Below are 57,671 nucleotides of genomic sequence, written 5' to 3'. Positions count from 1 at the left end.
GCGGTAAGAATAATAACGGGCATCGCCAAATTTTCAGCGCGCCATTTTTTCAATACCGTTAAACCATCAATTTTAGGCAAGCCCAGATCGAGCACTACGGCATCATAAGTTTCGGTCGAGCCCATAAAATGCGCCTCTTCACCATCATAAGCACAATCAACGATAAAGCCCTGTGCAGTTAATTGCTGCTGCATTTGTTGGGCTAGTTGCGGTTCATCTTCAACGATTAATACTTTCATGCTTACCTATTCTGATTAAAAAAACGTTCGAGTTTATGACCTTTAATGGCTAACAAACGGAACGTTTTAGCGTCAAAGTCTGCTTTGACCACATTACGATCGGCATCGAGAATTTTGATTTCGTATATCCAAATATCATCTTCACTGTAATCATCGTCTTTTTCTAGTTCGACTTTAATTACTCGACCGTTAAAATCACGCTCAATAATGGCGAGTAAATCAATAAACGGACTGATCTCTTTCGCCTTCACCGCTGCCGTGACTTCGTCAAGATCTTCTTCGTATTCGATATGCGGCATTGCCACACTTTGCCATGACATAAAGATTAGCATGACAGTTAATAAAATTCGTATTTTCATAGGTTATAGAGTACCGTTGTTTAAATGAATAGAACATTAACAGGGTCAAATTTTGCTAAAATATTATTACTTAATACTGATTTTACTAAGTCCAGCAACACTTGCTAATCCTGCGAATGATCAGCCAGAAAAATCCATCGCGCAAGTGATTGAACTGCTTGTTGAACAAGGTTTTCATGATATTTCTAAAGTTGAATTTGATTATGACGATAATCGCTATGAAATTAAAGCGCGTAACGCTAACAACGAAAAAGTTGAAATAGAACTGACTACCACAGGTCAATTTATCTCAGTCGAAGAAGATTAATTATCCCCTGCCAGACCACATCTGGTAGCTACTACAAGAATAATCAGGAATATTCATGACCGATTTCTCGTCAAGTCCATTTGGCAACACTATCACTAGCACAGATGTGCTGACGTTATTAACCGCACAAGCTGGCTGGCAAAATAAATACCGCCAATTGATCCAACTGGGTAATAAGATCCCAGCATTAAGTGATGATTATAAAATAGCAGAAAATCAAATTAAAGGCTGCGAAAGCCAAGCTTGGTTAGCCTTGCATTGCGATAATGACGAGCGATTATGGTTTGGGTTAGATTCTGATGCCCGTATTGTTAAAGGCTTAATGGCAACATTATTAGCTGCAGTTAACGGGAAAACCCGTGCCGAGATCGCCGCGTTTGATGTTGATGATTACTTTGCACAATTGGGCTTTATGCAACAACTTAGTCCATCTCGTGGTAACGGTTTAAAAGCCGTTATTGCTGCAATTAAAGCGGCTTAAAGGCGTTTTAATCGTAACGTGTAAGTGAATCATGTTCACCACTTACACGTTATCGTCATCAAAAAGCTATTTCACGATTACTTCTGCAAGTTTTTAACGATCAACGCCGTCCCCATACCACCGCCAATACACAGCGATGCGAGGCCGTAATCAACACCGCGTTTTTGCATTTCGTGTAATAACGTTACCGTTATACGACCGCCAGAAGCACCTAATGGGTGACCCAGTGCAATCGCACCACCGTTAACATTGGTCTTATCTGCAAACCAATCCATATCCACATTATGCTCTTGAGTCAGGTTAGTCATTACCCCTAGCGCTTGTGCTGCAAAGGCTTCATTAAGTTCTAACAACTCCATTTGCTCCAATGACATATCCGCACGTTTCAATGCTTGTTCAATCGCAGGTACCGGACCTAACCCCATCACTTGTGGATCAATACCACCCTGGCCATAAGCAATCAGTTCTGCCATCGGTTCTAAACCGTATTTTTCTACTGCAGCAGCTGAAGCTAAGATGATCGCCGCCGCGCCATCATTGATACCAGATGCATTTGCCGCCGTCACTGAACCATCCGCTTTAAATGCTGGGCGCAGTTTAGCTAAGCCCTCAACACTGGTATTATCTTTTGGATATTCATCAGTCGCAAAGCTTTGTGTTTGACGACGTACTTTTATATCAACGGGGATAATTTCGTCAACGAAGCGTTCAGCCGTGATAGCTGCAACCGCTTTATGTTGGCTGCCCACTGCAAACGTATCTTGTTGTTCACGGGTTAAACCAAACTGCTCAACAATATTTTCCGCCGTCATGCCCATATGGTAATTATTAAATACGTCCGTCAGCCCATCATTGATCATTGCATCAACCATGGTCATGTTACCCATTTTAGAACCAAAACGCGTTTTCGCTGGCATCAAATAAGGAATGTTAGACATACTTTCCATCCCAGCAGCAACCACAATGTCCGCATCACCGGCTTTAATGTGTGCAGCACCGTCCATGATGGTTTTCATGCCACTACCACAGATCATGTTTAACGTATAAGCAGGCACTCGAGCAGGAATACCCGCTTGCATCGCCGCTTGACGACCAGGGCCCATGCCTTGTCCAGCACTAATCACATTACCAACAATCACTTCATCAACGTGCTCAGGGTTAACCTTTGCAGCAGCTAACGCTCCTTTGATTGCCGTTGCACCTAACGTAGCCGCATCAACACCGGCTAAGCTGCCACCAAAACTACCAAGGGCCGTACGCTTTGCTGCAACAATAAATACTTTACTCATACCTTGTTTCCTTACTTGATGTGATCAGTTTTGTTTTTCAAACATGTGTTTGAATGGTATCACAACTTATTAACATAACCGAATTAAAGGCGATTACCTTGAGGCCTATTGAGTCCAGAGAAAAATAAAGGCGGGCGCTAGATACAAAAAAACCAGCGAATACAGAGAGTATCAGCTGGTTTCCATCATTTATTAAATCTTATTCAAACCTTACTCTGGACGATAACGCGCTTCTCGTTCAGCTAACTTTTTCAATACTCGCGACGCGGCGATTAGACCAAAGCTAGCCGTCACCGCCGTTGAAGAACCAAAGCCACTTGAACAATCCATGCCTGTTGCGCCATCAAGAAAGTTCTTAGTCGAACACACTTCGCCATCTGTACCAGGGTAAATTAATTGCTCGGTAGAGAATACACACTCGATACCAAAGCGACTCGTTGGGTTTTTGCTGAAGTTATGTAAACGACGCAGATCAGAGCGCACTTTCGCCGCTAATGGATCTTGATTTGTTCTAGATAAATCCAGTACTTGAATTTGAGTTGGGTCGATTTGACCACCCGCAGCACCAATGGTAATGCATTTAATTTTTTGGCGATTACAGTGTGCTAGCAAGGCTGTTTTTGAACGTACGCTATCAATCGCATCAATAACGTAATCAAACTCTTTACTGATGTGCAGGCCGACTTCATCAACCGTAATAAAATCATCGATTGGCGTCACGATACATTCAGGATTAATAGCACGAATACGTTCAGCCATCACATCAATTTTCTGCTTACCGATAGTATCTTTTAAGGCATGAATTTGACGGTTGGTATTAGTCACGCAAATATCATCCATGTCGATCAGGGTGATCTTGCCGATGCCTGAACGCGCTAAAGTTTCAGCAGCCCAAGAACCCACACCACCGATACCAATCACACATACATGCGCTTGACTAAAAAATTGCAGTGCTTTAACGCCATATAAACGCGCAATACCACTAAAACGATTGTCATATTCGGCCGACATACCCTACCTCAAATAATAGCAAAGGCGCATTATACCGATAACACTAGCTAACTACAAAAAGGATAGAGCGTTTAGTTTAATTTGATTGAAATCAAATTAAACTGTGATAGCTAATTATTGCAAGGTGCATACTGAATTGCATAAAACAATAAAAAAACGCACCAGATCCAACCCTATAAATGCATGCTTAACCAAAATAAAAGCATATTAAAACAATAGAAAATAACTGCATAACCCCAAACCTTTTAGCTAAAAGCCCTACTAATTATAAAAATATAATTCAACTATACATTAGCGCATTTTTTACCAATTGCATAAATCTGCAACTATTCCATGAAAATATCCACACGTAGATCCCCCGAAAAAAAACTACTACTTAAGAGATGATTTCTTCCTTTGAAATGTGATCAATTAGTAATTATGCAAAGCCAAACTACATTATTATTTCGGCTAAATCTCCGGCCTTTAATTTGGATAAATGATAATGAAAATATTATGTTTTATTTATAAATACCGTCTATCACCCAGAGCCTTTCCCGCATTTTTATTATATAAAAATTCCAATTTTAATTGCTAAAAATTTAATGCTATGCCCGATATCGGTATAACAAATAGCGAGGATAAAAGATGACTACATCAACTTTAGATACAGAAAAAAAAGGCTTTTTTGCTAACTTAAAATTTCCATCTGCTTATACGATCCTATTTGCACTTATTGCAATTGTCGCTCTCATGACTTGGATTATCCCGGCAGGTCAATACGACCGAGTCATGAATGAAGAGATTGGCAAAGAAGTGCCAATCACAGGTACATATCATGCCGTTGATAATAACCCTCAAGGGTTTGTAGATGTAATACTTGCTCCTATCGATGGTTTTTACGATCACAACACCTATGCAGCAGCGGCAATTGATGTCTCTCTTTTCATTCTGATTATTGGTGGTTTTCTTGGGCTTGTAACAAAAACGGGCGCAATTGATGCTGGTATTGAGCGTGTCACAACTCGCTTAAATGGTCGGGAAGAATTGATGATCCCAATTCTAATGGCGCTTTTTGCTGCTGGCGGTACTATTTACGGCATGGCAGAAGAGTCATTACCATTTTATTCGCTGATCGTCCCCGTCATGCTTGCTGCTCGCTTTGATTCGGTGGTAGGCGCGGCAACAGTCCTACTCGGCGCTGGTATTGGCGTAATAGGGTCAACCATTAACCCATTTGCAACGGTGATTGCATCTAATACTGCAGGGATCCCGTTTACTGATGGCATGTTTTTACGTATAGCTACCTTAGCTATTGGTTGGTTAATCTGCGTAATCTACGTCATGCGTTATGCTAAGAAAATCAAAGCCGACCCATCAAAATCAATTATGTTTGATAAACATGAAGAACATATCGCGCATTTCTTAGGAAATAAATCAGATGAGAAATTAGAATTTACAACAACGCGTAAACTCATTCTCACTATCTTCGTCGCTTCTTTTGCAATCATGATTTATGGTGTTGCTGTCGCGGGTTGGTGGATGGCTGAAATCTCAGGTCTGTTCTTAGTGGCTGCAATTATTACCGGTCTCGTCGCTAGAATGAGTGAAGAAGAATTAACATCAAGTTTCATTGATGGTGCTCGCGATCTACTTGGTGTAGCACTCATTGTCGGTATAGCACGTGGGATAGTCGTGATCATGGACCGAGGTATGATCACTGATACTATTCTCAACTCAGCTGAAATGGCCATCTCAGGTTTGTCTGGTATTGTCTTTATCAATGTCATGTATTGGATTGAAGTATTACTGTCATTCTTAGTACCATCAACGTCTGGATTAGCTGTTTTAACGATGCCTATTATGTCTCCATTAGCTGACTTTGCTTCTGTTAGTCGAGATTTAGTGGTCACAGCATTCCAATCAGCTTCTGGTATTGTAAATTTAATTACCCCAACGTCAGCAGTCGTTATGGGTGGTCTTGCGATAGCCAAAGTACCTTACGTTCGTTGGTTAAAATGGGTAGCACCACTGATCGCTATATTAACGATTTTAGTGATGGCAATGCTTAGCCTTGGGGTCATCCTGTCATAATGTCAATATAAGCTAATTAGCATCATTGATTGTTAAAATACCCAGCCTATTTCAAGGATGGGTATTTTTTTGCCTCTAATTTCGGGCTCAGCCCCTCAGCTTAATACTTTATTATTCCCCCCATTCATGCACTTTCTCTCTCGGTTAATAGCCTCATATTCAATATATGATATTTACAAAACCCACTATCTATTTGAAAACCAACATTGGCGACATGAAGCTGAAATAGAAGCACAAAAATTCAGGCTGAAAATACCAAATAAGCGTCATTTGCTCCTCCAAAATAGGGCCGATTATCAACAATAATATCGTCACGCAGGTAGAGAAAACCGCCTGTTTATAAAAGCAATGAAAACGGCAAGATCTAAAGCAATATTAACCCCAAATAAAAACATGATCTGGCTAGCAAATTAACAACGGAAAACCGCCTACCCATTTAGATATATACGCACTTCATTTGCATAAATTTTAACGATTCAAATAGTGTTTTAAAACCAAGAAAAAAAGGCAATGAGCAAATACTTTAAAATCAAAAGCTTAATAAAAAAATATAACTAAAAAATGGCGTAAACATCATAATAAAGAACTGTTTAAAGCATAATAAAACACATTCAAATCAATAAGTTACAATTGATTAACAAAGTAAAAACGTGACCAAGATCGAAGATTAGCAGAACCTATATCGTATACTCCACACATCAACTTTAAACACTAAATAGCAACAATAAAAATTTAAACTTTCACATAATTAATGGTATTTCATAAACGATTTAGCAAAGGATAAGATTATGAGTAAATTATATGTAGGTTCTGAAGTCGGTCAATTACGTCGCGTTCTAGTTCACCGTCCAAGACGCTCACTAAGCCACTTAACACCATCTAACTGCCACGAGTTATTATTTGATGACGTGCTAGCAGTGGAACGAGCAGGTAAAGAGCATGATGTGTTTACAAAAACATTGCGCGATCAAGGCGTAGAAGTTTTACTTCTCACTGACCTTCTTGCTGACACATTAGCAATTCCAGAAGCTAAAGAGTGGTTGTTAACGAGTCAAGTATCTAACTACCGATTAGGCGCTACGTTTGCTAATGACGTACGCTGTTACCTAGCTGATTTACCAAACATCGACCTTGCTAAAACCTTAACAGGTGGTCTGTCTTACGCTGAGATGCCGATGAAATCATCTTCTATGATGCAAAACATGCACGCTCCAACAGACTTCATTATTGAACCACTACCAAATCACTTATTTACTCGCGATACGTCTTGCTGGGTATATGGCGGTGTTTCTATTAACCCCATGGCTAAAGCGGCCCGTCAACGTGAAACGAACCACGTTCGTGCAATCTACCGCTGGCACCCAATCTTCGCAGGTGCAGACTTCGTTAAGTACTACGGTCATGAAGAAAAGATGTATGACAATTCAACAATCGAAGGCGGCGACGTTCTAGTTATTGGTAAAGGTTCAGTCCTTATTGGTATGTCTGAGCGTACAACCCCACAAGGTGTTGAACAACTAGCATCAGGCCTATTCAAAAGCGGTCAAGCTAAACAAATTATTGCAATGCAGCTTCCTAAGCACCGTTCTTGTATGCACCTAGATACAGTAATGACACACCTGCGTGAAGATACATTCTCAGTTTACCCTGAGGTTGTAAGCAAAGACGTACAGTGCTGGAACCTAACAGGTGATGAGTCAGGCGCCGTTAACGTAAAAGAAGAAGGTTACTTCGTGACAGCTATCGAGAAAGCACTCGGGGTCGGTCAACTAAACCTAATCACAACTGGCGGTGATAGCTTCACAGCAGAACGTGAACAATGGAATGATGCAAACAACGTACTAACGGTGAAACCTGGTGTCGTCATTGGTTACGAAGGTAACTCTCACACTAACGAAAAATACGATAAAGCAGGCATCACCGTCCTACCAATTCCAGGTGATGAACTAGGCAGAGGACGTGGTGGTGCTCGCTGCATGAGTTGCCCTATTGAACGTGACGGTATCTAACAATTTAATTCACTGAGATAAATCATTATGACTAAAAAAACTGTGGTTGTGGCATTAGGTGGGAACGCTCTATTACGTCGTGGCGAGCCATTAGAAGCTGAAATTCAACGTCAAAACATCGCAACGGCTGCCAAAGCCATTGCTGAAATAGCCAAAGAATATAATGTGGTACTCGTTCATGGTAACGGCCCTCAAGTTGGTTTACTAGCACTACAAGGGCTGGAATACAAAGCCGTAAACCCTTATCCACTTGATGTTTTAGGCTCTGAAACACAAGGTATGATTGGTTACATTTTAATGCAAGAACTTAAAAACATACTGCCTAAACAGAATGTATCTTGCTTACTAACGCAGATGAGTGTTGATCCCAATGATCCTGCATTTGCAGACCCAACAAAACCGATTGGTCCAGTTTATGCCGAAAAAGAAGCGCGTGAATTAGCCGAAAAACACAACTGGATTATCAAACCAGACGGCGAATATTTCCGCCGTGTAGTTCCTAGCCCACAACCAACAGGCATTATTGAAAATGATGCCATCGCAGCTTTAATTCAACAACAACATTTGGTCATCTGTACTGGCGGCGGCGGTATTCCAGTAAGAAATGAAAATGGCAAATTGGTCGGTGTAGAAGCAGTTATCGATAAGGATATGTCAGCCGCTTATCTCGCCAGACAACTCCAAGCAGACGCGTTATTAATTCTAACGGATGCGGATGCTGTATTTGTCGATTGGGGAAAACCAACCCAAACAGCGCTACGTGCAACAACACCCTTTGAGCTAGCACAACATAGCTTCGATGCAGGTTCTATGGGACCCAAAATTGAGGCCTCTTGTGAGTTCATTAAACAAGGTGGCAAGTTTGTCGGAATCGGCGCTTTAGATGCAGGATTACGCATCTTGAAAGGCGAAGCTGGTACCAACATAACGGCAGATTAATTCGTATTAATATATCAAGAATATTCGCGGCTACACAGCATACGCAGTAGCCGCCAACCTAATTATAAAAAGGATCACATTATGTCTTTCAATCTACGTAACCGTAACTTCTTAAAATTACTTGATTTCACTCCACGCGAAATCCAGCACATGCTCGAATTATCTGCAGAATTAAAAAAAGCGAAATATAACGGTTATGAGCAACCACGCTTAACAGGCAAAAACATTGCACTTATTTTCGAAAAAAGCTCAACGCGTACACGTTGTGCTTTCGAAGTTGCCGCACACGATCAAGGCGCTAAAGTAACTTATCTTGGTCCTTCAGGTTCACAAATCGGCCACAAAGAATCAATGAAAGATACCGCTCGTGTTTTAGGCCGTATGTACGATGGCATTGAATACCGTGGTTTTGGTCAAGAAATCGTTGAAGAACTTGGCGCGCACGCTGGCGTACCAGTATGGAATGGCTTAACAACTGAATTCCATCCGACCCAAATTCTAGCTGACTTCTTAACAATGCAAGAGCACGCTTTAGGCAAACAGTTACATGAAATTGCTTTCGCTTACCTCGGCGATGCGCAAAATAACATGGGTAACTCATTATTAGTCGGCGCCGCTAAAATGGGCATGGATATTCGTCTTGTGGCACCAGCAGCTTTTTGGCCAAATGCAGAACTTGTCGCGCAATGCCGTGAAATAGCAGCAGAAACAGGCGCTAAAATCACCTTGACTGAAGATGTTCAAGAAGGCGTGCAAGGTTGTGATTTCCTTTATACCGATGTTTGGGTATCGATGGGTGAATCAAAAGATGCTTGGGATGAACGCGTGAAAATGATGACCCCTTACCAAATCAATATGGATATGATCAAGAAAACAGGCAACCCGCATGTGAAATTTATGCATTGCTTACCAGCCTTCCACAATGATGAAACCACTGTCGGTGCTGAAGTAGCTGAGAAATATAATATGAAAGGACTTGAGGTAACGGAAGAAGTTTTCGAATCTCATCACTCTATTGTTTTTGATGAAGCTGAAAACCGTATGCATACCATCAAGGCTATTATGGTCGCAACATTAGGCCAATAATGTTGATTTAGGCTTAAAAATAAAAGTATGCATGTAAGTCCATGCATACTTTTAGCCTTGATTATCGTACTGACTTTTAATCATTCATTGGCTTGACGCAATTAATATTTAGGAAGCAAAAATGACCTTATCGTTCAGCAAGATTTATCTCTCGAATCAACATCAATCACGATTGGTATCATTATCCAATTGCTAAAAAAAGTCTTCTATTCTAAGAGGACTTTTTTTTACCTGTTTTTTACGAAAACAGGTGATGACATTTATAACTGTATCGAAATAAAGCAGGAGATAGCATGAATAATACTTTGTTTAGAAGGCACATAATTTCCATTCCAGAGCTAAGTCGAAGTGACCTAGAACTTATTGTGGACACCGCGAGGAAATTAAAAGCAGATCCTAATCCAACGTTACTGAAGAATAAAGTTATCGCGAGTTGCTTTTTTGAGCCGTCAACACGAACGCGTTTATCATTTGAAACCGCCGTGCAACGGTTAGGTGGTACAGTCGTTGGTTTTGATAATGCCGGTAATACCTCATTAGCCAAGAAAGGCGAAACATTGGCTGACTCAGTACAGGTTATCGCATCCTATGTGGACGCCTTTATCATGCGTCACCCACAAGAAGGTGCAGCTCGCTTAGCATCTGAGTTTTCTAATAACGCACCAGTGATTAATGGTGGTGACGGGTCTAATCAGCATCCAACCCAAACATTGCTCGACTTATTCAGTATCTATGAAACACAAGGCACCCTAGATAACCTAAATATAGCCTTTGTTGGAGATCTAAAATACGGCAGAACCGTGCATTCACTTACTCAAGCACTGGCGAAATTTAAGAACACTAAACTGTTCTTTATCTCACCCGATATTTTAGCCATGCCTGATTATATGTTACAAGAATTACGCGATGCTGATATCGAGTACAGCTTGCATAACGACATTGAAGATGTGGTAGATGATCTTGATGTGCTGTATATGACTCGAGTGCAAAAAGAACGCTTTGACGAATCAGAATATGCACACATGAAAGCAGCCTTCATCCTTACTGCCGATATGTTAAAGAACGCACGAGATAACCTTAAGGTGCTGCATCCTTTACCGCGTATTGACGAGATCACCGTTGACGTAGACAAAACCAAACATGCTTACTACTTTCAGCAAGCTGAAAATGGTGTTTATGCACGTGAAGCGCTACTTGCTCTTGTCCTTAACGAACAGTTTTAATAGGGAGATAACCAGATGATTAAAGAACACAAGTTACAAGTAGAAGCGATTAAAAATGGCTCTGTCATTGACCATATCCCGGCTAATTTAGGTATAAAAATATTAAAGCTATTTAACCTAGAAGATTCAAATCAAAGGGTTACGGTTGGTCTAAACTTACCATCATCAGAACTTGGCCATAAAGATTTAATTAAGATAGAAAACGTATTTCTCAATGAAGATCAAGCCAATCAGTTAGCTTTATACGCTCCCCATGCGACCGTAAACCAAATAGAAAACTATGATGTTTCAAAAAAATTGAAACTCGCGTTACCGCAGAAAGTCACAGCTGTTTTTGCTTGTCCAAACAGTAATTGTATTACCCATAATGAACCGGTTAATAGTAGCTTTGCTGTGATCGCACGTAATGAGATCGTACAGCTAAAATGTAAATATTGTGAGAAATCATTCTCACGTGAAATTATGACTGAATGTAACTAAGTACGTGTCGTTGATAACTCTGTAAAAACAACATTTACGGGGTTATCAACTACGAAAGGCCGCCTGTGCCACATAACACCAATTATTTAATAGACTTAACCTGAAAAAAACTATCTAATTATGGGTAACTAAGTGTAACTATCCACGTACAGAGATAAGTCCATCGAGGTATGCATGAATAATATAGAACAATCTACCGCCTATAATGACAACATAACCGATGCATGTAAAAATCTGCTAAAAATAGAGCGTCTTCATACTCAAGATGATATTCGCCAACGATTAATTAAGCTTGGCTACAACCAAATTAATCAATCAACAGTATCTAGAATGCTGTCCCGCTTAAATGTAATCAAAGTAACAGATGCTTATGGTAAAAAAATATATCAATTACCCACTGAAGGTAAGTCGCGACATACCGATGTATCAGTATCAACCAAGATTGAATTTATCACTCACAACCAGTCAGTGGTCGTCATCAAAACGCCCCCCGGTTGTGCGCAACTCATCGCTCGGTTACTTGACTTGAATCCACATCCCGAAATATTAGGCGCAGTTGCAGGTAACGATATGGTGATGGTGGCACCTAAAAGTATCAATCGAATCGAAGATTGTGAGTGCGTTGTTCGATTACTCCTCGGTCAACCAAATACTGAATCAATAAACTAATTATCCTTATTTATTAGATTATTCAATCACTAGATTAATCTAATAGATCTTTCTAAAAATTGTATTTAGACTAATCATTTAGCTGAACGGATTTACGCTATGTTTAATCTACTGACTTCTGCACTGGCTTCACAAACGCGCTTATGGGCTGGTACCAAAGCAGCCAAAACCACGATTAATGAGCAAGATCCGTTAATCATGTATGACAACGAAGCCGATCCACTGTGCCGCTTAGTACGTGAAGCAATCTCAGAATTGAATCTTGATGTACTGATTATTCCTTGCCCCAAAGGCGGCGATCGCCACAAGCAACAACTGCAAGAAATGTACAGCACAGATAAAATTCCATTTTTGATCGATAAAAATACTCAGACCATCCTCAATTCTGCATCTGAAATAATCACCTATTTATACAAACATTATGGTAATTGCAGCGCACCGATCCGGTTACGAGCCAATCTATTTAACTATGCCAGTTCAACAACGGCATCGTTAATTCGTTTGAACGCAGGTAAAACAAAAACCCCAGCAATCGAGCCAACCGACCCGCTAGTATTATATAGTTTTGAAAGTAGCCCTTATTCGCGTCCAGTGCGTGAAACTTTATGTGAATTAGAACTGCCATATTTGTTGGTTAATTTAGGTAAGCAGAGATTTGGTGAACTAGGCCCGGCAACAAGACGCTTAAGCCCTGGTGAATACAGTCCGTTACCCGAAACTAAGCGCAGTGCATTTTTTGCTGAACACGGCACAGTACAAGTGCCGTTCTTAAAAGACCCGAATACCAACGTGGATATGTTTGAGTCAAAAGCCATCGTGAAATACCTCATTACGACTTACGCTATTTAGGTTGATCTAGACCAAGTGTTAGCATGTATAGCAATTGATATACATGCTAACCACGCATACTAACAACAGCTCAAACATAGACGACTCCCCCGCTTTAAATCCAACATGACACGCGCCACTATCAATATTAAATACCGTTTTTAGCCACAGCTGCAAGTTCGGGGCAGGCTCTATCCCTACCCCAGAAAAATAATATCTCGCGTAAAAATATGATCAAGTTAGCAAATTATAAAAAACAAAAAGGCACTACTTTATGTATAGATACGCAGTTAACTTGCATAATATTTAGCAATTCAAGTTATTAACCTAAGCATAACAAAACTGTACAAAATCAAATTTAATATAATCAATAATTTAAAAAAAAATGCCGTATTTACACGCTTGTAAGGCCATAATAAAAACATTGGCACGCATAATAAAACACTTCAAAATCAACAGGATACAGACCGCCAAATAACTCATTTTGTGATTAAGTTCAAAGATTGTTCATCCCTATTACGTATACTCGAGCCAACAACATCGAACTATAATCATATCAAATAGGATAAATATCATATGAATAACGTCATCATAAAAGCGTCAAGAAACACTGAAACTGCACCTCAAAATACAGCATCAACTCAAACTGTCGCTTTCTCTCATTACAATAATATTTCAGCACAATTACCGGTAGATCCTAGCACCGGTGAAATTGTAGTGGGTAGTATAAAAGAGCAGGTAAAGCAGTGTTTAACGAATATTAAAGCGATTATAGAAAGTACTGACCATGTGATGGACGATGTAATTAAACTCACTATCTTCCTGAAGAATATCTCAGATATGGACGCTGTAGACGAAGTTTATGCGGCATTCTTTCAAAGCTACCTTCCGACACGGACTACAGTAGCAATAGCAGCTTTACCTTTGAATGACGCTTTAGTACAAATTGAAGCCCTGATCTCCAACGGTGAAGGTACAGCGCCACAAGCGCCTTGTGCGCTTATTAAATTGGCAAGAAACACAGACAGTGCGCCAATAAGTTCGACCTCCACACAAACAGTCGCTTTCTCTCATTACAATAATATATCAGCACAATTACCTATAGATACCAAGACTGGTGAATTAGTCGCAGGTGGCATAAAAGAGCAGACAACGCAGTGTTTAAATAACATCAAAGCCATTTTAGAAAGCATCAACCATGATATGAACGATATCGTTAAAACCACCATATTCCTTAAAAATATCGCCGATATTGAAGCAGTAAACGCAGTTTGTGCCACATTTTTTCCAAGCTATGTTCCTGCACGCTCTGTCGTTAATGCGACCGCTTTACCGATGGACGCTTTAATACAAATTGACACATCGGTTTCACACGGAGATGGCACCCCGCCACAACTTCCTGAAGACACGCGCTTGCTCGTTATAGAAGCAAGCAACACTGATAATGCACCAATAATGTCCTGCTCACACACTGTCGCGTTTTCTCATTACAATCATGTTGCTGGTCAATTACCTTTAGATCCAAAAACCAATGTATTAGTAACGGGAAATGTGAAAGCACAGGCTACGCAATGCTTAAACAACATTAAAGCAATTCTAGCAAGTGTTGATCACGTTATGGATGATATCGTTAAAGTGAATATCCAAGTTAAAGATATCGCCGATATTGATGCTATAAATGCAATTTACACCACGTTCTTTAACAGCAATCTGCCAGCAAGAACGATCATTGGCGTTGCAGCTATCCCGATGGGTGCTTTGGTACAAATTGATGCCGTTGTTTCTAACGCTGAAAGTACACCGCCACAGGCATAACAGGCATTAATTACTGCTGAGTCATTCTGCAATGAAGATAAATTAAACTCAGCTTAGCAAGATCTAAAAAGCCCGGTAAACATCGTCATGCTTACCGGGCTATATCAACTAAACCTTGATGCTTACATCAGGTATTAGCCAACGATTTTTTTCATGTCTGACATGTAACCACGTAGTTTCTTACCAATAACTTCTACAGGGTGATTACGAATTTCTTCGTTCACGTCGATTAGACGAGCATTATCAACACTGTTAGATTCAGCAGCGAATGCAGAACCCATCAGTTCAGTTGGTAGCGCATTTACGTAGTCACGTAGTTGTGGACCCGCTTCATGAGCAAATAGGTAACAACCGTATTCTGCTGTATCAGAGATAACAACGTTCATTTCATATAAACGCTTACGTGCAATCGTGTTCGCGATTAATGGCGTTTCATGTAGTGACTCGTAGTATGCAGACTCATCAACGATACCTGAAGCAACCATGCTTTCGAATGCGAGTTCAACACCCGTTTTAATCATAGCTACGAATAACGTACCGTTGTCGAAGAATTCTTGCTCGTCAATAACGATGTCTGATTCTGGGTAGTTCTCGAATGCAGTTTCGCCAGTCTCTTTACGCCATTTAAGTAGGTTAACGTCATCGTTTGACCAGTCAGCCATCATCGTTGATGAAAAGTGACCAGTGATGATGTCATCCATGTGCTTTTCGAATAATGGGCGAAGCGTTGTTTTCATTTCTTCAGCCATTTCGAACGCTTTAATTTTAGCAGGGTTAGATAGACGATCCATCATGTTAGTGATGCCGCCATACTTAAGTGCTTCAGTGATAGTTTCCCAACCAAACTGAATCAATTTACCTGCGTATGCTGGTGACTTACCGTCAGCAACCATTTTATCAAATGCTAGGATTGCGCCTGTTTGTAACATACCGCAAAGGATAGTTTGCTCACCCATAAGGTCAGATTTAACTTCAGCAACAAACGAAGACTCAAGTACACCAGCGCGATCGCCACCTGTAGCCGATGCGTATGCTTTAGCAATCGCAAGACCGTCACCTTTCGGGTCATTTTCTGGGTGAACAGCGATTAGTGTTGGAACACCGAAACCACGTTTGTATTCTTCACGTACTTCAGAACCAGGACACTTAGGTGCAACCATTACTACTGTAATGTCTGAACGAACTTGCATGCCTTCTTCAACGATATTGAAACCGTGCGAGTAAGCAAGCGTTGAATCTTTCTTCATCAACGGCATGATCGTTTCAACAACATTTGAATGCTGTTTATCAGGAGTAAGGTTTAATACTAGATCCGCTTGTGGGATTAAGTTTTCGTATGTATCTACAACGAAACCATTTTCAGATGCATTTAGGAAAGATTGACGTTTTTCAGCAATTGCTGCGCCACGTAATGCATAAGAAATATTAAGACCAGAATCACGCATGTTTAGGCCTTGGTTAAGACCTTGCGCGCCACAACCGACTACTACTATGTTCCAATCTTTAATGAAGTTACAACCGTCAGTGAATTCACTGCGATCCATAAAACGACATTTGCCAAGTTGCTCTAACTGTTGGCGTAAGTTTAAAGTGTTAAAATAGTTAGCCATGTTGCTCTCCATGAGAATTTAATAATTAAAATGTGCCATCACAACTCCAGTGATGCGCTATGTATTCACTATATGCTAAGTTACTCATTGCTGGAAATGATATATTTACAATACAGTGTTGCACTTTCTGCAACGTAACCATTTTTCCAATGCAAATCAGGTTAATATCAGGTTTTAAAATAGTGAAATAGAGACTGTTCATACAAATATTTCACAAATTAAAGAATAAACAGTTTTTTACCCTATTTTAGCGCAAGTCGTTTTTTTGAAAAAAAAGATTAGCCACAATAATAAAGCTAATAATAACAATAAATAAACCCTATACGGTCAGGAAAAAGCCAATATGGACATTCGCTCACTACAACTTTTTTTACATTTAGCCACGACATTGCACTTTGGTAAAACCGCAGAGGCGATGCATGTCAGCACGTCGACACTGACGCGCACTATGCAACGATTAGAAGAATCCGTCGGCAGCCAAATCTTTACCCGTGATAATAGATCCGTCGCATTAACAGAAAGTGGCAAACGCCTGCGCAGTTTTGCCCAGCAAACTCTCGAGAACTGGACGCAACTGAAAGCCGATCTAAGCTGCCACAGTGGCGAGCTCGATGGTGAGCTTAAAATTTTCTGCTCAGTCACCGCTGCCTACAGTCATTTACCGCCTATATTAGACAAATTCCGCTTACTACACCCAAATGTAGAGCTAAAGCTGATCACTGGAGATGCTGCGATGGGCATGCAATTGGTTGATGAAGAAAGCATTGATATTGCCATTGCAGCGCATCCAGACCAAATATCTAACCGCTTAAAGTTTGTCGAAATAGCCAAAGTACCGCTGTCTATCATTACCCCTGTGATCTCGTGCCAAGTGCAGCAACAAATCATGCAGGAGTCCATTGACTGGAATTCAGTGCCCTTTATCCTGCCTGAACACGGCCCCGCTCGTAAGCGTATTGATAAATGGTTTAAGCAGATGAAAATTAAACCGAGTATTTATGCCACGGTAGCTGGTCATGAGGCCATCGTCAGCATGGTGGCATTAGGGTTAGGCGTAGGTATTGCCCCTGCCGTAGTGGTTGATAACAGTCCCGTTCGCGATCGGGTATTAACCTTTGAGAACAGCAATAAAATTGAACCCTTTGATCTGGGTTTATGCTGTCAGCGTAAACGCTTTGACGAACCGGTGATCACTGAGTTTTTTAGCATGGTCAAACCCTAAGGCATTATTAGCGCCGCAGTCGACGTTGATGAGATCAAAATAAAATATGATTAAGACCCGCGGACGAATTCCGCTATAATCGAGCACACGTTATTTCCCCTCATCATTGTTAATATGGAGTTTTCATGGGATTCAAGAAAATATGTTTGGCAATGCTTGCCACATTAAGTCTAAGCCAGGCTGCAATTGCCAATGAACTACCAGCGCAATTTTCAACAGTTGGTCTTAACGCTCCAGCAGGTCAAGACGTTAATGGTTTTCGCCTTGCCCTGTTTCATGGTCAAACAGAAACAGTACAAGGTTTCGATATGGCGGTATTGGGTTTATCCGAAGTTGATAAGCTTGAAGGTGTCAGTTTCAATTTATTGCTTGGCGCGAGTAAAGTAAATAAAGAATTCTCAGGTGCGTCATTCAGCTTATTCAATTGGCATTTAGGCCGTGATACCGGTTTTAATATGGCATTAGTAAACAATACGAGCCATGTTAAAGGCGTTAATTTCGCTATGGTCAATTTATCAAAAACCGTAGCTGGCGCTAATATCGGCCTGATAAACTACAGTGAAAGGTTATCATTAGTGGATTTTGGTGTGATGAATTATGCCAAAACAGCAAAATTCCAAATAGGACTGTTTAATATGACCGAAAACTTGCAAGGTTTGCAGATCGGTTTATTAAATTATGCAGAAAACGGCGTAGTAAAAATATTACCGCTGATCAATTTTCAGCAGTCATTTTAGATCGATTAATCGATAATTAAAATGCTAGACTAACAACAAGCAACATTAACGTCTCATGAAGACGAGTTACATTCAATCGCAATTAGGTGCCGTATGATCAAGCCACAAAAATTAGAAGAAATCGCGAAGCAAATTCATGAATCATTACCAACGGGTGTAAAGTCGTTAGGCTCTGAAGTTGAAAAGAAGATCCATCAAGTATTGCAGTCACAGCTAAACAAACTTGATCTGGTTAATCGTGAAGAGTTTGAAGTGCAAACTAAAGTGTTATTACGCACTCGTGAAAAATTAGCGGCGCTAGAAGCACGTTTAACTGAATTAGAAAAATAGTTCAGCCATCTGATACTGTTGCATAAACTTGTGCTAACAGTATCAGATATTCCCTTCTCTACACTTTTTCTATTTTCAGCAGTAATACATCAACCCAATTGATCTCTTGCTTACGGATCCGTTCATTGGCGATATAATGTAATATTTGCCCAGCATACAGCTGCGTATCCATGCCTGGATTTAATTTAAAGCCGCCACCCTTTTCATCATCAGCAATCGCCATCAAGGTCATCCCGTATTTTTCGCGCAGTGGCTGAAACACATCGCCGACAGTCATTTCCGGTATATCATCTAATGTTAAGCAATACAGCGTCGCTTCATCTAACGTTGAAAACAGTTGTTCATGCAGAATACTCGCACCGGGTGATTGCATGGTACGCACGAGTATTTCAGCATGACGTGAACTGGCACATTCGACATTAGGACAATGAGCACGCAGTAATTCCGCTTTACTTTCTTCATGGAAATAAGCACTAATATGCGCCTGTTTCGAAGCATGTGATGACGCACTTAATGCCATTGATAACGTCATTTCATCATTCTCACCATCAACAATGATCGAACTCGCTTGCGCCATGGCAATACGCGTTAGCTCATCTTGATCGGTGAATGATTCGAGTTGCGCAAATTCCACATCCAACATTTGTGGAAAGGGATGACTCATTTCGCGTTCTACACATAAAATAATTTTGCGTTGGTGGCGCTTTTTGTCTGCAAGGATCAGTTCTAAAATCCGTTTGGTGCGGTGTGCACGCCAACCTAAAATTAAAATATGATCGCTGTACGTACTAAAATCTTTTTTTCCGTTCATACCTTTCCTTGCTATAGCGACAATGGCTTGCGTGGTTTTACCAATCGCGGCACCAAAAATTAACAACCCAAATGGGATCTGGATAAGCGCAACAACCAACTGGCCATTGGACGTGCTTGGCGAAAGATCACCAAAACCAACCGTAGAAATCACCACTACGGTATAATAAAAGAAAGTCAGAGGATCGGTGAGTGCGGTTTCATTACTTAACCACAACAGCCCCCACACAACTGCTAAGTAGCTACAAAAAATCAAAAATAAATTAGCCCAACGTAACTCAGCAGTGAGCTTGCGCAAGGCTAAACTAATCAATCTGGATATATACATATAGGCCTAATTTTTATGGGCAGCTAACTGCTGACGAATCATTTCAGCAGTTTGCACCGGTTGCTCTAATGGGAACAAATGTCCGCCTTCGACTTCAATCGATTTAATGTGTGGCTGCTTACATAATAAACGTGTCATCGCTTGCGCTGATAACGTGTCAGAATTACGCCCTCTGATCACCACAGTATCCGTCGTTAATTTCTTAATACTCGACCACGCCCAAGGCACAGTTTGATAAATAGTCGCTTCCCAATCACGGCTATAACTTAATTTAAAACCATCATCGGCTTGGTATAAACCTTCGGCCATGTAATCAGCTAATACACTATCAGAAATACCTTTAAAGCCACGGACTTTACGATGAAAGTTGAATCCTTGTTGTGGATCCGTAAACGTATCTGGACGCCTTAACGTTTTTTCCACTAGCGGCAATTTTTTACGTAAGAAACCAGGTAAATTACGCATGACCCAAATGAGGTGAGGTTCGAGGATCACAGGGTCGAGTAGAATGAGTTGCTTTACTTTGTCCGGTTCACGTACCGCACAAATAATACTGATTAAGCCACCCATCGAATGACCGACAAGGGTGATAGGTTCTGGCTGAGCCGCGATAAACCGACAGGCATCATCAATCATTAATCGCCAGTTATCAAAATTGTCAGGAACAGGTAATGGCCATAGTGGACGCTGATATACAGCACTCACTTTATATTCATCAGTGAGTGGCTGTAGCATCTGCTGATACATAGCTGGAGGGAAACCATTGGCATGAAAAAAGACCAGATGTTCACCCTCACCACCGATATGCTTAGCAGGTAAGCCTTCTGCTACGTTTCCTTGTGCTGTTAATTGCTTTGCTATCCATTGCTTCATAACTTACCTATATATTAAAGTTTATTCAGGTACTAACCATTCTAAACGGAAAGATGCATCTTTATCTTGCGCTAACTCTTTTGTTAACCAAGGTAATAATTCTTCCATTTGTGATACCAGTTTCCACGGTGGGTTGATCACAACCATGCCTGTACCTGTCATGCCACGTTCGCTAGTATCACCTTTAACACATAATTCGATAAGCAAAATTTTCTTAATACCAGTGCCAACAAAATCACGCAGTAAACGATCAATCGTACGACGTTCGATCACGGGATACCATAACGCATATGTACCCGTAGCAAAACGACGGTAAGTACTGGCAATTTCTTGGACAACCTGACGGTATTCAGATTTAATTTCATATGATGGATCAAGTAACACTAAACCACGTTTATTACGGCCAGGTAACAAGGCTTTTAGTCCATCGTAAGCATCTTTTTGATGTACGCGTGCTTGGCGATCGCCAGCAAACTCTTGCTCTAATAATTTCACATCAGCAGGGTGTAACTCCGTCATTTGCATACGATCTTGTTCACGTAACAATAATCGCGCAACTAACGGAGAACCTGGATAATGTTTCAATTTCGACGTTTTATTTAACTGCTTAATCACATTCAAATAAGGGATTAGCGGTGCAGGTACTTCACTTTGCTGCCAAATACGGGCGATACCATCAACGTATTCCGCTGTTTTTTCAGCATTGGCACTCGATAAGCTATAACGACCCGCTGCAGAGTGGGTATCGTGATAAATAAAAGGTGTATCCTTTTGTTTTAGCGATTCTAAGATCAATACTTCAACAGCGTGTTTCAGTACATCTGCAAAGTTGCCAGCGTGAAAGCTGTGACGGTAGCTCAGCATAATTTTTTCCAATATAAAAAGAATGGGATTAATGCGCTAAGGGTATCATTGTTTAGTTAAACTAGGCTATTAATTCACTGACAATGGCGTAAGGGCAAAGTATTGATAATGGGAGGAGAAAATAAAAAGGGTCAGCTATAACCCTGAAATAATAAAAAGCCACTGGCAATTTCGCAATTCTCAGTGGCAGATATAAATAACCTTACCCATCACTCAAGCTAGTGAGCAAGAAAGAACTTATAAGCCGGGTTATTGGTTTCTTCTTTATACTGATAACCTAATTTAACCAGGTAAGCTGAAAATGCTTTCATTTCACCATCAGGTAATTCAAAACCCGTTAATACACGGCCATAAGCTGCGCCATGATTACGATAGTGGAATAAAGTAATATTCCAATTCATACCTAGGGTTAACAAGAAGTTCTGTAATGCACCTGGATTCTCCGGAAATTCAAAGCTAAACAACCTTTCTTGCAAAGCTTCAGCAGGACGTCCACCCACCATATAGCGCACATGCTGTTTGGCCATTTCATCTTCCGATAAATCAACTACTGGGTATTCAGCGTCTTCGAGTTGTTTAATCACCGTTGCTAATTCTGATATACCTTGCGGCGTACGTAAACCAACAAAGATATTCGCCGCTGCACGGTTTGAATAACGGTAGTTAAACTCCGTCACGGCACGATTGCCGATTAACTCACAAAATTTTAAGAATGCACCTGGACGCTCAGGAATAGTGACTGCTAATACCGCTTCTTTTTTCTCACCGTATTCACTACGCTCTGATACATAGCGTAACGAATGGAAGTTAACATTAGCACCACTTAAGATCGCGGCCATGTTGTTATCACGCAGACTGTTTAACTCGGTGTATTTCTTTAAACCAGCCAGTGCTAATGCGCCCGACGGTTCTGCAATGGCACGGGTATCTTCAAAAATATCTTTTAATGACGCACAAATCTCATCACTGCTTACGGTGATCACATCATCAATAAATTCATGACACAGACGGAACGTTTCAGCACCGATGCGTTTTACCGCCACACCATCAGCGAAAATACCAACACGATCAAGGGTAACTGGTTCACCAGCATCAAGCGCTGCACGTAAACAGGCTGAATCTCGAGGTTCGACGCCTATCACTTTAATCGATGGTTTTAGCTGTTTGATATAAACGGCAATACCTGCTGCTAGGCCGCCGCCGCCAACGGGTACAAAGATGTAATCTAAATGCGCATTCTGTTCTAATAGTTCGCGGGCAATTGTGCCTTGTCCAGCGATCACATCCGGATCATCAAATGGCGGGATCAGGGTGTAACCTTCTTCAGCAGATAATTTCTTAGCATAGTTAGACGCTTCATCAAAACTATCACCGTGCAAACAAACTTCAGCGCCAAAGCCGCGTACTGCACTGACTTTAATTTCTGGCGTAATAACCGGCATGACAATAATGGCTTTAATGCCAAGCTTTTTCGCTGACATCGCCACACCTTGGGCATGATTCCCGGCTGATGCCGCAACGACACCACGTAGTTTCTGTTCTTCAGATAGCTGAACTAATTTATTGAAAGCGCCACGCAGTTTAAATGAATGCACAGGTTGGCGATCTTCACGCTTTAGCAAAATGCTATTGCCTAAACGTTGCGAAAGCTTAGTTAGTGGCTGTAACGGGGTAACCACGGCAGCTTCATAGACTGGTGATAATAAGATCTTACATAAATAATCATGTGCTGTAAGTAGCGATTGGTCTTGTTGGGGTTCGTTATTTGTCACTCGATCATCCATTGAAATATAACTGACAAGTTAACGTTTTGGCATGCCATCGTTAACGCTTCTATCTAGTTTTAATACCGAGTACATGACTTAGTACTATGACCTAGTTATAGCAACAATCGAAACAGATAAAAAGAATTAACTCAGGATAACTTTTAGCAGAAAATAAAAAAGGGAGCATTAAGCTCCCTTTCTCGTATTATTTTATTCGATTAAGCTGTTTTAGCTTCACCTTGAGGTTCTGAGTTAGCAACTTCAATGTTTAGCTCGCCTTCAGATTTAGCAACGATAGTGTTAACCGCTGTATCACCGATAACGTTAGCAGAAGTACAGAACATATCGTTGATACGGTCAACTGCTGCAATGATTGCTAGTGCTTCAACCGGTAGACCAAGTTGTGTTAATAACACACCGATCATCACGATACCGCCACCAGGTACACCACCTGCGCCTACTGATAATAGTAGAATAGTTAGACCCATAGTGAACAAGTCACCAACTTGGATAGGCGTGCCGTATGCGTTTGCAGCAAATACTGTTGCAATTGAGATGTAGATAGATACACCAGACATGTTCATTGTTGCGCCTAGTGGCACACCGAAACCAGCAACTGTTTTAGATACACCGATTTTCTCAGTTAGTGTACGCATTGTTACAGGGATAGTTGCGTTTGAGCTCGCAGTAGATAGTGAGAATAGGAACTGCTCACGAATCTGACGACGGAACGTAGCTGGACGGATACCTGTAGTAGCCCATACCGCTAGTGGGTATACAACTAGAATCCAAACAACAAGTAACGCGACAACTAGACCAACATAGCTTGCTACAGATGCAAGTGTTGCACCGTCAAGTGTTGCACCTAATTGAATCATTAACGCGAATACACCAAACGGGGCAAAGCTCATGATTAGGCTAACAAGTTTCATCATGATGTCATTTGCGATTTGGAATGCATTGATCGCTGGACCACCTTTCTTGTCTAGTGCTTGAATCGCTAGACCAGTGATGATTGCCATGAAGATGATTTGTAACATGTCACCAGATGCAAACGCTTGAACAGGGTTGCTTGGTACGATGTTTACAATTAGTTGACCGATATCTGGCGTTTCAGTTGTTGCTAGTGTTACCGCAGTACCACCTAGTTCAGCAAGGTTAGCGCCAACACCTGGTTGTACAATCATTGCAACAATAAGTGCTACTGTAATTGCAACAGCTGTATTAGCTAGATAAAGGAAGAAAGTTTTGCCACCTAGGCGACCGAAACTTTTGATGTCTTTCAGTTCACATACACCACATACGATAGAGATGAAAACTAATGGTACAACCATCAATTTGATTAGTGATACAAACATAGTACCGACAGCAGTAGCTGCGCCGACAAAGTATGTGTCAAGGAACGATCCTGAACCAAAGCCATACTGAACGATTGTACCCAGTAACAAGCCCACAAACAGGGATATAAATATTTTCGAACTTAGTGATTTATCCATAACAAACTCAGCCTTTCAATTATCATAGTAATGTGTGTTTATTTGCTTATATATTATTTTTATATTTTTACAATTCTTTGCACTGCAAGATTTGATAAGTGGAGAGTATTACAACTACATTAGCTATGGGAAGCAGTTCAATCATCTGGCACCTGGAAAATTGAGGTCTGTCACATATCCAAGCATTTTTTAACCTTTTACGACTGTGTAACATCTATATAATCATCAATAAAACCCCCTTAAAATTAAGAAACAGCAATTTTACTGGCTAAAAACCACCAAAAACGCTCATATACTCAAAAGTAGGCAGTATATCGATAATGAGGCAAATATTAAAAACTAGCGATTTTTAACAAATGTAGTGATTTATAGCGTAAATTTAACCTAAGTTACCTTTACGAACCAATAGTGCAGAGAACAGAAGAGGATTAACATAAAGAAGAAGCCAGGAAGGCACTCAGTAAGGCACTGAGCACCAAAAAAGTAAACTAGGTAATTATTCTGCTATCGCCATTTTTACTGGTTTTTCTGGCGTTACAGCGTCATTTTCAACATTGCCGATAATATCGCTTAGCTCAACTTTAGTTGAGTCGGATTTTTTCGCTTCAACTAAAGTTGTATGAGCACTGTCTACAGGAATAATACTTGTATCCGTATTTTCCACTGTCGCTGCATTCGTATTTTCAGCTTCAACATCAGTTTCAACAACAGCGGCATCGTCAGTCAGGGTGATGACCTCAGGTAATTCAATCGCCTCTTCTGTAACGATTTCAGTGATCACAGGTTCAGGCGCCGCACACAAAGCATAATCAGTGCTGGTATTGTTACGCCAGAATTTACGGTTATGACGGATCATTGCGCGGATCTCATCGATATAAGCTGATTTTCTTTCTGAATAGTTAATGAGTCCCGCCGCCAGCGCACACGCATTAATACTTTCATCATGACTGCGTAGCTCGCTACGAATATCACGTAACGGTAAGTAACTTTGATTACGGTTAATATTGCGGAAATACGAACGTACAGACGCTTCTATCGAATCAAAACTCGCGACTTCATGCACGGCGCCTTGATCACGTTGGTTCGGTACGATGCCGCAACCTTTACTAAAACACCACTGGCCAAAGAAGTTATGCCCTTCTTTAGCAAAACGAGATGTCCCCCAACCCGTTTCATTGGCAGATTGACTAAACACTAACTCTTCTGGAATGACATCGACTTGAACTAATAATGTCGCAATCACTTGTTGATCAGTATCAGCCGTGACTTTATACATGTCAGCCATCGCTTGCAGCTGAGTTTGCTCGTCGGTGGTTAACGTGACTTTGCTTTGCCAAGTAGTCAGTAATGCACGTTCAGCCAAGACTTCGGCAGTGACTACATCAAACGCAGGTTGTAAATAATTAAAGAAGGCAGTTTTTTTAGTATTAACATCACTGATAGCAGCAAAGTCAGGCACATCGGACTTTTCAATGTCAGCAGTATTATCAGATTGAAGGGCTGTATAGAGGCCAAATAGACCGAGTCCGGCTATAAGGATTAACGCAGTTATTTTCTTTTGCATACAAAAAAGCACCATTAATAAATAATGGTGCTAATTTAACACGTTATTGCAATAAGCTAGATTATAAAATCATGCTCTTTGGTGCAACGAACGGTAAGTTATGTGCTTCAGCAACATCTTGAACAGTTACGTGACCAGCGATAACGTTTAGACCGTTTAGTAGGTGCTCATCTTGGATTAATGCTTCTTTCCAACCTAGGTTAGCAAGTTTGATGATGTACGGTAGTGTTGCATTGTTTAATGCGAATGTAGATGTTTTCGCAACAGCACCAGGCATGTTAGCAACACAGTAGTGAACAACATCATCAATGATGTAAGTTGGGTCTTGGTGTGTCGTAGCATGTGAAGTTTCGAAACAACCACCTTGGTCAATAGCAACGTCAACAACAGCAGCACCAGACTTCATGCGTGAGATAAGCTCTTTTGTAACTAGTTTAGGCGCTGCAGCACCCGGTACTAGTACAGCACCAATTACGAGGTCAGCTTCTAATACATATTTTTCGATTGCATCATGTGTAGAATAAACAACTTTTAGACGACCGTCGAACTGGTTGTCTAGGTTCGCCAGTACTGTCAGGTTACGGTCTAACATAGTTACGCTAGCGCCCATACCAACAGCCATTTTCGCAGCGTTCATACCAACAACACCGCCACCGATAACAACAACGTTTGCAGGAGCAACACCCGGTACGCCACCCATAAGAAGACCACAACCACCTTGTGATTTTTCTAATGCTTGTGCACCAGCTTGAATTGACATACGACCAGCAACAGCAGACATAGGAGCAAGAAGTGGTAGACCACCGTTTGCATCAGTTACTGTTTCATAAGCGATACAGATTGCTTTACTCTTGATTAGGTCTTCAGTTTGTGGAAGATCTGGTGCAAGGTGAAGGTAAGTGAATAGTACTTGGTCTTCACGTAACATTGCACGTTCAACAGCTTGTGGTTCTTTAACTTTAACAATCATGTCTGCAATTGCGAAAATTTCAGCCGCTGTGTTTAAGATAGTTGCACCAACAGCTTCATAATCGCTATCGCTAAAACCAATACCAGCACCAGCAAATGTTTCAACATTAACTGTATGGCCATGTGCAATAAGCTCACGTGCACTTGCAGGAGTCATACCTACGCGATACTCATGGTTTTTAATTTCTTTTGGTACGCCGATAATCATATGCTGTTTACTCCGATATATGGTTTATTAAACTGGTTGAGAAAAGCTTCTCGATATATAGGTGCAGTATAGACGCAGAACTGCAGAATTAATCACTAAAGATCATTCTAATTTTAAGAAAATTTTATATAAGATTTGTTAAATTGATGTTGAACAGAAGATAATTTTTTCTGTGAGCGAGATCTCGCCCAAAAAAAAGGGCTCTGCAGTAATCATAGTCGATGACAGCAGAACCCTTGATATAGATCATAGTGAATAGTTAGATAATACTAACGAGGTAGTTCATATAAGGCTTAGATAAGGTTTCGATCACGAACAGCACCTTTATCGGCACTTGTTGCAAAGTGACCATAAATGCGTAGCGCTTGAGTTACTTTACGTTCACGGATTTCCACTGGTTTCCAAGCTTGCTCACCACGGCTTTCCATTTCAACACGACGTGCCGCTAAAATGTCATCAGCAACAATCAAATTCATTGAACGCTCTGGAATGTTGATATCAATAATATCACCATCTTCAACCAGACCGATCAAGCCACCGCTTGCCGCTTCTGGAGATGCGTGACCAATAGATAGACCTGAAGTACCACCCGAGAAACGACCATCAGTAATTAATGCACACGCTTTACCGAGTCCCATTGATTTCAGGTAACTGGTTGGGTAAAGCATTTCTTGCATACCCGGACCACCTTTCGGGCCTTCATAACGAATAACAACAACGTCACCGGCTTTAATTTCGCTGGCTAGAATTGCACTTACCGCAGAATCTTGGCTTTCAAATACCCGTGCAGTACCGCGGAATAATAAATTATCGTCAGCAACACCCGCAGTTTTAACAACGGCGCCATCAATAGCAATGTTACCTGTTAATACGGCAAGACCACCTTCTTGGCTGTACGCATTTTCGATTGAACGAATACAACCGTTAGCACGATCATCATCCAATGAATCCCAACGACAATCTTGGCTGAATGCTTTAGTAGTACGAATACCAGCAGGGCCTGCTGAATACATCTTCTTAACTTCTGCAGATTCAGTCGTGACAATATCAAACTTAGCGAGCTGTTCAGCCATTGTCATGCCCATCACGGTCATGTTGTCTGTATGCAATAAACCAGCACGGTTCAATTCGCCCAGAATCCCCATCACACCACCGGCGCGATGTACATCTTCCATATGATAAAGCGGCGTTGACGGTGCAACTTTACATAACTGCGGTACTTTACGTGATAACGCATCCATATCCGCTAAGCTGTAATCAACTTCGCCTTCAATCGCTGCAGCAATTAAATGTAATACAGTATTGGTTGAACCACCCATCGCAATATCAAGCGTCATGGCATTTTCAAACGCTTCACGATTAGCAATGTTACGCGGCAATACTGATTCATCATCTTGTTCATAATAACGCTTACACAGATCAACAATACGACGACCCGCGTTTAAGAATAACTCTTCGCGGTCAGCATGCGTTGCAACTAATGAACCATTACCCGGTTGTGATAAACCCAATGCTTCTGTTAAACAGTTCATTGAGTTGGCAGTGAACATGCCTGAACATGAACCACAAGTAGGACACGCGCTGCGTTCTACTTTTTCTACATCTTCATCTGACACATTTTTATCTGCGCCCATGACCATTGCATCAACAAGATCAAGTTTAATCAGTTGGTCTGAAAGTTTGGTTTTACCCGCTTCCATTGGACCACCGGAAATAAAGATAACCGGAATATTAAGGCGCAGTGCCGCCATCAACATACCAGGGGTGATCTTGTCACAGTTAGAAATACACACGAGTGCATCCGCACAATGAGCATTCACCATGTATTCAACAGAATCAGCAATTAAGTCTCGAGAAGGTAAGCTATATAGCATACCGTCGTGACCCATTGCGATGCCGTCATCGATAGCAATCGTATTGAATTCTTTAGCGATACCGCCCGCTTTCAAAATCTCATCGGCAACTAATTGGCCCATGTCCTTTAAATGTACGTGACCCGGTACAAACTGAGTAAATGAATTAGCAATCGCGATAATTGGCTTACCGAAATCTTCTTCTCGAGTACCAGTTGCACGCCATAAGGCACGAGCACCAGCCATGTTACGGCCTTGAGTAGATGTTGCAGAACGTAATTTAGGCATTGTTCTCTCCATGAAACAAAAATAAAATAGTAACAACGAGGCCTATCTGAGCCCCACTTTAATAATCAAATATAAGCAATAATCTAGTCGGGTGTCGTTAAAACAAGGACACTTAGCTCGGATCAGCGACGTAATCCAACCAACCCCATTTATCTTCACTCTGACCTTTGATCAAAGCAAAATAAGCTGTTTGTAATCTTTCTGTAATTGGACCACGTTTACCATAACCAATATCGATGCGATCAACAGAACGTACCGGTACAACTTCAGCAGCAGTGCCGCACATGAACATTTCATCTGCTAAGTACATCGCTTCACGTGCAATCGGCTCTTCACGTACTTCGTAACCAAAGTCACGTGCTAGCACCATTAACGTATTACGCGTTAAACCCGGTAAGATACACGCCGTTGTTGGTGGTGTATGAATAACACCATTTTTAACGAAGAATAAATTCTCCCCAGCACCTTCAGAAATAGTACCGTTTACATCAAGTGCAATACCTTCTGCATAGCCATGACGCTTCGCTTCAGATGAGATCAGTTGTGAAGATAGATAGTTACCACCGGCTTTAGCTCCCGTTGGAATAGTATTTGGAGCCAGACGATTCCAAGAAGTAACACAAACATCAACGCCCTCTTCTAAGCTTTCATCACCAAGGTAAGCGCCCCAATTCATTGCCGCAACAAGTGCATCGCACACGGTTGATTTTGGTGTTAGACCCAAACCAACATTGCCAATATAAGCTAGCGGGCGTAAGTAAGCATTCGTTAGGCCATTAGCTAATACCGCATCTTTACACGCTTGTTCTATTTCTTGCTTAGTATAAGGAATAGTCCAGCCATAGATTTTTGCTGAATCAAACAAGCGTTGAATGTGTTCTTGCAGGCGGAAAATAGCCGGTCCCTTTGGAGTATCGTACGCACGAATACCTTCAAATACCGATGAACCATAATGCAGAGCATGAGTAAATATGCTCACTTTGGCTTGTGATTCGGGTACCATTTTGCCATTAAACCAAACTTGTTGTTCAGTATTATCCATAACTGCTTCTTCCTTTATGCTGTAATTTGCTGATAACTTAATTTGCTCACATCAAACAATTTATCTAACTGTTTAGTGAGTAGATCAATGCCGCGCTCACCAGATACTGTAACCGTAATCTTTATGCTATTGCAATCATTCATTTGCTCGGAATTCATCGTTCTAACACGAAAACCACGATGGCGAATAACGCGTAATACTCGCTCTAAAATTTCCAGCGTATTCGCGGCTTCAATCACCACTTCATGTACTTGTTTAACACTCATCATATTGCTCCAACATCTTGCCGTTATTCACCCCAGGTGGTACTAATGGCCACACATTTTCTTGCTCTGAAATTTGTACGTGCAAGAAATATGCGCCCTCACTCGCCAACATACGATCCATGGCAGGTTGCACTTGTTCTTTCACTACAACCGTTTCACCAGGAATACCACATGCCGCAGCTAATGCCACAAAGTCCGGGTTATCATCAAGAATGGTCTGTGATAAACGGCCATCAAAAAACAGCGTTTGCCATTGACGTACCATGCCAAGACGTTGATTATCGATAAGCACAATTTTAACCGGTAATTTAGCGCGGTTGATTGTCGCTAACTCTTGAATGTTCATCATGATCGAGCCATCACCGGTTACCACAACAGGCATTGCATCTGGACGTGCTAGCGCGGCACCGACTGCAGCAGGTAGACCGAAGCCCATGGTGCCGAAACCAGCACTCGATAATAAGTTTTCAGGTTGAGTAAAAGTCATGTGCTGCGCAGTCCACATCTGGTGCTGGCCAACATCACAAGCAACAAGGTGATCTTCCGGTAAACTCGCTGATAATTGCTTCAGTAATAAAGGTGCATAAATCGCAATGCCAGGATGGTCATAACGGAAAGCCGTTTCCACTTTCATTTCTAAGGTATGTAATCGCCACGGGGCAATATCCAACGTCATTTTTAACGCCGGTAGAATAAGTTTGAGATCAGTAGTAATAGCAACGTTAGCAACACGTAATTTATTATGCTCACAAGCATCAATATCCAAATGGATAACTTTCGCATGCGGAGCAAATTCATCAAGTTTACCAGTGACGCGATCATCGAAGCGTGCGCCGACAGCAATCAATAGGTCACTCTCTTGCACTGCTAAGTTCGCCGCTTTTAGGCCATGCATCCCCAACATACCCAAATAATAAGGGTGTTCAGGGTCGGCACTACCAATACCTTTTAAGGTACTGACCATCGGAATATCCAACGCCGCCGCTAAGTCGCGTAGCTCAGGTACCGCATTCGCCATGCCGACACCACCGCCAACATACAAGACAGGTTTTTTAGCTGCATGTAATAATGCCCGCGCCGCAGCAACTTGATCATCAACCAAACCATCAAGTAGTGGTAATTCAGCTAATTCTGATACCGTGTCACACGCCATCTCAGCCAATTGAATATCTTTAGGGATATCAATAAGTACTGGACCAGGGCGGCCAGAGGTCGCAATGGTAAATGCTTCAGCAATGATGCGGTCTAAGTCATTTTGATCTTCGACCAAAAAACTATGCTTAGTACACGATAACGTCATGCCAAGAATATCCACTTCTTGGAACGTATCAACACCGATTAGCGCGCTAGGTACTTGCCCAGTGAAAGCAACAACAGGAATTGAATCCGCCATTGCTTCTGCTAAACCCGTCACTAAGTTAGTTGCACCTGGACCTGAAGTGGCAATGCATACACCAACTCTAGCCCCAGCTCGGGCATAACCCAGCGCAGCCATGATAGCGCCTTGCTCATGACGTGCTAATAAATGTGCCACACCACCATCGTATAACGCATCATACAATGGCATGATCGCGCCGCCAGGATAACCAAATACTTGGCTTACACCCTGTTTACGTAAAGCATTTACAATAAACTCTGTTGCTTTCATTAATCTACATCCCTTTAAACATCATTCTTGTAAACTATTAAACGTCAAACAAAAAAAAACCCCGGTTATTTACCGGGGTTTTCTTATTGCTGGATTAAGCTTATTTTCGCTTAGCAGTAAGTCCCCGGCTTGGTAATTTAATAATTACCACCAGAATGCTGACTACAATAATTAGACGCGAAGTAAACCCAAACATATGACTAATCCAACAACTCTATAAAATTTTTATAATTCATTATTAGCATGGTGAATTTATTTAAGCAAGCCTTTAACGACGAGTAAAATAACTCAAACAACCAAATAAAAGCACAGTAATAATTTAATATATTGAAAAATAAACCACTTCCAGTTGAAAGATTCACACATGACAAACATCACAAAATAGACTGTGGCAAATTGCCCTTGCTTAAGGTTTTAAAATAATCCACCTAATTCAGCCGTGCTTATCGTTAATTACACTAGGGTAAAAATACACCAATAAAGTGACCAAGGATAATGAATGAATTTAGCTGTGATCTATAGCCGTGCAATTTTAGGTATCAATGCGCCCTTAATTACCATCGAAGTACATATCAGCGAAGGGCTACCCGGCTTTACTATTGTCGGTTTACCTGAGACATCAGTCAAAGAGGCCAAAGATCGGGTTCGCAGTGCGTTAATGAATTCTAATTTTGTCATGCCAGCCAAACGTATCACGGTTAACTTGGGACCCGCTGACTTACCCAAAGAAGGCAGCCGTTATGATTTACCGATTGCGATCGCTATTTTAATTGCCTCACAGCAAGTGATCACCAGCCAACATCAACAACTAGAGTTTGTCGGTGAGTTATCGCTATCCGGTAAACTGCGCGCCTGCCGCGGTACTATCCCGAGTATAATTGCCGGTAAAAAGGCAGCGAGAAGCAGTATTATTCCGTTCGATAATGGTCATGAAGCGGCGCTGATCGACAACGCCAATTGTTTTACTGCCGCTGACTTACAGCAAGTATGTCAGCACCTCAATGCAGAGCAGACACTTCCCATCGCCAAACGAATAGCCTCGCCGCTTAGTACTGAGGATAACCAACAAGACATGCAAGATATTATCGGCCAGCAAAGTGCCAAGCGCGCCTTAGAGATCTGTGCGGCTGGCAGTCATAATTTACTATTATTTGGCCCTCCCGGCACAGGTAAAACCATGCTTGCTAGTCGCTTAACCAGTATTCAACCAGATATGACAGAGCAAGAAGCGTTAGAGTGTGCAGCGATTAAGTCCATTAGTGGTAATGAATTTGTTGCTCAAGACTGGTGCCGTCGGCCTTTTCGGACTCCTCACCATACTTCATCAGCCGTAGCATTAGTTGGTGGAGGCCGTAATCCGCGCCCTGGCGAAATTACCCTCGCGCATAACGGAGTATTGTTTTTGGACGAACTTCCCGAGTATCAGCGTAAGGCGCTCGATTCATTACGCGAGCCCTTAGAAGCAGGAAAAATCAGTATTTCTCGCGCCAACCAACAAGTCGATTTCCCTGCTCGTTTTCAGTTAATTGGCGCCCTCAACCCCTCGCCTTCTGGGTATTACGACAATAATAGATTCGGTGGAAATAGTAGCCAGGTCGCGAAATATTTAAGTAAATTATCCGGACCATTTTTAGATCGATTTGATCTCACCATTGAAGTGCCCGCATTACCCAAAGGCAGCTTAACCGAACAAGGGCAACGTGGTGAAGGCAGCGAGACCATCAAGCAAAGAGTCAGTGCAGCGCAAGCTATCCAGCGCCAACGAAGTAATAAGTTAAATGACGCACTCACCAGTAAAGAAATAGAATTACACTGCTCGCTACAACATCAAGATGCGGTGTTTTTAGAACTCGCGATAGATAAAATGGGGCTATCAACACGGGCCTTTCATAAGATAATTAAGGTAGCCCGCACCATTGCAGATTTAAACAATTGTATAGATATCAATAAATCACATTTACTTGAAGCACTTTCCTACCGGGCAATGGATCGGTTATTACAGCAAATTAATGTTTAATAATTACAATTTTTGTTTGGCATAACGTGATGATAGTTTTATCATTTCATCTCTTCATCACACCAAGGCCATATAATGTTATCAATATTCACCCAGAAGGTGGCAGGTGCCATTGCATTTATCAGTTATCTTTTGAATACCATATTTTGGTTAATCCCCATTGTTATTTTCTCGCTGCTCAAAAGTATTATTCCATTACCTATCGCACAAAAAGTACTTAACCATTTACTCGATGGCTGTGCTTCAAACTGGATCTCAGTAAATGGTATAACGCAAAAACTCATTGGTAACCCAGACATCCAAGTTAACGGTGTTGAAGGACTATCGCTGAATAAATGGTACATGGTGATTTCAAACCATCAATCTTGGGTTGATATCTTGGTTTTACAACGAGTATTAAACGGTAAGATCCCGTTTCTAAAGTTCTTCTTAAAAAAAGAACTTATCTTTGTGCCGTTTTTAGGCTTAGCTTGGTGGGCGCTCGACTTCCCCTTCATGAAACGCTATAGCAAAAAGTTTTTAGCAAAGAACCCACACATGCGTGGCAAAGATATTGAAACAACAAAGAAAGCCTGCGCTAAGTTTAAGCATAAACCAGTAAGTGTGATGAATTTTGTCGAAGGCACGCGTTTTACTCAAAATAAACATAGCCAACAAGCATCCACATTTACACACTTATTAAAACCGAAAGCAGGTGGTATGGCATTTGCGCTTGATGCGATGGATGGTCAATTAGATACCTTAGTCAACGTGACGATTTACTATCCGCAAGGCATCCCCACTTTTTGGCAGTTCATTAGTGGCCAAGTGCAACAGATCCAGGTTCAAGTCAATACGAAAGACATCAGCCCTGATCATATTGGTGACTACAGTAGTGACAAAGCCTTCCAGGCTAATTTCCAGCAATGGGTTAATGCGTTATGGATAAACAAAGATAAAGAGTTAGAAGAACTTAAGCAGGCTCAAGTAAATGATTAATTTTCTACCGACGTTTTTATTAATGATTATCAGTAGTGCATTAGTAATTATCAACATTATCTGCTCATTAACTTTGATCAGTATTACTGGACTAATTAAATTTATTTTACCCTTTGCTCCCGTGCAAAGGCCTATGCGCCAGCTTGCAGATTCGCTACTGAATCTTTGGGCATGTATTAATACCTGCATGATCTCGCTCATTAATAAAGTGGAATGGGATATTAAAATTACTGGCGACTTGAATAAAAGCAGTTGGTATTTGTTGATATCCAATCACCACAGTTGGACAGATATTGTGATCTTATTTTCTGTTTTTTCTAACAAGATCCCACTGCCTAAGTTTTTTGTTAAGCAGGAAATCATATACATTCCATTTGTTGGTACAGCTTGCTGGGCATTAGACATGCCATTCATGAAACGTTATAGCAAACAGTTGTTAGCTAAAAAACCGCACTTGAAAGGCAAGGATATGGAAAGTACACGTAAAGCCTGTTCGAAAGCAAAACTAGCACCAACAACCATCGTCAACTTTGCCGAAGGTAGCCGTTTTACAGAACACAAAAAACAACAAACCAAGTCGCCTTATCAATATTTACTACCGCCAAAATCAGGGGGGATCGCATTATCTCTCGCCTCAATGGGCTCAACCTTCAATAAGATTTTAGATGTAACCATCATCTACCCTGACAATCCAGACTCACCGTTTAAAGATCTATTACAAGGTAAACTAAAACGCATCGTGATCCGGGTGGAAACAATTGAAATCACCACTGAGTTGCAAGGTGATTATGAAAATGATGCTACTTTTAAACATAATTTTCAACAGTGGGTGACAAGCCTGTGGCAACGTAAAGATCAACAGATCGCAACCTATAATCAACAAAAATAGCAATAACAGTGACAATATTAGGATTTTAAATTTGTGCGCCAGTTCATTTTATTTTTTAAAACACCCCACAAAATAACGCTTTAGGGGTAAATAAAGTGCGAATAACTGGCACAAATAGAGTCAAAATTCTAAAACGACATTAAGATCTCACTTTTACTTTAATCTTAAACGAAACAAGGTGTAACATGCTATAACTGTTAATGCATTGTTGCATTACTCTTTTTTCGGGACCACATATGAGCACATTAGCACCAAATTTAAACACACCTCTCGATGCCTTATTGCACTGGGAAAAGCATCGTGCCAATGAGGTGTATTTACGCCAACCAATTAATGGTACGTTTCATGATTTCACCTGGTCACAAGTAGCAGACCAAACAAAACGTATTGCTCAAGCACTGCAATCAATGGGCTTAACGCCTGGTGATAAAATCGCGATCCTGGCAAAAAACAGCGCCGAATGGTTCATTAATGATTTAGCCATTATGTACGCAGGTTTTATTAGCGTGCCAATTTACTCAACAGCAAATGCGAAAACCATCAATTACGTATTAGAGCACAGTGAAGCAAAGGTGCTATTTGTTGGTAAATTAGATAACTATCAGAGTCTAGAAGGTAAACTGCCTGCAGACGTGATCACGATCAGCTATCCATATGACACGCTAACTTGCCAATACAAATGGAATGACCTGCTGGAGCAGCATCAACCATTAGCGACGCCAGCGAAAATCAACTTAGAAGACCTGATGTCTATCATTTACACATCAGGCAGTACTGGTAATCCAAAAGGCGTGATGATCACGTTTGCGGCATTCAAATCAGCATCACAAAACATTGTTACTAGTTTAGGCTTTATCGCTGGCGACAGACTGCTATCTTATTTACCACTCGCACACATTACAGAACGTGTTTATATTGAAGGTAGTAGTATTTATGCTGGCGAAGGCGTAGTGTCTTTTGTTGAGTCACTCGATACCTTTGTTAGTAATATCCAATCTGTAGAGCCGACACTGTTTATTTCTGTTCCTCGTCTATGGACTCGTTTCCAAATGGGCGTTTTACAAAAAATGCCAGCGCACAAACTTAACTTCCTGCTAAAAATTCCATTCGTTAATGGTTTAGTAAGAGCGAAGATTAAACGTGGTCTAGGTTTACACCATGCGCGTATGCTTGGTTGTGGTTCTGCCGCCGTATCACCTGCATTATTGCAATGGTATGAACGTCTTGGTTTAAATATTACCGAAGCATGGGGCATGACAGAAAACCTCGCTTACGGCACATTAAACCACCCATTCAACCCACAAAAAATCGGTACCATTGGTAAGCCAGGTAAAGGTGTTGAACTTAAAATTTCAGAGATCGGTGAGATTTTAGTAAAAGGTGATGGCCTGATGACAGGGTATTACAAAGATGAAGCACAAACGAAAGAATCATTCGATGAAGAAGGTTATTTCAAAACTGGTGATAAAGGCGAGATCGATGCGAACGGTTATGTGAAAATTACCGGTCGTGTAAAAGATATCTTCAAAACATCGAAAGGTAAGTACGTTACACCAGTGCCAATTGAATGTAAGTTTGGTGAAAACCCTAATATCGAGCAAATCTGTATTACCGGTACTGCACTGACTCAGCCAGTAGCATTAGTCGTGCTATCTCCTGAAGCGCGTGAGCAAGGTCAAGAAGTGATGACCAGCAACCTTGAAGAAACACGTCAGCACATTAATAAGTCGTTGGAATCCCATGCACGTATTGGCCATATCATTGTATTAAAAGATGAATGGACAGTGGATAACGGTTTATTAACGCCGACGTTGAAGTTTAAGCGTCATGAATTAGAAAGCCGCTTTAAACCTTTCTACGAAGAAAATCATAAATCTAAGATTGTTTGGGAACAGTAACCTAACCGTATTACTTAGATAAAAAAAAGGACGCAATCGCGTCCTTTTTTAATACCTATGATTACCTAAATTAACCAGGTAAATACAAATAAATTACTCAGTTTTAGCGGCTAGGTATTTAATCAAAGCAGCTAGTTTAACGTTAAACTCTTCACCACTTGCCTTAATGCTGCCCATGTTAATTTGGTATTTATTGTTAACAATTAGTGCTGGAACACCACGGATATTATTTGATGCCGTGTTTTTATCCATACGAGCTACTTTACCGTTAACAGCAAAACTATTTACCGCTGCATCAAACTTCTTACCGTCAACACCCGCATCTGTAAAAACAGTACGGATATCATCACGGCCTGTGAAGCGACGTTTTTGATCATGGATTGCAGAGAAAATTGCTGATGACATTTTATGTTCAACATTCAATAGTTCAGCAGTCGCAAATGCTTTTTGCATTTCGATACCCATTTCACGACCAATAAAAGCAACGTGATTTTTTTCAACTTTAATATCACTGCCTTCAAGACGCTTCGTTACTTCCGTCATAATTGGTTCGAATTTATTACAGTGTGGGCAAAAATACGAAAAGTATTCAGCTACTTGTGGCTTCGATGTTGCCTGCTCAGAGATAACATCATAGTGCACGCCTTCTTTAAACTGTGCCGCATTGGCAAACGGTAAAAATAGCATTGCAGTGATCAATATAAATAATTTCTTCATCATTTTCCTTCCTGAAAATTTAAAATAAACATAATTAACTGTACAAAAAATTAGTAATTAGGAATGAGAGATAACGGCGGTTTTTGCATATTATCAATCTGTTCTTGTAAAAAACCGACCTGTTGTTGCCAGAACTGCTCATCAGTAAACCACGAAAAATGACGACTGAAAGCAGGATCATGCCAACGTTTAGCAATCCAGCCCATGTAGTTCATCATCCGCATTGCACGTAACGGTTCGATTAATTTTAGCTGCTTAGTATCAAAGGCACAAAATTCCTCATAACCTTCAAGCAGCACTTCCAACTGTAATCGCTGCTCATGGTTCTCACCATGTAACATCATCCATAGGTCTTGCACTGCAGGTCCTTGACGGCAATCGTCAAAGTCCAACAACGATACCTTATCGTCACGCCACAAAATGTTACCCGCATGCAAATCACCGTGTAAACGAATTAACTGCTTATCATCCGGTTTATATTGCAACGAAATTTCTTTGGCAAGCGCATCATAAACATTATAAAAAGAAGTATCTAAATGCGCTGGTACAAAGTTATTTTGTTGTAATATCAACTTTGGAGCTTGCACAAATTCTGCAATCGACAATGTTGGTCGATGTACAAATGGTTGCTGACTCGCTAACTGGTGTACACGGCCTAGATTACGCCCTACCGATTCCAAAGCATCGAGATTATCCACTTCAATTGGACGCCCCCCCACACTCGGAAAAATAGCTAAACGGTAACCTTGATAGATAAATAGACTGCGACCATCAAATTGTAACGGTGCAACCACATCAATTTCAGCCGCTTTTAACTGTAAAGAAAAATCATGTTCTTCTTGGATCTGTTCATCACTCCAACGTACAGGACGATAAAACTTAACCACGAAGCGTTGACGATTTTCATCCAGAAATTGAAACACGCGATTTTCATAGCTGTTTAATTCCAACAGACCTGAATCCACGCGAATACCGATAGACTCTATCGCATCCAACATAAAATCAGGGGAAAGCAAACTGTAATCAACAGGTAGTTCTGTCATTGTTATTTCCTAAAAAAGACTCTTTATACAAATCTCAATATCCAAATAACCGCCATAGACATACGACAATTTTTAGATTGGATACGATAATAGCAAGCCCAGTATCACTGGGCTTGCTATTTACTTTAACTTACATTGATTATAAAGCTATTTATAGTTAAATATAGAGACTATAACTTGCTGATAAAACGACTTTGCTGGGTAAAGACATAATGATCATTGTCTTGCTCAGTAATAACAAAGTTAATTTTAATCACAGGTTGTTTCAGGTCAAACGGGTCAATAGCTAAACTGACCGGCTGTACTAACAATTCACCCGGTAATACTTCGACTTCACGTGGGCCAAACCATTCATGATCAGGCACATCGGTAACCGACAAGCTGTACTTCTGAGTAAATGATGTTTTGTTAATAATTTTCAATGTATAAGTATTTTCAATATTACCGTCAGAATTTTCACGATAGAGTGCGTTTCGATCGCGGATAATATCCATTTGTACAGGCGAAATACTCACCACACTCACGGCAAACATCACCGTCATCAGCGTCATTATCACGCCATAACCAATTAACTTGAAACGGCTCTTTTCGTGCGGTTTATTGTTTAGTTCATTTTCAGAAGTATAACGTATCAAGCCTTTTGGATAATTCATACGTTCCATCGTTTGATCGCATGCATCAATACAAGCACCACAGTTAATACATTCATATTGCAGACCATCACGAATATCAATACCAGCAGGACATACCTGAACACATAAGTTACAGTCGATACAATCACCTAAACCTTTGGCTTTATGATCTGCTTTACGTGAACGTGGGCCTCGTGATTCGCCACGATTAAAATCATAGCCAACAATTAAGGTATCAGTATCAAACATTGCCGATTGAAAACGCGCATATGGGCACATGTGAGTACACATAATACTACGCATCCAGCCAGCATTACCGTAAGTACAAAATGCAAAAAACAGTACCCAGAAATACACGTTACCACTCGCTTGCAGCGTGAAAAAGTCAGTATAAAGCTCAAAAATAGGCACAAAATAAGCCATAAACGCCAGACCAGTAATAACAGAAACACTCAACCATGCGCTGTGTTTAAGGGCTTTCTTTTTGACTTTATCAGCCGTGGCAGGACCTTGGTTTAGCTTCAAACGTTTATTGGCTGAGCCTTCAATTTTTTCTTCGAACCAAATAAAGATAAAGGTCCAAATCGTTTGTGGGCACATAAAACCACACCAAACTCGGCCTAAATAAGCGGTGATAAAAAATAACGCGAAGGCGCCGACGATCAGCAGCAAGGCTAATATCATCAGATCTTGAGGGAAAATAGTTAATGCAAAGATATGAATACGTTGTTCAGCAATATTTAATAAAATAGCCTGATGGCCATCCCACTGGAACAAAGGTAATGCTAAAAACAGAACCATAAAAAACCAACCCATGTACTTTCTCAGTCGCTGAAATACACCTGTCATGTTACGGACATAGATATGATTATCAGCGCCCACATTGGTATATTTAGGCTTCACTTTAGGGGTTACATCTTTTATATTTATGCGTTCTTCAGACATTACATGCTCCTTATTTTTATAACTTAAATTATATCAAAAAAGCTTAATAAGTCTTTATAATCATCTGACTTAGCTCACGCTTATTAATTTAATCAAGCACTTATTATAATAGTAAAACTTGCTAGTCGATTTAAAAGCAAGTTAACAAACGCTAATTCCGCTATCTCTTAATGGATGGTATTAGTTAATGAATTAACGGGGGCTATTGAAACACAAATCGATCGTATAGGCATAGTACAGATCAGTACTAAACAACCCTATAACAGATACTTTAGTTATAAATAAAGACTAGAACAGTTGTTATTTATGTGGCGATGCAGAAATACACAGCGCTAACGTAATCAATGCTTTGCGGATTTTGTCCGTGAGTAAATACGAACAATTGATTCGCATGCAGTTTTTATATTTATGATCACTGGCAAACAAGGTACCCGGCGCGATACTGATATTGTACTGGTCGAGTAAAATATGCAGTAACTCACCGGTGTTTATATGCTCTGGCAGCACAAGCCATAAGAAGTAACCGCCACTCGGTCTGGTGATCTTAGTTTCAACTGGGAAGTATTCTTCAATCGCATGTTGCATCTGTTGCTGGCGAGACTTTAGTTGGCGCCTTAACTGCCGTAAATGAATATCATAACGACCATGTAATACAAATTCAGCAATCGCGAGTTGATTAGGTACTGCAGCAGAAAGCGTCGTCATCAACTGTAATTGTTCAATTTGCTTAGCATACCGCCCAGCCACTACCCAGCCAACTCTAAACCCAGGTGCTAAGCATTTTGAAAATGAAGAACAGTGCAGTACCAGACCTTGTTCGTCATATGCTTTGATCGGTTGCGGTTTTTGCTCTGAAAAATACAGTTCACTGTAAACATCGTCTTCAAGCAGCGGGATCTGCGCTTTAGCGAGTACCTCAAGAAGAGCTAATTTATGTGATTCTGGCATCGATGAACCCAGCGGATTTTGGTATTTACTCATGAGCCAACAAGCTTTAATGTCATGATGCTGCACTGCATGTTGCAATGCATCTACCGACATACCGAATTGTGGATCGGTCGTAATTTCAATAGCTTGAAGTTGTAATCGTTCGACGGTTTGCAGAACACCATAAAAAGCCGGTGATTCAATCGCGACAGTATCACCCGGTTTTGTCACAGCCATTAAACTCAAACCTAATGATTCCATCGCCCCCGAAGTGATAACAATATCCTCAATAGACACATCGATGCCGTCACGGATATAGCGTTGCGCAATCGCTCGCCTTAAAGCCACACTCCCCGGAGGTAACTCAGTGACAGCACTGATCGCAGGCATGGTTTTAATCGTTTTAGCTAACGCATGGCCTAACTCTTTGAGTGGAAACAGTTCCGGATCAGGAAAAGCAGATCCAAGTGGGACAATATCGGGACGTTTACAAGCAGTCAGTACTTCAAAGACATGCTCATTGATCTTAATCGCGCGATTAGTAAGTTGCGGGATAGTTTGTTGAGGGATAGCAAGGCGATTGAGATGAGCAGCAACAAAATAGCCAGAGCGTGGTTTAGCATAAATCCAGCCTTCAGCCTCTAACAGCTCATACGCTTTTAATACCGTCATCGGACTGATGTTTTGTATTTTACTCATTTTACGAATAGAAGGAATACGCTCTCCAGGTAGCCATATCCGTTGTTCTATCTGTAATTGAATTTCAGCCGCTACGCCATGGTAGCGACTTTTTTGTAACAACATCAATATCTACCTGAGTTCATCAAATAAGAAGTATCGGAATGAAAATAACCCGAACAAAAGAACGTACAATAAAATTAGTACGAGCGATTATATACGATATTTTCAGGACGATTCTATTTTCTCACCATAGTGACTGATAGCCAGGTATAACTAAAAACTTACCTTTAAGCTTTACGCATATAACGATGAAACTTTGCTACCCAAGATAATAACTTCTCAGGGCTATTATTGCGCTTCCAATTACCTGCCACATATTTATTGGCTTCACTCATGGTTGGATACGGATGAATGGTGCCTAGCACTTTATTTAAGCCCAGTTTATATTTCATTGCTAACGTGTATTCGGCCAACAACTCACCAGCATGGCTCGCTACAATCGTCACACCTAAAATTTTATCGCTATTGCCTGCAGTGATCACTTTAACAAAACCTTTGGTTTCACTATCAGTGATCGCCCTATCTAAATCATCAATATCGTATTTCGTCACCTGATAATCGAGCTGTGCTTGCTGCGCTTCATTTTCACTGAGCCCAACGCGGGCAAGTTCAGGGTAGGTATAAGTCACCGCAGGGATCACTCGATAATCGGTGGCAAACTTTTTCACTGAGCCGAATAAGGCATTTACCGCCGCAAACCAAGCTTGATGCGCAGCCACGTGGGTAAGTTGATAAGGTCCAGAAACATCACCAACGGCATATATATTAGGAATAGAAGTTTGTTGGTACTCATTAATCTCAATAAGACCACGATCAGTGATCGCAATATCAAGTTCTTCTAGACCAAAACCACGGGTATTAGCCTGACGCCCCAACGCTAAGAACACTTGGTCAAAAATGACCGAATCACCATTTGATAATACCGCGCTGTATTGACCATCTTCACTCACAAAACTGGCCACTTTATTACCGAGTAAGATATTAACGCCATCAGCTAGCAACTCGTCTTGCACTACAGCAACAGCGTCTTCATCTTCGCGCCCCAACAGTTGGTCCGCCATCTCAACTTGCGTCACAGTAGAGCCTAAACGGGCAAAGCTTTGTGCTATTTCACAACCAATAGGTCCACCGCCTAAGACTAGTAAATGCGACGGTTGCTCAGTTAATTGCCACAGCGTATCCGATGTTAAATAAGGTACATCAGTTAATCCGGGAATAGGCGGTATAATAGGACGCGCACCAGTAGCAACGACTATATTTTTAGTCGTTAATACCTGCTCACCAATTTGCACGCGCCACGGGTCGATAATTTTAGCTTCTGCAGTTAAGCACTCAACACCCATTGCTGAATAACGCGCAATCGAATCATGCGGTTCAATCGCTTTAATGACATTTTGAATACGTCCCATCACTTTTTCAAAATTAACCTGCTTAATTTCAGCATCAATACCAAATTCATTAGCACGGTCTATTTCAGCAACCGCATGTGCGCTACGGATCAATGCTTTAGATGGTATACAACCGGTATTTAAACAGTCCCCCCCCATACGGTGCTTTTCAACTAGGGTTACTTTTGATTTAACTGCGGCAGCGATATAGGCACTTACCAAACCGCCAGCACCAGCACCAATAACAATCATATTACGATCGAATGATGTTGGTTTCGTCCAACGAGCATAACGTTTGCGCTGACTAAATAGTGCTAATCCACGTTTGGCGATCCAAGGGAAAATACCGAGTAATGCCAATGCACTTAGCAATGAAGGAGAAGCAATTCCAGATAAGCTATTGATTTCACTTAACTGAGTTCCCGCCCACACATAGACAGCGGTTCCAGCTAACATACCGACTTGACTAACAAGGTAAAAGCTACGAGTACTAATTTTGGTCAAACCCATTAAAATATTAATGAGGAAGAAAGGAAAAACAGGAATTAAACGCAGCGAGAATAAATAAAAGTCACCTTCTTTTTCAACGCCTTTATTGATCGCATCAAGACGTGAACCAAATTTATTTTGCACGTAATCTCTTAATAAATAACGACTGACCAAAAAGGCTAACGTAGCACCAATAGAACTGGCAAAAGAAATCAGCAATAAACCATAACCAAAGCCAAACAAACCACCGCCAAGTAAAGTGAGTAATACAGCGCCCGGTAATGAGAAACCAGTGATCACAACATAACTAACAAAGAAGATGAGCATCGCCAACGAGCGGTTCTCAGCAATATAGTCACCAGACGTTTGTTGTAATGTTTTAATTTGTTCTAGCGAAGCGTACTGGTTTAGGTCAAAGCCATACCACAATAAAAATACGGTAATAATTACCGCGATAATAATTTTTTTACTCTTCGAATTTTGTTCTTTATCATTAATAGCCATCTGGCACCTATCCTTGCACTCATCAATACGCGTCTAATTGTAAGCCTAACCTTCAATCATCACGAAAGTCTCACGACCATCTATTATTTTTATCTTCATGTTAAGTTTCACACAGTTAAATAACACTAATAGATATTCAAGCGTTAATCTACTTGATATGGTGCATTTGCGGGCAAGTGCTTGTGAATATTACATCGAGGGCAGTTTCTGGAGACGAGCGTGGTGAAATTTAAATGCACAATTTAAATCATACTGTTAAATAAAAACAGCGATATAGAATGAGCCTATATCGCTGCTGAAAAATACTTAATATTGTGGACCTGATTAAATTACAAATTGTGGACCTAATCCAAAGCTCCACATCACGACAGTAAAGCCCATAGACGCAACAAATAACACCAGTCCAACGGTCAGTAACGACGAGGCATAAATGAATCCCCGTTCTTCAGTAATGTGCATAATCACTGGCACACCAGTGTAAAGAGCACGCACCGAAAATGCGACACCAACTAATAACGCAATCATGATCACCCAAGCAACAGGGATCAGAGCAGCAATCCCCGTAATGAAGATCGGTGCTGCGGTATATGTCGTTAATTCTAACGCTTGAGTAAAGCTCGATGATGAACCAAAGTTACCCGCCATCCATTGTACAAAAATGGCAAATGTAGCGACCAACGTGATACTGACAATTATCATAGCTACAGCCATGATCGTCGCACTTGAAGAAGATAAATAAGTTGTTTCCCCAACACCAAGCTTCCAACCTGTCACTGTTGCGGTATACCAGGCGGACATAGCCGGAATTAAAGCAAAAAATAACAGACTTACAACGACGGATAATAAAGACTCATGGTGGGTATCAATATCAATCCATTCGTCCTTGGGCTGTACGTATAAACCCCATAAGTGTTTTACTAACATAAGTCGACCCCTTAATGTAAGATAGAGACTTAAGTATTAGCGAATATATTGAGATTGCCAGTTACGCAGCTAACAATTAGTAATTAGTGTGACTCAGTAATCAAGTAGTGCTCAATTTGCTCTGCAATCCAATCTGTCACCGCGCCACGACAGAAATCGACACCTGTAATTTCACCATAAATCTCCCAACTCATCGATTTTTTATAACGAAGTACTTTAAGTGTTTCATTTCTAAGTTGATCAGTAATCAAAGGCGCCGGTACCTTAGCCCAGCCAACACCATTACATACCGCATCACGTAAATACTCATAAAACGTTAAACCGATATAACGGTGACTAATCGACGCCTCAACGGTTAATAAGTCATCCATATAGGCTAGAACAACCTCGGTATATAAGGCTAAATCATTACTGGTCAAGCGATTACCAATTGTATGTAATGGGTGAGCAGCGGCGGCGACCGCCATCATTCTAAGCTGACCCAACTCACTACGTACATGTCGCTGATAATCATGAGTATCCGAGATCATGCCGTAAGCAATATCAACTTTGTTATTTTCCACATAAGCGATTAATTCCGGTGTTGGTGCGGCATACATAGATAAAGAAGTTTGTGGAAATTTCTTTTCTAATTGGCTAATCAATTGGTTCCAGAATTTCTCCGGTAAAGCATCATCTCGCGCAATACGTAATGCCGACTCTGCACCAGCCAAATGATGAGCGCATTTTGCATGCACTCCCTGGGAAAGGTGATATATACGCTGACAGTCAGCAACGATATTTTCACCTATATGGCTTAATTCAATTTTATTACCACTGCGTAATAGCAAGTTCACACCTAACTCATCTTCAAGTGCAAGCAGTGCTGCGCTAACTGTAGAGCGGCTTTTACCAAGCTGTATAGCCGCTTCAGAAATCGACCCAGTTTTAACCGCCAATAGAAACATCTCTATTTGTATTAATCTCATAACAACCCTTAGTGACGAAATAACCGACGCTGAGCGATTTCATCTTTTTAGTAACCAGCGATACACTTAATCCCATAGTAATTAAATAAGACATTAATTACAGCATTATTAATACAAATAGGGACTTTTTATGTATCACAGCATGATGCTGTTTTTCGCCATTGTAGCTGAAGTCGCAGGCACCATTTCCATGCGCTATTCAGCTGAGAACAACCCCGTAACAGGTACAGTAGCGATGATTATATTAATAGGGATATCCTATTTTTTATTATCTAAAGCAATCCAAAAAATTCCTTTAGGAGTGGCTTACGCAATTTGGGAAGGGGTTGGGATCTTACTCATCACAGTCATTAGTAATTACCTGTTTGATGAAATGATCACTCCCGCTAAAATTTTCGGTGTTGGTTTGATCGTCGCTGGACTTATCTTTATTAACACAGATGAAGGACATGATGATGAATAATGCAGAACTCATACACATCGTATTCTTGTGTTTTTCCATATTGTTAGATATTACCGCCAATTACTTTTTAAAATTATCAGATGGTTTTAAAAATAAACTACCAGGCGTATTTGCAATTGCATTGGTTGCAATGGCCTTTATCAGTCTAGGTCAAGCGGTGCAGTCAATCCAACTATCGATTGCCTATGCGACTTGGGGTGCTGGCGGTATTGTAGGCACCCTATTGGTCGATAAGTATATGTTTGGCGAAACGATAGGACGTCGTAGCCAAATAGGCGTACCACTGTTAATTTCAGGCATTGTGGTACTGCAATTTTCACACTAAACGTAATCATTAACTTAACAATAAATCATATAACATGAATTAATATATTAAAGATAAGAGGCTATATATGTCGGAAACCATTCAAAACCCAGAAATCGATTTTCAAAGTGAAGTTGAACAACGTCGTCAAAAATTGGCAGATTTACGTAGCAAAGGCAATGCTTTTCCTAATAGCTTTCGCCGCGATGCGATCTCAAATGAGCTATTAAATAAATACGATGATAACAGTGCTGATGAGTTAAATAACTTACAAGTTACAGTAAAAGTAGCTGGCCGAATTATGACACGTCGAATTATGGGTAAAGCCAGTTTTGTAACGCTACAAGACATGGGTGGTAAGATCCAATTATATGTAAGCCGCGATAATCTGCCAGAAAATTTCTATAACGAGCAGTTTAAAAAGTGGGATATTGGCGACATTGTTGGCGCTGAAGGTACTTTATTTAAGACCAAAACGGGTGAGTTAACGATTAACTTAACCAATATCGAATTGCTGACAAAAGCGCTACGCCCTCTGCCAAACAAGTTTCACGGTTTAGCAGAACAAGAAACCCGTTATCGTCAACGCTATTTAGACTTGATCGCCAATGAAGAAGCGCGTAATACTTTTACAGTGCGCTCGCAAGTCATTACTGGCATTCGTAATCTGTTAAGCAAAAATGGCTTTATGGAAGTGGAAACTCCGATGATGCAAGTGATCCCTGGTGGAGCCTCTGCACGTCCATTCATAACCCGACATAATGCACTCGATATGGATATGTATTTACGTGTATCACCAGAACTGTATCTAAAAAGGTTAGTCGTTGGCGGTTTTGAACGCGTATTTGAAATTAATCGAAATTTCCGTAATGAAGGTATTTCAACCCGTCATAATCCAGAATTTACCATGCTTGAATTCTATATGGCTTATGCCGATTACAATGACTTAATGGCGCTGACAGAAGAAATGTTACGTACCTTAGCCCTTGATATTCTGGGCACGCCAATGGTGCCTTATGGCGACTTAACGTTTGATTTTGGACAGCCTTTTGCAAAAATAGGTATGAAGGATTCGGTATTAAGATACAATCCTGAGATCCGTGCTGAACAGCTGGCAACATTATCAGCTGCAACTGAATTAGCAGATAGTCTGAATATTCGTATTGATGCAAGCTGGGGCATTGGCCGCGTGATCACCGAGATATTTGAAGAAACAGTTGAAGAGAAATTAATTCAACCGACCTTTATTACAGAATATCCAGCAGAGGTATCACCGCTAGCACGTCGTAATGATGATGATCCGCTCATCACTGATCGTTTTGAGTTCTTTATTGGTGGTCGTGAGATTGCCAACGGTTTCTCTGAATTAAATGATGCAGAAGACCAAGACGCGCGCTTCAAAGAACAGGTACAACAAAAAGAAGCAGGTGATGATGAAGCCATGTTCTATGATGAAGATTATGTCACCGCACTTGAACATGGCTTACCACCAACAGCAGGTCAAGGGATTGGCATTGATCGCTTAGTGATGCTATTCACTAATAGCCACACGATCCGTGACGTGATCTTATTCCCGACATTACGCCCACAAAATAAATAGGTCCAACTGATTAAAACCTGATTAAAACGAAATAAGGCAGCCATTGGCTGCCTTATTTTTCGCGTTATATTTATATTCTATAACGTTGTCGCGTTAACTTTCACCTCAGGAAGAGCAATTAAGTCTTGCGCGGCAATAAGTTGCAGTTCATAACTGCCTTGCTTAAAGGTCGCTTCCAATACCGCATCAACAGCCGCATTCGTCAATTCAAACGCTGTCACTGGATTATGAGCAGCTAATAAATTAGCAAGCATCACGCCACTAATCAAATCACCGACACCTACAGGTTGGCTGACAAAATCATACAAGGGACGGGTAATATGATAGTAGCCATCAGCCGTAGCTAATAGCATTTCAAACTGACTTGCCGTTATACCCGCTTTACTCAAATGCTTAACCAATACAATTTTAACACCTTGATCTAGCAACATAGAACATGCTTGTTTTACCTGTTCTATATTATCTATTTTCATATCGGTCAGTGTTTCTAATTCAAGTAGATTTGGCGCGATCACATCAGCTTTTGGCAATGCGTGATATTTGAAAAAATCCATGACTTCAGGTACGACAATACAGCCCTTTTCAGGATGCCCCATGACCGGATCACAAAAGTATAAAGCATCAGCATTATGCTGTTTAGCTTGCTCTACTGCATAAAGCACTTCCTTGCCTTGTGTCGCTGAACCGAGGTAGCCACTTAGTACAGCGTCACAACTTGATAAGCAGTCAATATTGATTAAACCATCAACGAGACTCTTAATTTGATCAACCGGCATTACCATTCCTTGCCACCCTTGCTTATACTGGGTGTGATTCGAAAACTGTACCGTATTAATCGGCCACACTTCAATCCCCATTCTACGCATTGGAAAAACGACTGCACTATTACCCGCACAGCCAAATACAACATGAGATTGAATAGACAAGATAGATTTCATAAATAATACCTTAACAAGAAATAAAAAGAGGGCATAAAGCCCTCTTTGGTTGAATCATCAATAAGATTAATTTATAGATTAAATGGTTAAATGCAACTTAATCTTGCTTTAAAACCTTCACAGTATAGCTACCATCAGCCTGGTGGTATAAACCGTGAATATCTGTTTCAAAACCAGGGAATTCGGTACCAATTTCACACAGCATTTCCAAGAAGTCTAATACGGGACGTGATGTTTCAGTGATCATCTCACCAGGTAATACAAGTGGCACACCTGGAGGATAAGGCAGGATCATATTCGCATTAACACGATTAACCATTTCTTCTAGCTTCACTTCTTCAGTATGGCCACGTAACTCTTGTTGCCATGCTGCGTTTGGCGTTATTTTAAGTTCAGGCAATACATCAAACGCTTTAAACATTAACTCTGGCAATTTGAATTTCTTCATCATGTCATGAATACCTTGAGCTAAGTCTTGGATATGCATGTCTTCATAGAATTTAGGATCTTCAGCGTATAGCGTAGGGATAAAGTTTTTCACCGTTAAGTTTAGATCGAAACCACGCTTGAACTCAGTCAATGCACGCAATAATGCCAATGATTTCGCTTTATCGATACCAATTGAGAATAGGAATAACAGGTTATATGGTCCTGTTTTTTCTACCACAACGCCACGTTCATCTAAGAATTTAGCCACTAATGACGCAGGAATACCAGTTTCAGCTAAGTAGTCACCGTCCATCCCCGGAGTTAACAAGGTTACTTTAATTGGATCTAGGTACATATGGTCAGCGTCGATATCTTTAAAGCCGTGCCAAGTGTCTTGGGGATCTAGATTCCAACATTCAGTTGTTTCAATATCTTCAGGCTGCCATACATCAAAAAACCAGCCTTCAGTTTCTTTTTCAAGGCGTTTAACTTCTTTACGGAAACGAATAGCGCGATCAATCGAATCTTGCATTAGCTTCTTACCGGTATTGCCACGCATCATCGCTGCTGCAGTTTCAGTTGACGCTACAATAGAATATTGTGGCGACGTTGAAGTGTGCATCATATACGCTTCATTAAATGTTTCTTTATCAATGTCGCCTTTAATGTGGATCATCGATGATTGTGAGAATGCTGCTAATAGTTTATGGGTAGACTGTGTTTCATAGAACACTTTACCAGGCATCGCTTCACCACTCATGCCGCACTTACCTTCGTAAATATGATTGAAGTTAGTGTAAGGAACCCAAGCACTGTCAAAGTGGATGAACTTAGTATCCAATGTCTCTTTAATATATTGAGTGTTATATAACAGACCATCATAAGTAGAATTCGTGACTACGGCATAATTTGGCATCACTGCATTTGGTGTCGCCGCTACTTTCGTAGCAATCACGTCACGACTGAATTCACTTTGTGGAATACCACCGAGGATACCGTACGCATTACGTGTAGGACGGAAGTAGATTGGCGTAATGTCACTCATCATTAATAAGTGAGTCAGTGATTTATGGCAGTTACGATCGATAAGCACAGTGCTACCAGATGGCGCAGAGAACATACCGACGATCTTGTTTGCAGTCGATGTACCGTTAGTCACAATATAAGAGTGATCGGCGTTAAAAGTTTTTGCAATGAACTCTTCAGCTTCTTGGTGTGGCCCTGAATGATCGAGTAATGAACCAAGCTCTGGCATCGACACTGATACGTCAGCTTTAAATGCGTTTGGACCATAGAAGTCATAGAAAATGCTACCTGCAGGGCTACGTTGAAACGCGGTACCGCCCATGTGGCCTGGGGTACAGAAAGTATATTTACCTTCTTCAACATAATTAAACAGTGCTTTCGTGAACGGAGGCATTAGTTCGCCTTTGTACTTGTCAATCGCTTGGTTAATTTTCAATGCGATATCATCACTCATACCAAGCGCATATTCGAAGAACGAAACATTCAAACGTAGCTCAGTTAACGATACATCAAGTGCTGATTGTTCATTAGCAAATGCGAATACAGGTAGTTTTTCGTTTAACGCATTAATTTGTTCACAAAGGGTTAGCGGGTATTTATCCCAATCAAAGATAGCGCCACAGATACGTGGATTCATTTCGATCATTTTGATCAGGTCTTTGTCATTTACAGGATAAACAACTTGGTAACCGGCTTTTTCTAAAGAAGCATGTAATTGACGAATAGGTTCTTCTTTAAAGAACACGCCCATGTGATTTAAGATAGCAATAATGTTCATTTCAAGATCTCCAAGACGAATAAGGGCACTCGCTATCATTTGATAGAGATTAACGAGCACCAGACATTAATTAAAAAGGAATGATTAAAATTGATTGTTCAGATTAAGCACTTGCAGCGATTACAGTAGGCTCGGTTTGAGAAAGACCTTTCTTCTTGCCGTAGAAAACAAGGATGATTAGCGAGACAAGGAAGGTTCCTGTTAATGCAGAGCTTTCTGCACCGGCAAGGGCGATTAAGCAAAATACACAAGCAATACCCGAGAACAACATCACGAAGATATTACGTGTAGTCATACTTTCTAGACGGATTAAGTTAACGCTTGAGTAGAAGTAAGGCAGCATGGTGAGTAGCACGGCAATTGTAGTAAGCTGATTAAATAAGTCGCCGGTATTTGATGAACCACTAAACATAGTGATGAACGCCATCAAAAACGTCATCTTAATTGATGCTAAAACTAAGCCCTTTTTAGCCACGCCAGATTTGTCAGTTTCACCATAAACCGCAGGGAAATTACCATCAGCAGCAGCACGTTTACCAGCTTCACCAACCAACATCATCCATGAACCTAGAGATGTGAAACAAGCAAGTGCAGTAAATGCAGCAACAAATGGGGCAGACCAGCTACCAAAAATAGATGTAGTAGCAAGGGCAAAAGGTGCACCAGAAGCAGCCACTTCAGCAGCAGGGAACATGCCCGCAATTACTTGTGTAGATAAGATATAGATAACGCCTGCTAACGTCGTACCAAGCATTGTTGCTAATGGCACTGTGCGTTTCGGGTTTTTAACCATGCCAGAAGAAACAGCAGCAGATTCAACACCAACAAATGACCATAAGCAAATAAGCACAGCACTAATAATTGCACTTGAATCACTACCGGATGCAACATTCCAATTCTGGCTGTAAACCGCAGGATCAAAATGCGTCCAACCGACTGTAGCAGTACCGATAACAGGGATAAGAATAAGCACAAGACCTAATGTACATAAACGGCTAACCCAAGTACCACCGAGTAAGTTGATGAACGTGAATATCCATACCGATGCTATGGTTGCGATAGCTGCTGGAATTGGACTTGATAAAATAGGGAAGAATACGGAAAGATAAGAAACACCTGTAATAGCAATGGCTAAATTACCAATCCAGTTTGCGTGGTAATAAAGCACCCCCGTTTGGAAGCCAAGTACAGGTGCAACATCACCAGCGTAACCAATCGGGCCACCTTCTTGCGGATCTTTCGTCGATAAACGCGCAAATACAAAGGCTAAACTTAGCGCACCAACCAAACAGATTATCCAGCTAAATATAGATACCGAACCGACAGCCGCTAAAGAAGACGGTAACAATGCAATACCACTGCCCATCATGTTGCCGGCAACAACACCAGTACAGGCAATTAAGCCAATTTTTTTTGTATTAGATGACATCTCATCTCCCAAATTTTATCAAGTAGAGCAATATGCTCAATAAGCAAACCAGCGATTAAGTGGTGATATTGCCGAGATGAAAAATGAGTCTCAGCAGGCCACCTGAATTTCTAATTGCAGGTTACGCCGAATGAGAGAGAAAAAAATAAAGGTAAAATGAACAATAAAATCATTAGAAAATTAAACAATGTTTATATATCCTTTATAATTAAATTCATTTTTTACGTTTAAAAACATAACCTTAAAAACAACAAAATAAAGTAAGTTTATATTTATTAAAAAAGTATGTTTATAAAGATTGAATACGACGCCTATCAACCCAACACCCACTTATAGGTAATCAAAGAGAAGCTGAAATTTAGATTATTACTATCCATATGAAGAATTAAAAAATAGAAAGGATCTATTCACAGTCATGAAGATTAATTGGAGTGATAGTCATTAGGAGTGGGGTTGAGATTGGGATGCTAAATCTTATTGATAGCTTTAGCTAAGTTCTAAAGTGTTCATTTAAATGTCGTCAAATATAAATGACAACCAGCTATTATGCATAACGACATACTTATACTGGTATCGTAGATACAAAAAAGCCCCTGACAAGCAGAGGCTAAAATGTGGTTGGTTAAAAGGCTAATTTATACCAGTTTGATTGCCCTAGAATTCATTGCTCGGTACATAAAAATAGCCATTCTCTCAAGATTACTATGAAATGCCAGGTTGGAACTTAATTGGTAAGTTTCGATAGAAGTATCAATGTAAAATGCCTGGGTATAAGCATCTCCAGCACTATCAAGGTTGCCAGTTAACTCAGCTAATTTGCCAACGATAATATAATATATCGAAGAACGGCGACTTTTTCCCGCCAATGTAATCAAGTTATTTGCTTTAAGCTCATGGCCTTGTAATAAGGCTTGTAATGCCAACGCTTCATATTCTCTCGCGGCCAATACCTTATTACCTTCATAACTATTATTTTCTAATAAGTCTGCACTCGAGCGTTTAATCTCATTTACAAACTCATCAGATAACGATAATGATGACAAGACGTTATAAGCAATGTAACGCTCAGCAAGTACTAATCCATTAGTTGGCTCAACAGATAAGATATCTTCAAACAAATCAATTCCCTGCATAAATAATTTAGGGTCTACTTGGTTAGTATAATGATTAGCAATGATTAATTTGGTTAACAAATCTTGATCTTCAGGTAAGTCCTTCATGACATAATCAAGTTGTTTGGGCGTCGGGTTAATTCTTAATGCGACCATGAGATCAGATGATGCTTTCTGTAAACTGTCATACATTTCATCTCCTGATATTAAGTATTGCTTACTAAATATAATCCGATTGGATGCATTGTTACGATAATTAATATCTAAATATGACAAGCCCAGTTGCTTATCGATCCTGACACTCACTAATTTTCCCGGTAAAATACCCGTTGTGAAATCAGTTTTCTTTAACTGCACACGATAATTACTGAGAGTTAATACATCATTCATTAATTTTTGGCTAATACCATCAGCAAGATATTCACTCGTCTTATCTGATTTCTGACTTGCACAATAGCTGAATTCAATAACTTGCGTATCTAACGATCGCGTTATTTCGGGCTTAGCTTGCACGTAGGTACAAAGAACAATAATACAAATTAATACTGACAATAAGAAACTGTCAAATAGCTGTAATTTATAGCGCTGTAAGAAAGTAAGCTTAGTATCTGACTTTGCTTCTTCTGCTGCTGCATGTTTAGAAATATGGGTGACGGCGCGTGTTAATGGCCCTGCGGGAAATACAGTAATAGCTTGTTCGTAATCTAGCTCAGTATCTATATCTGTCGTTTTTTCATCATCAACAATCTCGTCTGCATTTTTGCTTTCAGTTATTAATTTACGGGCATCATCACAGGTTAGTTCTACCGTATCTGCGACCAATCGATATCCACGTTTTGGCACAGTAGCAATAAATCGCTCGCAATCAACACGTCCATCTTTTAATATTTTCCGTAACTCAAAAATAGACTGTGTTACCACTTGGTCACTAACAATAGCACCATCCCAAATGTGCTCAATCAACTCTTCACGTCCAAAGACTTCACTCGGTGACTGTGCTAAAAAGGATAATAAATTAACCAAACGGGGTTCAACTGTTACTTCTCTTCCTTGTCGGCACAGTTTATTTTCTTCAACAATCAATATCCAATTACTGATTTGAAAACATAAACCATTCATAAAATATCCCAACATTTAATATTATTAACGCAAGGTATCACAATTCTATTTTTCATCCAACATCGTAAAAGTACGTACTTATAAGCGATAAACATAACGTTTAAAGCATGATTTATTCTCATAATACGAGCAGTAAAACGACGACTAACACACCTTTTTCATCAGCTTAACGCATTGTCTAATAGTGTGACATAGATCGCTAAAAGATCTATATTAGGGCATTATATCTAATATTACATATTCTGATTAATCACCATTTTTAGAACTTAGATCAATAATAATATTAAAATAAGAAACCCCAAAATAGAGATTTGTAACCTCGAAAATTCCCCTTTAATTGTAATTGATGCAATGAAGGAATATTTTAGGCTGTAACTAAGCCGGTGCTCAGGACTAACATCACTTGTGGCAGTCTTTATCATCTTTGAATTTCAGGTATAAAAAAAGCCTGGATCTTACGATCCAGGCTTTTTATTTTTAGCGCAGGGGCGGTTTTTTGGTAGAGAGTCTTACAGCCTCCATGGGTGGAGGAAGTACTGAAAATGTCGGAAATATTTCCAGTCCAACAAAATACGCGCCATAAAACCAGCTCTGCACACAATCTGTGTTTCTTTCATCCTTGAATTTCAGGCACAAAAAAAGCCTGAATCTTTCGATTCAGGCTTTCGTTGTTTGTTGGCAAAGAGAAAGTGGACGACTTTTTACAAACCACAACTCGCGGCCTCCGGCGT

48 protein-coding genes (1 of these 48 running past the window's edge) are annotated in these 57,671 nt (G+C 40.6%); 21 read left to right on the top strand and 27 right to left on the bottom strand.

The window, feature by feature from the left end:
* Both JFU56_RS21095 and JFU56_RS21090 read right to left on the bottom strand, forming a co-directional pair.
* A protein-coding gene (locus tag JFU56_RS21095; protein WP_198439223.1) for a response regulator transcription factor crosses the window boundary here: on the bottom strand, positions 1-239 show its beginning. 421 nt of this gene lie to the left of the window's left edge; 239 of the gene's 660 nt are visible here — the first part of the coding sequence; its start codon is at positions 237-239; its stop codon lies beyond the left edge, outside the window.
* A gap of 2 nt (positions 240-241) precedes the next feature.
* Complete coding sequence (locus JFU56_RS21090) at positions 242-598, bottom strand: PepSY domain-containing protein (protein ID WP_198439222.1); 357 nt, start codon at positions 596-598, stop codon at positions 242-244.
* A 52-nt stretch (positions 599-650) separates the two neighbouring features.
* Between JFU56_RS21090 and JFU56_RS21085 the strand changes: the two genes are divergently transcribed.
* Positions 651-905, top strand: coding sequence for a PepSY domain-containing protein (locus JFU56_RS21085; protein ID WP_198439221.1), 255 nt, complete (start codon positions 651-653; stop codon positions 903-905).
* 55 nt (positions 906-960) lie between these two features.
* Entirely contained in the window at positions 961-1,386 is a 426-nt protein-coding gene (gene csdE, locus JFU56_RS21080) for a cysteine desulfurase sulfur acceptor subunit CsdE (RefSeq protein WP_198439220.1), read from the top strand.
* A gap of 77 nt (positions 1,387-1,463) precedes the next feature.
* On the opposite strand, the gene JFU56_RS21075 is transcribed toward csdE, so the two are convergent.
* Both JFU56_RS21075 and tcdA read right to left on the bottom strand, forming a co-directional pair.
* On the bottom strand, positions 1,464-2,675 hold the full coding sequence (locus tag JFU56_RS21075; RefSeq protein WP_198439219.1) for an acetyl-CoA C-acetyltransferase: 1,212 nt from the start codon (positions 2,673-2,675) through the stop codon (positions 1,464-1,466).
* 210 nt (positions 2,676-2,885) lie between these two features.
* The gene (gene tcdA, locus JFU56_RS21070) at positions 2,886-3,686 is read right to left on the bottom strand and encodes a tRNA cyclic N6-threonylcarbamoyladenosine(37) synthase TcdA (protein ID WP_198439218.1); all 801 of its coding nucleotides are present in this window, start codon (positions 3,684-3,686) and stop codon (positions 2,886-2,888) included.
* 627 nt (positions 3,687-4,313) lie between these two features.
* Between tcdA and JFU56_RS21065 the strand changes: the two genes are divergently transcribed.
* The 9 genes from JFU56_RS21065 (at position 4,314) to JFU56_RS21025 (ending at position 14,808) form a co-directional block, all read left to right on the top strand.
* Positions 4,314-5,759: a YfcC family protein gene (locus JFU56_RS21065; protein ID WP_198439217.1), complete on the top strand. Its 1,446-nt coding sequence runs from the start codon at positions 4,314-4,316 to the stop codon at positions 5,757-5,759.
* Between the two features lie 788 nt (positions 5,760-6,547).
* The gene (gene arcA / locus JFU56_RS21060) at positions 6,548-7,768 is read left to right on the top strand and encodes an arginine deiminase (protein WP_198439216.1); all 1,221 of its coding nucleotides are present in this window, start codon (positions 6,548-6,550) and stop codon (positions 7,766-7,768) included.
* A 27-nt stretch (positions 7,769-7,795) separates the two neighbouring features.
* Positions 7,796-8,707, top strand: a complete 912-nt coding sequence (gene arcC / locus JFU56_RS21055; protein ID WP_198439215.1) for a carbamate kinase — start codon at positions 7,796-7,798, stop codon at positions 8,705-8,707.
* 81 nt (positions 8,708-8,788) lie between these two features.
* Positions 8,789-9,793 carry an ornithine carbamoyltransferase gene (gene argF / locus JFU56_RS21050; protein ID WP_198439214.1) on the top strand — a complete coding sequence of 335 codons (1,005 nt, stop codon included), beginning with the start codon at positions 8,789-8,791 and terminating at the stop codon, positions 9,791-9,793.
* Positions 9,794-10,086: 293 nt separating this feature from the next.
* Positions 10,087-11,016 (top strand): aspartate carbamoyltransferase, encoded by a 930-nt coding sequence (gene pyrB, locus JFU56_RS21045; protein WP_198439213.1) that lies wholly within the window; start codon positions 10,087-10,089, stop codon positions 11,014-11,016.
* A 15-nt stretch (positions 11,017-11,031) separates the two neighbouring features.
* Positions 11,032-11,496, top strand: a complete 465-nt coding sequence (pyrI, locus tag JFU56_RS21040) for an aspartate carbamoyltransferase regulatory subunit (RefSeq protein WP_198439212.1) — start codon at positions 11,032-11,034, stop codon at positions 11,494-11,496.
* Between the two features lie 174 nt (positions 11,497-11,670).
* Positions 11,671-12,165, top strand: a complete 495-nt coding sequence (locus tag JFU56_RS21035; RefSeq protein ID WP_198439211.1) for an arginine repressor — start codon at positions 11,671-11,673, stop codon at positions 12,163-12,165.
* Between the two features lie 99 nt (positions 12,166-12,264).
* Positions 12,265-13,014 (top strand): glutathione S-transferase N-terminal domain-containing protein, encoded by a 750-nt coding sequence (locus JFU56_RS21030; protein WP_198439210.1) that lies wholly within the window; start codon positions 12,265-12,267, stop codon positions 13,012-13,014.
* A gap of 555 nt (positions 13,015-13,569) precedes the next feature.
* Positions 13,570-14,808: a RidA family protein gene (locus JFU56_RS21025; RefSeq protein ID WP_198439209.1), complete on the top strand. Its 1,239-nt coding sequence runs from the start codon at positions 13,570-13,572 to the stop codon at positions 14,806-14,808.
* A 134-nt stretch (positions 14,809-14,942) separates the two neighbouring features.
* Here JFU56_RS21025 and ilvC read toward each other — a convergent pair whose 3' ends face one another.
* Positions 14,943-16,418, bottom strand: a complete 1,476-nt coding sequence (ilvC, locus tag JFU56_RS21020) for a ketol-acid reductoisomerase (RefSeq protein ID WP_198439208.1) — start codon at positions 16,416-16,418, stop codon at positions 14,943-14,945.
* A 343-nt stretch (positions 16,419-16,761) separates the two neighbouring features.
* Here ilvC and ilvY point away from each other — a divergent pair, with 343 nt between their 5' ends.
* The 3 genes from ilvY (at position 16,762) to JFU56_RS21005 (ending at position 18,707) form a co-directional block, all read left to right on the top strand.
* A complete protein-coding gene (gene ilvY / locus JFU56_RS21015) occupies positions 16,762-17,640 on the top strand; it encodes an HTH-type transcriptional activator IlvY (protein ID WP_198439207.1) in 879 nt (292 codons plus the stop codon).
* Between the two features lie 125 nt (positions 17,641-17,765).
* On the top strand, positions 17,766-18,377 hold the full coding sequence (locus tag JFU56_RS21010; RefSeq protein ID WP_198439206.1) for an LA_2272 family surface repeat-containing protein: 612 nt from the start codon (positions 17,766-17,768) through the stop codon (positions 18,375-18,377).
* A 93-nt stretch (positions 18,378-18,470) separates the two neighbouring features.
* Positions 18,471-18,707: an accessory factor UbiK family protein gene (locus tag JFU56_RS21005; RefSeq protein ID WP_019442426.1), complete on the top strand. Its 237-nt coding sequence runs from the start codon at positions 18,471-18,473 to the stop codon at positions 18,705-18,707.
* A gap of 58 nt (positions 18,708-18,765) precedes the next feature.
* Here the strand turns inward: JFU56_RS21005 and JFU56_RS21000 are convergent, their stop codons facing one another.
* The 11 genes from JFU56_RS21000 to ilvG form a co-directional block, all read right to left on the bottom strand.
* The gene (locus JFU56_RS21000) at positions 18,766-19,845 is read right to left on the bottom strand and encodes a potassium channel family protein (protein ID WP_198439205.1); all 1,080 of its coding nucleotides are present in this window, start codon (positions 19,843-19,845) and stop codon (positions 18,766-18,768) included.
* 6 nt (positions 19,846-19,851) lie between these two features.
* On the bottom strand, positions 19,852-20,718 hold the full coding sequence (locus JFU56_RS20995) for an alpha/beta fold hydrolase (protein WP_198439204.1): 867 nt from the start codon (positions 20,716-20,718) through the stop codon (positions 19,852-19,854).
* 21 nt (positions 20,719-20,739) lie between these two features.
* Positions 20,740-21,582, bottom strand: coding sequence for a 23S rRNA (adenine(2030)-N(6))-methyltransferase RlmJ (locus JFU56_RS20990; protein WP_198439203.1), 843 nt, complete (start codon positions 21,580-21,582; stop codon positions 20,740-20,742).
* Positions 21,583-21,800: 218 nt separating this feature from the next.
* Complete coding sequence (gene ilvA / locus JFU56_RS20985; protein WP_198439202.1) at positions 21,801-23,366, bottom strand: threonine ammonia-lyase, biosynthetic; 1,566 nt, start codon at positions 23,364-23,366, stop codon at positions 21,801-21,803.
* A 200-nt stretch (positions 23,367-23,566) separates the two neighbouring features.
* Positions 23,567-24,844 (bottom strand): dicarboxylate/amino acid:cation symporter, encoded by a 1,278-nt coding sequence (locus JFU56_RS20980; protein WP_198439201.1) that lies wholly within the window; start codon positions 24,842-24,844, stop codon positions 23,567-23,569.
* Positions 24,845-25,340: 496 nt separating this feature from the next.
* Entirely contained in the window at positions 25,341-26,408 is a 1,068-nt protein-coding gene (locus JFU56_RS20975; protein ID WP_198439200.1) for a glucosaminidase domain-containing protein, read from the bottom strand.
* Between the two features lie 61 nt (positions 26,409-26,469).
* Positions 26,470-27,585 carry an alanine dehydrogenase gene (ald, locus tag JFU56_RS20970; protein WP_198439199.1) on the bottom strand — a complete coding sequence of 372 codons (1,116 nt, stop codon included), beginning with the start codon at positions 27,583-27,585 and terminating at the stop codon, positions 26,470-26,472.
* A 293-nt stretch (positions 27,586-27,878) separates the two neighbouring features.
* Complete coding sequence (gene ilvD / locus JFU56_RS20965; protein WP_198439198.1) at positions 27,879-29,726, bottom strand: dihydroxy-acid dehydratase; 1,848 nt, start codon at positions 29,724-29,726, stop codon at positions 27,879-27,881.
* Positions 29,727-29,838: 112 nt separating this feature from the next.
* Complete coding sequence (locus tag JFU56_RS20960) at positions 29,839-30,768, bottom strand: branched-chain amino acid transaminase (protein WP_198439197.1); 930 nt, start codon at positions 30,766-30,768, stop codon at positions 29,839-29,841.
* 14 nt (positions 30,769-30,782) lie between these two features.
* Positions 30,783-31,037 (bottom strand): acetolactate synthase 2 small subunit, encoded by a 255-nt coding sequence (gene ilvM / locus JFU56_RS20955; protein WP_305798262.1) that lies wholly within the window; start codon positions 31,035-31,037, stop codon positions 30,783-30,785.
* Positions 31,024-32,682, bottom strand: a complete 1,659-nt coding sequence (ilvG, locus tag JFU56_RS20950) for an acetolactate synthase 2 catalytic subunit (RefSeq protein WP_198439196.1) — start codon at positions 32,680-32,682, stop codon at positions 31,024-31,026. Before ilvG ends, ilvM begins: the two co-directional genes overlap by 14 nt.
* A 499-nt stretch (positions 32,683-33,181) precedes the next feature.
* On the opposite strand from ilvG, the gene JFU56_RS20945 reads away from it, so the two are divergent.
* The 4 genes from JFU56_RS20945 (at position 33,182) to JFU56_RS20930 (ending at position 38,464) form a co-directional block, all read left to right on the top strand.
* Positions 33,182-34,699, top strand: a complete 1,518-nt coding sequence (locus JFU56_RS20945) for a YifB family Mg chelatase-like AAA ATPase (protein ID WP_198439195.1) — start codon at positions 33,182-33,184, stop codon at positions 34,697-34,699.
* A gap of 75 nt (positions 34,700-34,774) precedes the next feature.
* Complete coding sequence (locus tag JFU56_RS20940) at positions 34,775-35,677, top strand: acyltransferase (protein WP_198439194.1); 903 nt, start codon at positions 34,775-34,777, stop codon at positions 35,675-35,677.
* A complete protein-coding gene (locus tag JFU56_RS20935; protein WP_198439193.1) occupies positions 35,670-36,566 on the top strand; it encodes an acyltransferase in 897 nt (298 codons plus the stop codon). The genes JFU56_RS20940 and JFU56_RS20935 overlap by 8 nt, the downstream gene beginning before the upstream one ends.
* Positions 36,567-36,802: 236 nt before the next feature.
* Positions 36,803-38,464: an AMP-binding protein gene (locus tag JFU56_RS20930; protein ID WP_198439192.1), complete on the top strand. Its 1,662-nt coding sequence runs from the start codon at positions 36,803-36,805 to the stop codon at positions 38,462-38,464.
* 93 nt (positions 38,465-38,557) lie between these two features.
* Here the strand turns inward: JFU56_RS20930 and JFU56_RS20925 are convergent, their stop codons facing one another.
* The 7 genes from JFU56_RS20925 to JFU56_RS20895 all read right to left on the bottom strand — a co-directional run bounded on the left by JFU56_RS20925 (position 38,558) and on the right by JFU56_RS20895 (position 47,742).
* A complete protein-coding gene (locus JFU56_RS20925) occupies positions 38,558-39,184 on the bottom strand; it encodes a thiol:disulfide interchange protein DsbA/DsbL (protein WP_374221063.1) in 627 nt (208 codons plus the stop codon).
* Between the two features lie 47 nt (positions 39,185-39,231).
* Complete coding sequence (locus JFU56_RS20920) at positions 39,232-40,224, bottom strand: serine/threonine protein kinase (RefSeq protein WP_198439191.1); 993 nt, start codon at positions 40,222-40,224, stop codon at positions 39,232-39,234.
* 170 nt (positions 40,225-40,394) lie between these two features.
* A complete protein-coding gene (gene ccoG / locus JFU56_RS20915; protein WP_198439190.1) occupies positions 40,395-41,801 on the bottom strand; it encodes a cytochrome c oxidase accessory protein CcoG in 1,407 nt (468 codons plus the stop codon).
* A gap of 300 nt (positions 41,802-42,101) precedes the next feature.
* Positions 42,102-43,532, bottom strand: a complete 1,431-nt coding sequence (locus tag JFU56_RS20910; RefSeq protein WP_198439189.1) for a PLP-dependent aminotransferase family protein — start codon at positions 43,530-43,532, stop codon at positions 42,102-42,104.
* A 164-nt stretch (positions 43,533-43,696) separates the two neighbouring features.
* On the bottom strand, positions 43,697-45,850 hold the full coding sequence (locus JFU56_RS20905; protein ID WP_198439188.1) for an FAD-dependent oxidoreductase: 2,154 nt from the start codon (positions 45,848-45,850) through the stop codon (positions 43,697-43,699).
* Positions 45,851-46,174: 324 nt separating this feature from the next.
* Positions 46,175-46,774 carry a Yip1 family protein gene (locus JFU56_RS20900; protein WP_198439187.1) on the bottom strand — a complete coding sequence of 200 codons (600 nt, stop codon included), beginning with the start codon at positions 46,772-46,774 and terminating at the stop codon, positions 46,175-46,177.
* A gap of 83 nt (positions 46,775-46,857) precedes the next feature.
* On the bottom strand, positions 46,858-47,742 hold the full coding sequence (locus tag JFU56_RS20895; protein WP_198439186.1) for a LysR family transcriptional regulator: 885 nt from the start codon (positions 47,740-47,742) through the stop codon (positions 46,858-46,860).
* A gap of 130 nt (positions 47,743-47,872) precedes the next feature.
* On the opposite strand from JFU56_RS20895, the gene JFU56_RS20890 reads away from it, so the two are divergent.
* The 3 genes from JFU56_RS20890 (at position 47,873) to lysS (ending at position 50,109) form a co-directional block, all read left to right on the top strand.
* A complete protein-coding gene (locus JFU56_RS20890; protein ID WP_198439185.1) occupies positions 47,873-48,205 on the top strand; it encodes a multidrug efflux SMR transporter in 333 nt (110 codons plus the stop codon).
* Positions 48,198-48,530, top strand: coding sequence for an SMR family transporter (locus tag JFU56_RS20885; protein WP_198439184.1), 333 nt, complete (start codon positions 48,198-48,200; stop codon positions 48,528-48,530). Before JFU56_RS20890 ends, JFU56_RS20885 begins: the two co-directional genes overlap by 8 nt.
* Before the next feature lie 67 nt (positions 48,531-48,597).
* Positions 48,598-50,109 (top strand): lysine--tRNA ligase, encoded by a 1,512-nt coding sequence (gene lysS, locus JFU56_RS20880; RefSeq protein ID WP_198439183.1) that lies wholly within the window; start codon positions 48,598-48,600, stop codon positions 50,107-50,109.
* A 77-nt stretch (positions 50,110-50,186) separates the two neighbouring features.
* Here the strand turns inward: lysS and pdxY are convergent, their stop codons facing one another.
* The 4 genes from pdxY to cadC form a co-directional block, all read right to left on the bottom strand.
* The gene (gene pdxY / locus JFU56_RS20875; RefSeq protein ID WP_198439182.1) at positions 50,187-51,047 is read right to left on the bottom strand and encodes a pyridoxal kinase PdxY; all 861 of its coding nucleotides are present in this window, start codon (positions 51,045-51,047) and stop codon (positions 50,187-50,189) included.
* Between the two features lie 97 nt (positions 51,048-51,144).
* Positions 51,145-53,280 carry a lysine decarboxylase gene (cadA, locus tag JFU56_RS20870; protein ID WP_198439181.1) on the bottom strand — a complete coding sequence of 712 codons (2,136 nt, stop codon included), beginning with the start codon at positions 53,278-53,280 and terminating at the stop codon, positions 51,145-51,147.
* Positions 53,281-53,383: 103 nt separating this feature from the next.
* Positions 53,384-54,709 (bottom strand): cadaverine/lysine antiporter, encoded by a 1,326-nt coding sequence (gene cadB / locus JFU56_RS20865; RefSeq protein WP_198439180.1) that lies wholly within the window; start codon positions 54,707-54,709, stop codon positions 53,384-53,386.
* Positions 54,710-55,344: 635 nt separating this feature from the next.
* Positions 55,345-56,940 carry a lysine decarboxylation/transport transcriptional activator CadC gene (gene cadC / locus JFU56_RS20860; RefSeq protein WP_198439179.1) on the bottom strand — a complete coding sequence of 532 codons (1,596 nt, stop codon included), beginning with the start codon at positions 56,938-56,940 and terminating at the stop codon, positions 55,345-55,347.
* Positions 56,941-57,671: the final 731 nt, after the last annotated feature.

The sequence above is a fragment of the Moritella sp. F3 genome, from assembly GCF_015082335.1.
Lineage (GTDB): Bacteria > Pseudomonadota > Gammaproteobacteria > Enterobacterales > Moritellaceae > Moritella.
The sequence above is the reverse complement of the archived record's forward strand: the minus strand, read 5'-3'. Positions and strand labels throughout refer to the sequence as shown.

Excerpts from the sequence above, each read along its gene's own strand:
- cadB (WP_198439180.1), bottom strand. The coding sequence starts at position 54,709 with ATGTCATCTAATACAAAAAAAATTGGCTTAATTGCCTGTACTGGTGTT.
- JFU56_RS20995 (WP_198439204.1), bottom strand. The coding sequence starts at position 20,718 with ATGAAGCAATGGATAGCAAAGCAATTAACAGCACAAGGAAACGTAGCA.
- JFU56_RS20905 (WP_198439188.1), bottom strand. The coding sequence starts at position 45,850 with ATGGCTATTAATGATAAAGAACAAAATTCGAAGAGTAAAAAAATTATT.
- pyrI (WP_198439212.1), top strand. The coding sequence starts at position 11,032 with ATGATTAAAGAACACAAGTTACAAGTAGAAGCGATTAAAAATGGCTCT.
- cadC (WP_198439179.1), bottom strand. The coding sequence starts at position 56,940 with ATGAATGGTTTATGTTTTCAAATCAGTAATTGGATATTGATTGTTGAA.
- JFU56_RS21090 (WP_198439222.1), bottom strand. The coding sequence starts at position 598 with ATGAAAATACGAATTTTATTAACTGTCATGCTAATCTTTATGTCATGG.
- JFU56_RS20990 (WP_198439203.1), bottom strand. The coding sequence starts at position 21,582 with ATGCTGAGCTACCGTCACAGCTTTCACGCTGGCAACTTTGCAGATGTA.
- JFU56_RS20940 (WP_198439194.1), top strand. The coding sequence starts at position 34,775 with ATGTTATCAATATTCACCCAGAAGGTGGCAGGTGCCATTGCATTTATC.
- arcA (WP_198439216.1), top strand. The coding sequence starts at position 6,548 with ATGAGTAAATTATATGTAGGTTCTGAAGTCGGTCAATTACGTCGCGTT.
- ilvD (WP_198439198.1), bottom strand. The coding sequence starts at position 29,726 with ATGCCTAAATTACGTTCTGCAACATCTACTCAAGGCCGTAACATGGCT.
- arcC (WP_198439215.1), top strand. The coding sequence starts at position 7,796 with ATGACTAAAAAAACTGTGGTTGTGGCATTAGGTGGGAACGCTCTATTA.
- JFU56_RS20920 (WP_198439191.1), bottom strand. The coding sequence starts at position 40,224 with ATGACAGAACTACCTGTTGATTACAGTTTGCTTTCCCCTGATTTTATG.
- JFU56_RS20885 (WP_198439184.1), top strand. The coding sequence starts at position 48,198 with ATGAATAATGCAGAACTCATACACATCGTATTCTTGTGTTTTTCCATA.
- ilvY (WP_198439207.1), top strand. The coding sequence starts at position 16,762 with ATGGACATTCGCTCACTACAACTTTTTTTACATTTAGCCACGACATTG.
- JFU56_RS20935 (WP_198439193.1), top strand. The coding sequence starts at position 35,670 with ATGATTAATTTTCTACCGACGTTTTTATTAATGATTATCAGTAGTGCA.
- JFU56_RS20975 (WP_198439200.1), bottom strand. The coding sequence starts at position 26,408 with ATGCAAAAGAAAATAACTGCGTTAATCCTTATAGCCGGACTCGGTCTA.
- ilvG (WP_198439196.1), bottom strand. The coding sequence starts at position 32,682 with ATGAAAGCAACAGAGTTTATTGTAAATGCTTTACGTAAACAGGGTGTA.
- tcdA (WP_198439218.1), bottom strand. The coding sequence starts at position 3,686 with ATGTCGGCCGAATATGACAATCGTTTTAGTGGTATTGCGCGTTTATAT.
- JFU56_RS21005 (WP_019442426.1), top strand. The coding sequence starts at position 18,471 with ATGATCAAGCCACAAAAATTAGAAGAAATCGCGAAGCAAATTCATGAA.
- csdE (WP_198439220.1), top strand. The coding sequence starts at position 961 with ATGACCGATTTCTCGTCAAGTCCATTTGGCAACACTATCACTAGCACA.
- ilvM (WP_305798262.1), bottom strand. The coding sequence starts at position 31,037 with ATGATGAGTGTTAAACAAGTACATGAAGTGGTGATTGAAGCCGCGAAT.
- ilvC (WP_198439208.1), bottom strand. The coding sequence starts at position 16,418 with ATGGCTAACTATTTTAACACTTTAAACTTACGCCAACAGTTAGAGCAA.
- ccoG (WP_198439190.1), bottom strand. The coding sequence starts at position 41,801 with ATGTCTGAAGAACGCATAAATATAAAAGATGTAACCCCTAAAGTGAAG.
- pyrB (WP_198439213.1), top strand. The coding sequence starts at position 10,087 with ATGAATAATACTTTGTTTAGAAGGCACATAATTTCCATTCCAGAGCTA.
- JFU56_RS20890 (WP_198439185.1), top strand. The coding sequence starts at position 47,873 with ATGTATCACAGCATGATGCTGTTTTTCGCCATTGTAGCTGAAGTCGCA.
- JFU56_RS20960 (WP_198439197.1), bottom strand. The coding sequence starts at position 30,768 with ATGGATAATACTGAACAACAAGTTTGGTTTAATGGCAAAATGGTACCC.
- ilvA (WP_198439202.1), bottom strand. The coding sequence starts at position 23,366 with ATGGATGATCGAGTGACAAATAACGAACCCCAACAAGACCAATCGCTA.
- JFU56_RS21010 (WP_198439206.1), top strand. The coding sequence starts at position 17,766 with ATGGGATTCAAGAAAATATGTTTGGCAATGCTTGCCACATTAAGTCTA.
- JFU56_RS21030 (WP_198439210.1), top strand. The coding sequence starts at position 12,265 with ATGTTTAATCTACTGACTTCTGCACTGGCTTCACAAACGCGCTTATGG.
- pdxY (WP_198439182.1), bottom strand. The coding sequence starts at position 51,047 with ATGAAATCTATCTTGTCTATTCAATCTCATGTTGTATTTGGCTGTGCG.
- JFU56_RS20980 (WP_198439201.1), bottom strand. The coding sequence starts at position 24,844 with ATGGATAAATCACTAAGTTCGAAAATATTTATATCCCTGTTTGTGGGC.
- cadA (WP_198439181.1), bottom strand. The coding sequence starts at position 53,280 with ATGAACATTATTGCTATCTTAAATCACATGGGCGTGTTCTTTAAAGAA.
- JFU56_RS20910 (WP_198439189.1), bottom strand. The coding sequence starts at position 43,532 with ATGTTGTTACAAAAAAGTCGCTACCATGGCGTAGCGGCTGAAATTCAA.
- JFU56_RS21075 (WP_198439219.1), bottom strand. The coding sequence starts at position 2,675 with ATGAGTAAAGTATTTATTGTTGCAGCAAAGCGTACGGCCCTTGGTAGT.
- JFU56_RS20930 (WP_198439192.1), top strand. The coding sequence starts at position 36,803 with ATGAGCACATTAGCACCAAATTTAAACACACCTCTCGATGCCTTATTG.
- JFU56_RS21035 (WP_198439211.1), top strand. The coding sequence starts at position 11,671 with ATGAATAATATAGAACAATCTACCGCCTATAATGACAACATAACCGAT.
- JFU56_RS21065 (WP_198439217.1), top strand. The coding sequence starts at position 4,314 with ATGACTACATCAACTTTAGATACAGAAAAAAAAGGCTTTTTTGCTAAC.
- JFU56_RS21000 (WP_198439205.1), bottom strand. The coding sequence starts at position 19,845 with ATGTATATATCCAGATTGATTAGTTTAGCCTTGCGCAAGCTCACTGCT.
- JFU56_RS20925 (WP_374221063.1), bottom strand. The coding sequence starts at position 39,184 with ATGATGAAGAAATTATTTATATTGATCACTGCAATGCTATTTTTACCG.
- JFU56_RS20900 (WP_198439187.1), bottom strand. The coding sequence starts at position 46,774 with ATGTTAGTAAAACACTTATGGGGTTTATACGTACAGCCCAAGGACGAA.
- argF (WP_198439214.1), top strand. The coding sequence starts at position 8,789 with ATGTCTTTCAATCTACGTAACCGTAACTTCTTAAAATTACTTGATTTC.
- ald (WP_198439199.1), bottom strand. The coding sequence starts at position 27,585 with ATGATTATCGGCGTACCAAAAGAAATTAAAAACCATGAGTATCGCGTA.
- JFU56_RS21025 (WP_198439209.1), top strand. The coding sequence starts at position 13,570 with ATGAATAACGTCATCATAAAAGCGTCAAGAAACACTGAAACTGCACCT.
- lysS (WP_198439183.1), top strand. The coding sequence starts at position 48,598 with ATGTCGGAAACCATTCAAAACCCAGAAATCGATTTTCAAAGTGAAGTT.
- JFU56_RS20895 (WP_198439186.1), bottom strand. The coding sequence starts at position 47,742 with ATGAGATTAATACAAATAGAGATGTTTCTATTGGCGGTTAAAACTGGG.
- JFU56_RS20945 (WP_198439195.1), top strand. The coding sequence starts at position 33,182 with ATGAATTTAGCTGTGATCTATAGCCGTGCAATTTTAGGTATCAATGCG.